At 71.9% G+C, this 56651-nt stretch carries 50 protein-coding genes (1 of these 50 only partly in view); 37 read left to right on the forward strand and 13 right to left on the reverse strand.

All coding sequences use genetic code 11. The features are described 5' to 3' along the window. The first annotated feature begins 407 nt into the window (after nucleotides 1–407). The 3 genes from ACZ7L7_RS09600 to truA all read left to right on the forward strand — a co-directional run bounded on the left by ACZ7L7_RS09600 (nucleotide 408) and on the right by truA (nucleotide 2952). A complete protein-coding gene (locus ACZ7L7_RS09600; RefSeq protein ID WP_003966937.1) occupies nucleotides 408–1430 on the forward strand; it encodes a DNA-directed RNA polymerase subunit alpha in 1023 nt (340 codons plus the stop codon). 93 nt (nucleotides 1431–1523) lie between these two features. Continuing rightward, on the forward strand, nucleotides 1524–2021 hold the full coding sequence (rplQ, locus tag ACZ7L7_RS09605; RefSeq protein WP_285510610.1) for a 50S ribosomal protein L17: 498 nt from the start codon (nucleotides 1524–1526) through the stop codon (nucleotides 2019–2021). A gap of 88 nt (nucleotides 2022–2109) precedes the next feature. After that, nucleotides 2110–2952 carry a tRNA pseudouridine(38-40) synthase TruA gene (gene truA / locus ACZ7L7_RS09610; RefSeq protein WP_285510609.1) on the forward strand — a complete coding sequence of 281 codons (843 nt, stop codon included), beginning with the start codon at nucleotides 2110–2112 and terminating at the stop codon, nucleotides 2950–2952. A 40-nt stretch (nucleotides 2953–2992) separates the two neighbouring features. On the opposite strand, the gene ACZ7L7_RS09615 is transcribed toward truA, so the two are convergent. After that, nucleotides 2993–3871 (reverse strand): hypothetical protein, encoded by an 879-nt coding sequence (locus ACZ7L7_RS09615; protein WP_285510608.1) that lies wholly within the window; start codon nucleotides 3869–3871, stop codon nucleotides 2993–2995. A 468-nt stretch (nucleotides 3872–4339) separates the two neighbouring features. Here ACZ7L7_RS09615 and rplM point away from each other — a divergent pair, with 468 nt between their 5' ends. From rplM to ACZ7L7_RS09635, 4 genes are all read left to right on the forward strand, one after another. Continuing rightward, on the forward strand, nucleotides 4340–4783 hold the full coding sequence (gene rplM, locus ACZ7L7_RS09620; protein WP_093720374.1) for a 50S ribosomal protein L13: 444 nt from the start codon (nucleotides 4340–4342) through the stop codon (nucleotides 4781–4783). A gap of 42 nt (nucleotides 4784–4825) precedes the next feature. Beyond that, the gene (gene rpsI / locus ACZ7L7_RS09625; protein ID WP_003998795.1) at nucleotides 4826–5338 is read left to right on the forward strand and encodes a 30S ribosomal protein S9; all 513 of its coding nucleotides are present in this window, start codon (nucleotides 4826–4828) and stop codon (nucleotides 5336–5338) included. A gap of 200 nt (nucleotides 5339–5538) precedes the next feature. Continuing rightward, nucleotides 5539–6897 carry a phosphoglucosamine mutase gene (glmM, locus tag ACZ7L7_RS09630; protein WP_472075447.1) on the forward strand — a complete coding sequence of 453 codons (1359 nt, stop codon included), beginning with the start codon at nucleotides 5539–5541 and terminating at the stop codon, nucleotides 6895–6897. Nucleotides 6898–6991: 94 nt separating this feature from the next. Continuing rightward, nucleotides 6992–8395 carry an alpha/beta hydrolase family protein gene (locus tag ACZ7L7_RS09635; protein WP_472075449.1) on the forward strand — a complete coding sequence of 468 codons (1404 nt, stop codon included), beginning with the start codon at nucleotides 6992–6994 and terminating at the stop codon, nucleotides 8393–8395. A 32-nt stretch (nucleotides 8396–8427) separates the two neighbouring features. Here ACZ7L7_RS09635 and coaA read toward each other — a convergent pair whose 3' ends face one another. Continuing rightward, a complete protein-coding gene (gene coaA / locus ACZ7L7_RS09640; protein WP_285510605.1) occupies nucleotides 8428–9417 on the reverse strand; it encodes a type I pantothenate kinase in 990 nt (329 codons plus the stop codon). 163 nt (nucleotides 9418–9580) lie between these two features. Here coaA and ACZ7L7_RS09645 point away from each other — a divergent pair, with 163 nt between their 5' ends. The 3 genes from ACZ7L7_RS09645 to glmS all read left to right on the forward strand — a co-directional run bounded on the left by ACZ7L7_RS09645 (nucleotide 9581) and on the right by glmS (nucleotide 13335). Next, nucleotides 9581–10591: an ATP-binding cassette domain-containing protein gene (locus ACZ7L7_RS09645; RefSeq protein WP_285510604.1), complete on the forward strand. Its 1011-nt coding sequence runs from the start codon at nucleotides 9581–9583 to the stop codon at nucleotides 10589–10591. Continuing rightward, the gene (locus ACZ7L7_RS09650; RefSeq protein ID WP_285510603.1) at nucleotides 10588–11397 is read left to right on the forward strand and encodes an ABC transporter permease; all 810 of its coding nucleotides are present in this window, start codon (nucleotides 10588–10590) and stop codon (nucleotides 11395–11397) included. Before ACZ7L7_RS09645 ends, ACZ7L7_RS09650 begins: the two co-directional genes overlap by 4 nt. Before the next feature lie 90 nt (nucleotides 11398–11487). Then, nucleotides 11488–13335, forward strand: coding sequence for a glutamine--fructose-6-phosphate transaminase (isomerizing) (gene glmS / locus ACZ7L7_RS09655; protein WP_472075452.1), 1848 nt, complete (start codon nucleotides 11488–11490; stop codon nucleotides 13333–13335). Nucleotide 13336: 1 nt separating this feature from the next. On the opposite strand, the gene ACZ7L7_RS09660 is transcribed toward glmS, so the two are convergent. From ACZ7L7_RS09660 to ACZ7L7_RS09670, 3 genes are all read right to left on the reverse strand, one after another. After that, nucleotides 13337–13825 (reverse strand): hypothetical protein, encoded by a 489-nt coding sequence (locus ACZ7L7_RS09660; protein WP_285510601.1) that lies wholly within the window; start codon nucleotides 13823–13825, stop codon nucleotides 13337–13339. 323 nt (nucleotides 13826–14148) lie between these two features. Beyond that, nucleotides 14149–15576, reverse strand: a complete 1428-nt coding sequence (locus ACZ7L7_RS09665) for an NAD(P)H-hydrate dehydratase (RefSeq protein WP_285510600.1) — start codon at nucleotides 15574–15576, stop codon at nucleotides 14149–14151. A 22-nt stretch (nucleotides 15577–15598) separates the two neighbouring features. Continuing rightward, nucleotides 15599–15970 (reverse strand): holo-ACP synthase, encoded by a 372-nt coding sequence (locus tag ACZ7L7_RS09670; protein ID WP_285510599.1) that lies wholly within the window; start codon nucleotides 15968–15970, stop codon nucleotides 15599–15601. Nucleotides 15971–16065: 95 nt separating this feature from the next. On the opposite strand from ACZ7L7_RS09670, the gene alr reads away from it, so the two are divergent. Genes alr through tsaE form a run of 3 tightly spaced genes read left to right on the forward strand, consistent with a single transcriptional unit; the run spans nucleotide 16066 to nucleotide 18983 of the window. Beyond that, a complete protein-coding gene (alr, locus tag ACZ7L7_RS09675; RefSeq protein WP_453604984.1) occupies nucleotides 16066–17244 on the forward strand; it encodes an alanine racemase in 1179 nt (392 codons plus the stop codon). A 43-nt stretch (nucleotides 17245–17287) separates the two neighbouring features. Next, nucleotides 17288–18505: an alpha/beta fold hydrolase gene (locus ACZ7L7_RS09680; RefSeq protein ID WP_285510597.1), complete on the forward strand. Its 1218-nt coding sequence runs from the start codon at nucleotides 17288–17290 to the stop codon at nucleotides 18503–18505. Beyond that, nucleotides 18477–18983, forward strand: coding sequence for a tRNA (adenosine(37)-N6)-threonylcarbamoyltransferase complex ATPase subunit type 1 TsaE (gene tsaE, locus ACZ7L7_RS09685; RefSeq protein WP_285510596.1), 507 nt, complete (start codon nucleotides 18477–18479; stop codon nucleotides 18981–18983). Before ACZ7L7_RS09680 ends, tsaE begins: the two co-directional genes overlap by 29 nt. 384 nt (nucleotides 18984–19367) lie before the next feature. Here the strand turns inward: tsaE and ACZ7L7_RS09690 are convergent, their stop codons facing one another. Then, nucleotides 19368–19922 carry a hypothetical protein gene (locus ACZ7L7_RS09690; protein ID WP_285510595.1) on the reverse strand — a complete coding sequence of 185 codons (555 nt, stop codon included), beginning with the start codon at nucleotides 19920–19922 and terminating at the stop codon, nucleotides 19368–19370. 108 nt (nucleotides 19923–20030) lie between these two features. Between ACZ7L7_RS09690 and tsaB the strand changes: the two genes are divergently transcribed. From tsaB to ACZ7L7_RS09710, 4 genes are read left to right on the forward strand one after another with little or no spacing between them, the layout of a single operon-like run. Continuing rightward, nucleotides 20031–20687, forward strand: a complete 657-nt coding sequence (tsaB, locus tag ACZ7L7_RS09695) for a tRNA (adenosine(37)-N6)-threonylcarbamoyltransferase complex dimerization subunit type 1 TsaB (protein WP_285510594.1) — start codon at nucleotides 20031–20033, stop codon at nucleotides 20685–20687. Between the two features lie 17 nt (nucleotides 20688–20704). Next, nucleotides 20705–21178 (forward strand): ribosomal protein S18-alanine N-acetyltransferase, encoded by a 474-nt coding sequence (gene rimI / locus ACZ7L7_RS09700; protein ID WP_285510738.1) that lies wholly within the window; start codon nucleotides 20705–20707, stop codon nucleotides 21176–21178. After that, complete coding sequence (tsaD, locus tag ACZ7L7_RS09705; protein ID WP_285510593.1) at nucleotides 21171–22256, forward strand: tRNA (adenosine(37)-N6)-threonylcarbamoyltransferase complex transferase subunit TsaD; 1086 nt, start codon at nucleotides 21171–21173, stop codon at nucleotides 22254–22256. Before rimI ends, tsaD begins: the two co-directional genes overlap by 8 nt. Continuing rightward, entirely contained in the window at nucleotides 22253–22510 is a 258-nt protein-coding gene (locus tag ACZ7L7_RS09710) for a hypothetical protein (RefSeq protein WP_285510592.1), read from the forward strand. The genes tsaD and ACZ7L7_RS09710 overlap by 4 nt, the downstream gene beginning before the upstream one ends. A gap of 79 nt (nucleotides 22511–22589) precedes the next feature. Here the strand turns inward: ACZ7L7_RS09710 and ACZ7L7_RS09715 are convergent, their stop codons facing one another. Beyond that, nucleotides 22590–24884, reverse strand: coding sequence for a beta-xylosidase/alpha-l-arabinosidase (locus tag ACZ7L7_RS09715; protein WP_472075456.1), 2295 nt, complete (start codon nucleotides 24882–24884; stop codon nucleotides 22590–22592). A 122-nt stretch (nucleotides 24885–25006) separates the two neighbouring features. Between ACZ7L7_RS09715 and ACZ7L7_RS09720 the strand changes: the two genes are divergently transcribed. The 5 genes from ACZ7L7_RS09720 (at nucleotide 25007) to ACZ7L7_RS09740 (ending at nucleotide 30426) form a co-directional block, all read left to right on the forward strand. Then, nucleotides 25007–26071: a LacI family DNA-binding transcriptional regulator gene (locus ACZ7L7_RS09720; protein WP_285510590.1), complete on the forward strand. Its 1065-nt coding sequence runs from the start codon at nucleotides 25007–25009 to the stop codon at nucleotides 26069–26071. A 90-nt stretch (nucleotides 26072–26161) separates the two neighbouring features. Beyond that, nucleotides 26162–27538, forward strand: a complete 1377-nt coding sequence (locus ACZ7L7_RS09725; RefSeq protein WP_472075458.1) for a glycoside hydrolase family 10 protein — start codon at nucleotides 26162–26164, stop codon at nucleotides 27536–27538. A 72-nt stretch (nucleotides 27539–27610) separates the two neighbouring features. Further along, nucleotides 27611–28654 carry an LCP family protein gene (locus ACZ7L7_RS09730; protein WP_453604998.1) on the forward strand — a complete coding sequence of 348 codons (1044 nt, stop codon included), beginning with the start codon at nucleotides 27611–27613 and terminating at the stop codon, nucleotides 28652–28654. Between the two features lie 111 nt (nucleotides 28655–28765). Further along, nucleotides 28766–29122 carry a YciI family protein gene (locus tag ACZ7L7_RS09735; RefSeq protein ID WP_471591760.1) on the forward strand — a complete coding sequence of 119 codons (357 nt, stop codon included), beginning with the start codon at nucleotides 28766–28768 and terminating at the stop codon, nucleotides 29120–29122. Nucleotides 29123–29166: 44 nt separating this feature from the next. Beyond that, a complete protein-coding gene (locus tag ACZ7L7_RS09740) occupies nucleotides 29167–30426 on the forward strand; it encodes an RNA polymerase sigma factor (protein ID WP_472075460.1) in 1260 nt (419 codons plus the stop codon). A 173-nt stretch (nucleotides 30427–30599) separates the two neighbouring features. On the opposite strand, the gene ACZ7L7_RS09745 is transcribed toward ACZ7L7_RS09740, so the two are convergent. After that, on the reverse strand, nucleotides 30600–31763 hold the full coding sequence (locus ACZ7L7_RS09745) for a class I SAM-dependent methyltransferase (RefSeq protein WP_472075462.1): 1164 nt from the start codon (nucleotides 31761–31763) through the stop codon (nucleotides 30600–30602). A gap of 135 nt (nucleotides 31764–31898) precedes the next feature. On the opposite strand from ACZ7L7_RS09745, the gene ACZ7L7_RS09750 reads away from it, so the two are divergent. The 4 genes from ACZ7L7_RS09750 (at nucleotide 31899) to groL (ending at nucleotide 35860) form a co-directional block, all read left to right on the forward strand. After that, on the forward strand, nucleotides 31899–32792 hold the full coding sequence (locus ACZ7L7_RS09750; RefSeq protein ID WP_472075464.1) for a polysaccharide deacetylase family protein: 894 nt from the start codon (nucleotides 31899–31901) through the stop codon (nucleotides 32790–32792). Continuing rightward, nucleotides 32789–33502 carry a polysaccharide deacetylase family protein gene (locus ACZ7L7_RS09755; protein WP_453605003.1) on the forward strand — a complete coding sequence of 238 codons (714 nt, stop codon included), beginning with the start codon at nucleotides 32789–32791 and terminating at the stop codon, nucleotides 33500–33502. The genes ACZ7L7_RS09750 and ACZ7L7_RS09755 overlap by 4 nt, the downstream gene beginning before the upstream one ends. A gap of 301 nt (nucleotides 33503–33803) precedes the next feature. Beyond that, a complete protein-coding gene (groES, locus tag ACZ7L7_RS09760; RefSeq protein ID WP_015658413.1) occupies nucleotides 33804–34112 on the forward strand; it encodes a co-chaperone GroES in 309 nt (102 codons plus the stop codon). A gap of 122 nt (nucleotides 34113–34234) precedes the next feature. Continuing rightward, nucleotides 34235–35860 carry a chaperonin GroEL gene (groL, locus tag ACZ7L7_RS09765; protein ID WP_285510582.1) on the forward strand — a complete coding sequence of 542 codons (1626 nt, stop codon included), beginning with the start codon at nucleotides 34235–34237 and terminating at the stop codon, nucleotides 35858–35860. 66 nt (nucleotides 35861–35926) lie between these two features. On the opposite strand, the gene ACZ7L7_RS09770 is transcribed toward groL, so the two are convergent. The 3 genes from ACZ7L7_RS09770 to ACZ7L7_RS09780 all read right to left on the reverse strand — a co-directional run bounded on the left by ACZ7L7_RS09770 (nucleotide 35927) and on the right by ACZ7L7_RS09780 (nucleotide 38194). Beyond that, a complete protein-coding gene (locus tag ACZ7L7_RS09770; RefSeq protein WP_285510581.1) occupies nucleotides 35927–36631 on the reverse strand; it encodes an ester cyclase in 705 nt (234 codons plus the stop codon). A 44-nt stretch (nucleotides 36632–36675) separates the two neighbouring features. Further along, nucleotides 36676–37449, reverse strand: a complete 774-nt coding sequence (locus ACZ7L7_RS09775) for an SDR family NAD(P)-dependent oxidoreductase (protein ID WP_285510580.1) — start codon at nucleotides 37447–37449, stop codon at nucleotides 36676–36678. A 76-nt stretch (nucleotides 37450–37525) separates the two neighbouring features. Then, nucleotides 37526–38194, reverse strand: a complete 669-nt coding sequence (locus tag ACZ7L7_RS09780) for an MOSC domain-containing protein (protein ID WP_471428571.1) — start codon at nucleotides 38192–38194, stop codon at nucleotides 37526–37528. Between the two features lie 80 nt (nucleotides 38195–38274). Here ACZ7L7_RS09780 and ACZ7L7_RS09785 point away from each other — a divergent pair, with 80 nt between their 5' ends. After that, nucleotides 38275–39210: a LysR family transcriptional regulator gene (locus tag ACZ7L7_RS09785; RefSeq protein WP_285510578.1), complete on the forward strand. Its 936-nt coding sequence runs from the start codon at nucleotides 38275–38277 to the stop codon at nucleotides 39208–39210. A gap of 40 nt (nucleotides 39211–39250) precedes the next feature. Here the strand turns inward: ACZ7L7_RS09785 and ACZ7L7_RS09790 are convergent, their stop codons facing one another. Beyond that, nucleotides 39251–39580 carry a WhiB family transcriptional regulator gene (locus ACZ7L7_RS09790; RefSeq protein ID WP_285510577.1) on the reverse strand — a complete coding sequence of 110 codons (330 nt, stop codon included), beginning with the start codon at nucleotides 39578–39580 and terminating at the stop codon, nucleotides 39251–39253. 381 nt (nucleotides 39581–39961) lie between these two features. On the opposite strand from ACZ7L7_RS09790, the gene ACZ7L7_RS09795 reads away from it, so the two are divergent. The 4 genes from ACZ7L7_RS09795 to ACZ7L7_RS09810 all read left to right on the forward strand — a co-directional run bounded on the left by ACZ7L7_RS09795 (nucleotide 39962) and on the right by ACZ7L7_RS09810 (nucleotide 44421). After that, nucleotides 39962–40573: a response regulator transcription factor gene (locus ACZ7L7_RS09795; protein WP_003948568.1), complete on the forward strand. Its 612-nt coding sequence runs from the start codon at nucleotides 39962–39964 to the stop codon at nucleotides 40571–40573. Nucleotides 40574–40956: 383 nt separating this feature from the next. Beyond that, nucleotides 40957–41544: a sigma-70 family RNA polymerase sigma factor gene (locus ACZ7L7_RS09800; protein ID WP_285510576.1), complete on the forward strand. Its 588-nt coding sequence runs from the start codon at nucleotides 40957–40959 to the stop codon at nucleotides 41542–41544. Between the two features lie 140 nt (nucleotides 41545–41684). Next, nucleotides 41685–43187 carry an IMP dehydrogenase gene (gene guaB / locus ACZ7L7_RS09805; RefSeq protein ID WP_285510575.1) on the forward strand — a complete coding sequence of 501 codons (1503 nt, stop codon included), beginning with the start codon at nucleotides 41685–41687 and terminating at the stop codon, nucleotides 43185–43187. 109 nt (nucleotides 43188–43296) lie between these two features. After that, entirely contained in the window at nucleotides 43297–44421 is a 1125-nt protein-coding gene (locus ACZ7L7_RS09810) for a GuaB3 family IMP dehydrogenase-related protein (RefSeq protein ID WP_285510574.1), read from the forward strand. Between the two features lie 535 nt (nucleotides 44422–44956). Here the strand turns inward: ACZ7L7_RS09810 and ACZ7L7_RS09815 are convergent. Beyond that, nucleotides 44957–46165, reverse strand: coding sequence for a nucleotide sugar dehydrogenase (locus ACZ7L7_RS09815; RefSeq protein ID WP_471428575.1), 1209 nt, complete (start codon nucleotides 46163–46165; stop codon nucleotides 44957–44959). A gap of 292 nt (nucleotides 46166–46457) precedes the next feature. Here ACZ7L7_RS09815 and ACZ7L7_RS09820 point away from each other — a divergent pair, with 292 nt between their 5' ends. The 6 genes from ACZ7L7_RS09820 to ACZ7L7_RS09845 form a co-directional block, all read left to right on the forward strand. After that, a complete protein-coding gene (locus tag ACZ7L7_RS09820; RefSeq protein WP_453608460.1) occupies nucleotides 46458–48164 on the forward strand; it encodes a glycerol-3-phosphate dehydrogenase/oxidase in 1707 nt (568 codons plus the stop codon). Between the two features lie 240 nt (nucleotides 48165–48404). Beyond that, nucleotides 48405–50423, forward strand: coding sequence for a serine/threonine-protein kinase (locus ACZ7L7_RS09825; protein WP_471591816.1), 2019 nt, complete (start codon nucleotides 48405–48407; stop codon nucleotides 50421–50423). A 175-nt stretch (nucleotides 50424–50598) separates the two neighbouring features. Next, nucleotides 50599–53052 (forward strand): protein kinase, encoded by a 2454-nt coding sequence (locus ACZ7L7_RS09830; protein ID WP_471591757.1) that lies wholly within the window; start codon nucleotides 50599–50601, stop codon nucleotides 53050–53052. Nucleotides 53053–53181: 129 nt separating this feature from the next. Beyond that, the gene (locus ACZ7L7_RS09835; protein WP_471591756.1) at nucleotides 53182–54807 is read left to right on the forward strand and encodes a serine/threonine-protein kinase; all 1626 of its coding nucleotides are present in this window, start codon (nucleotides 53182–53184) and stop codon (nucleotides 54805–54807) included. Nucleotides 54808–54881: 74 nt separating this feature from the next. Continuing rightward, entirely contained in the window at nucleotides 54882–56063 is a 1182-nt protein-coding gene (locus ACZ7L7_RS09840) for a serine/threonine-protein kinase (RefSeq protein ID WP_472075470.1), read from the forward strand. Between the two features lie 81 nt (nucleotides 56064–56144). Then, nucleotides 56145–56651, forward strand: partial view of a serine/threonine-protein kinase gene (locus ACZ7L7_RS09845; protein WP_472075472.1) — the start only. 1140 nt of this gene lie beyond the right edge of the window; only the first 507 of its 1647 coding nucleotides appear in the window; it begins with the start codon at nucleotides 56145–56147; the stop codon falls past the right edge of the window.

Genomic DNA, 56651 nt, shown 5'->3' on the forward strand with positions numbered 1-56651 from the left:
GCTCACGGTGGCTCGGCTTCCGGCTGGGGGTGTGGGGGTCGTCCCCCACATGTCGCAGTACGGCTGCCGTCCGCCGAAGCGCCGCCGCGTCTGAGGCACGCGCTCACGGTGGCTCGGCTTCCGGCTGGGGGTGTGGGGGTCGTCCCCCACATGTCGCAGTACGGCTGCCGTCCGCCGAAGCGCCGCCGCGTCTGAGTCGACGTCGGTGCGTGCCTCTCCGCGCGAGCGGAGGTGACCCGCGCCGCCGCGTCTGACGCACGGCTGCTTCGCGCAGGGTTTGGTCCGGGCGGTACGGCTCTTCGGGGGCGTATCGCCCGTACCCTTGCAGTACCCGTCCCTCTTGCCGGGGACGGTTTCCGTCGGACGTCAAATAGCGGGCGTCCACGAATGAAGGATCTGATCCACACATGCTGATCGCTCAGCGTCCCTCGTTGACCGAAGAGGTCGTCGACGAGTTCCGCTCCCGGTTCGTGATCGAGCCGCTGGAGCCGGGCTTCGGCTACACCCTCGGCAACTCCCTCCGCCGTACCCTCCTGTCGTCGATCCCCGGTGCCGCTGTCACCAGCATCCGCATCGACGGCGTCCTGCACGAGTTCACCACCGTGCCGGGCGTCAAGGAGGACGTCACCGACCTGATCCTCAACATCAAGCAGCTGGTCGTCTCCTCGGAGCACGACGAGCCGGTCGTGATGTACCTGCGCAAGCAGGGCCCGGGTCTGGTCACCGCCGCCGACATCGCGCCCCCGGCCGGTGTCGAGGTGCACAACCCCGACCTCGTCCTCGCCACGCTCAACGGCAAGGGCAAGCTGGAGATGGAGCTGACGGTCGAGCGCGGCCGCGGTTACGTCTCCGCCGTGCAGAACAAGCAGGTGGGCCAGGAGATCGGCCGTATCCCGGTCGACTCCATCTACAGCCCCGTGCTGAAGGTCACCTACAAGGTCGAGGCGACCCGAGTCGAGCAGCGCACCGACTTCGACAAGCTCATCGTCGACGTCGAGACCAAGCAGGCGATGCGTCCGCGTGACGCCATGGCCTCCGCCGGCAAGACCCTGGTCGAGCTGTTCGGTCTCGCCCGCGAGCTGAACATCGACGCCGAGGGCATCGACATGGGCCCGTCCCCCACGGACGCCGCCCTGGCCGCCGACCTGGCGCTGCCGATCGAGGAGCTGGAGCTCACGGTCCGCTCCTACAACTGCCTCAAGCGCGAGGGCATCCACTCCGTGGGTGAGCTCGTCGCCCGCTCCGAGGCCGACCTGCTCGACATCCGCAACTTCGGTGCGAAGTCGATCGACGAGGTCAAGGCGAAGCTGGCCGGCATGGGCCTGGCCCTGAAGGACAGCCCGCCCGGATTCGACCCGACCGCCGCCGCCGACGCCTTCGGCGCCGACGACGACGCGGACGCGGGTTTCGTGGAGACCGAGCAGTACTGAGTGACTGACCGGTCGCAGCCGGTGGGCATCCGCCCATCGGGTTCCTGACCCCGGTACCTGATACGGCCGGGGCAGACACACAGGAGAAAGAACATGCCGAGGCCCACCAAGGGTGCCCGTCTGGGCGGCAGCGCCGCGCACGAGAAGCTCCTCCTCGCGAACCTCGCGAAGAGCCTCTTCGAGCACGGCCGCATCACCACGACCGAGGCGAAGGCGCGCCGTCTGCGTCCCTACGCCGAGCGTCTGATCACCAAGGCGAAGAAGGGCGACCTTCACAACCGCCGCCAGGTGCTCCAGGTCATCACGGACAAGAGCGTCGTCCACACGCTCTTCACCGAGATCGGCCCGCGCTACGAGAACCGCCCGGGTGGCTACACCCGTATCACCAAGATCGGTAACCGCCGTGGCGACAACGCGCCCATGGCTGTCATCGAGCTGGTGGAGGCCCTGACCGTGGCCCAGCAGGCCACCGGTGAGGCCGAGGCGGCGACCAAGCGCGCCGCGAAGGACGCCGAGGCCGCTGCCGCCGAGCCCAAGGTCGATGTGACCAAGGACGACGAGGCCGCTGCCGAGGAGTCGAAGGACGCGTAAGCGTTCCGCCCGTTGGGCGTTGGCGGGTCCGTTCCTTCCGGAGCGGGCCCGCCTTTTCGCATCCGAGAGGACCTGTGAGGATCTGTACGTGAGTGAAGTACCAGCACCCGGGTTCGTACGCGTCCGGCTCGACCTCTCCTACGACGGCAGCGAGTTCCACGGCTGGGCCAAGCAGGCCGGGGGACAGCGCACCGTGCAGGGCGAGATCGAGGACGCCCTGCGGACCGTGACCCGGTCCGGGGAGACGTACGAGCTGACGGTCGCCGGACGCACCGACGCCGGGGTGCACGCGCGAGGGCAGGTCGCGCATGTCGATCTGCCGGAGCAGCTGTGGGCCGAGCACCAGGAGAAGCTGCTGAAGCGGCTCGCCGGGCGGCTGCCCAGGGACGTGCGGGTGTGGGCCCTGGCGGAGGCCCCGGAGGGGTTCAACGCGCGCTTCGCCGCGCTGTGGCGGCGCTATGTGTACCGGGTGTCCGACCGGCCGGGCGGGGTCGACCCGCTGCTGCGCAACCATGTGCTGTGGCATGACTGGGAGTTGGATGTCGACGTCATGGACGCCGCCGCCAAGTCCCTTGTCGGGGAGCACGACTTCGCCGCCTACGCCAAGAAGCGCGAGGGGGCCTCGACGGTGCGGGAGATCCTGGACTTCGGGGTGCGCCGGACCGAGGGCGGCGTGGTGGAGATCGAGGTGCGCGCCGACGCCTTCTGCCACAACCAAGTCCGCTCCATGGTGGGCGCGTTGCTGTTCGTGGGGGACGGGCACCGGGGCGTGGAGTGGCCGCGCAAGGTGCTGGACGCGCGGGTCCGCGACAGCGCCGTGCACGTCGTACGGCCGCACGGGCTGACGCTGGAGGAGGTCGCGTACCCGGCACCCGAACTGCTCGCGGAGCGCCAGGTACAGGCGCGGCGGGTGCGGGGGCAGGTGCACTGAAGGGGGCCCCGGTGCTCGGAGCCCCCTCCTGGCGTACGGGTCAGCCTGTCTGGGCTGCTGCCGAGGCCTGGGTCTGGCCGCGGCGGCGGATCTGGTCGAAGGTGAACTGCTGGAGGGCGTCGCCGGCCTGGAAGACCTTGGTGTCCTTGTCGGTGACGTCCTTGCCGTTGGTGAAGCCGGCGACCGTGAAGTAGGCGTAGCGGCCGTAGTAGTTGCGCGTGGAGCGGCACACCGCGGCGTTGCAGAACGGCTTGACGCCGTCGCCGGACAGGGAGCGCACGATGCTCTTGTCGTCGGTCTCGGACTTGGCCTTCGCGGCCTGCGCCTCGGTGTCGAAGACGGCGACGCCGATGGTGACCGCGATGCCGCCGTCGACGTAGGTGACGCGCATCAGACGGGTGCAGTCGTTGGCGTCGAGGACCTTCGGGAGGGTCTTCAGGGCCCCGGTCGCGCACTTCTTGGTGTCGTCCGTGGGGCCCTTCTTGTAGACGGTCCCGGCCAGCGTCAGCTGCTTGCCGCCGAAGAAGGAGTCGGGGCTGAGCGGAGCGGTGTCCTTCTTCGCGCTGGAGATGAAGTCGTCCGGGTTGAGCGGGGGAGGCGCGCTCGTCGGGGCGAAGGAGGGCTCGGTGGACCCGCTCGGGATGTCCGCGGTCGCGGGCAACTGGGCGGTCGGCTTGTTGGCGGTGCCGTCGTTGGCCGAGACCACGGCGACGGCGACCGCCGCGGCTATGCCCACGGTGGCCAGCGCGCCACCGCCGATGAACAGCATGCGGCGCCGCTTGTTACGGGACTCGGACGCCTCGGCGAGCGCGGCCCAGTCCGGGGTCTGACTGCTCCCGCCGCTGTTCCACGGCTGCTGGGAGTGCGGTTTCCAGGGATCCCACTGCGACTGGGGTCCCCCCTGCTGCCCGAAGCTCATGGGGCGCATCTTAGACGCAGCCCCGGGGTAGGTAATTCCGGTTCAAGGGCCCCTGGGGGCGCGGGTGTTGCACAAAAGGGCGCGCGCAAATACGACATCTCCGGGCCCTTGGTGCGATGCGCGGGCCGGGTTTAGCGGTGCGCCGTGGGGTGGCGACGGTACGTGTTGTTATCAGGGCGCCACACACCCGGTGCCACGCACTGGGGTGATTACACTGGGTGCGGCAGTCCTTACCCGTGTCGCCCGCCTGTGCGGGCTCGTTTTGACCCCCTGCGGGGCGCGCGGGTATTCTGCTTCTTCGTTGTGTATTGGCTTGCTCATTCTCACGGGACGGGCCCTTACACCGGTCCACCGGGCCGATGACCAGCGACCAGCACGCGGTTTGCGTCACCGCAGTGCGGTCAAGGCTGTCGTGATCGTTTCGGTGACCTGTTCAGGACCATTCACTCGAAGCGAAGGCTACGAACCGTGCGTACGTACAGCCCCAAGCCCGGCGATGTGACGCGCCAGTGGCACGTCATCGACGCTCAGGACGTTGTCCTGGGCCGTCTCGCCACCACCGCAGCGACCCTTCTCCGGGGCAAGCACAAGCCGATTTACGCGCCCCACGTCGACACTGGTGACTTCGTCATCATCATCAACGCCGACAAGGTGCACCTCTCCGGCAACAAGCGGACCCAGAAGATGGCGTACCGCCACTCCGGCTACCCGGGTGGTCTGCGCTCCGTCCGTTACGACGAGCTGCTCGACAAGAACCCCGAGAAGGCCATCGAGAAGGCCGTCAAGGGCATGCTCCCCAAGAACTCCCTGGGCCGTCAGATGCTCTCGAAGCTGAAGGTCTACAAGGGTGACCAGCACCCGCACGGCGCGCAGCAGCCGCAGCCGTACGAGATCACCCAGGTCGCGCAGTAAGTCCGGCCACCCCCTAAGACTGAAGAGAATCTGAGGAGAATCGTGGCCGAGACCACTGCCGAGCAGCCGCTCGAAGAGCTTGACATCGACAGCTACACCACCGAGTCCGAGGTTCCGGTCGAGGGTGAGTACACCTCCGAGTCCCTCGCCTCGCGCTTCGGTGAGCCCCAGCCGGCCGCCGGCCTGGGCCGTCGCAAGAACGCCATCGCCCGCGTCCGGATCGTCCCGGGCACCGGCAAGTGGAAGATCAACGGGCGGACGCTCGAGGACTACTTCCCGAACAAGGTCCACCAGCAGGAGGTCAACGAGCCGTTCAAGGTTCTTGAGCTCGAAGGCCGCTACGACGTCATCGCCCGCATCGCGGGTGGCGGTGTCTCCGGTCAGGCCGGTGCCCTGCGTCTCGGTGTCGCCCGCGCCCTGAACGAGGCCGACGTCGACAACAACCGCGGCCCGCTGAAGAAGGCCGGCTTCCTGCGCCGCGACGACCGCGCGGTCGAGCGGAAGAAGGCCGGTCTGAAGAAGGCCCGCAAGGCTCCGCAGTACAGCAAGCGCTAAGCTTCGCTGCCTGCAAGCTCGTACCGCACTTCAGCAGTACGTCCGAACGCCCCGGCGGCACGCCACAGTGCCGCCGGGGCGTTCGTTTATCAGAGCCGTGGGCGTATAACGGCACAAGACGTTCAAAGGCTTGTGCGATCGGGTGATCTTGGACGATCTCCGAGAACGATCTCGAAAGTGACGCTTCATCAGGAGGACAAGTGGGACGACTCTTCGGCACGGACGGCGTGCGCGGTGTCGCCAACGCGGATCTGACCGCCGAGATGGCGCTCGGTCTGTCGGTCGCGGCGGCCCACGTGCTCGCCGAGGCGGGCACCTTCGAAGGCCACCGGCCGACCGCGGTGGTCGGACGGGACCCGCGTGCGTCCGGGGAGTTCCTGGAGGCCGCCGTGGTCGCCGGTCTGGCGAGCGCGGGTGTCGACGTGCTGCGGGTCGGCGTCCTGCCCACGCCCGCGGTGGCCCACCTCACCGGAGCGCTCGGCGCCGACCTCGGCGTCATGCTCTCCGCCAGCCACAACGCCATGCCCGACAACGGCATCAAGTTCTTCGCCCGCGGCGGTCACAAGCTCGCCGACGAGCTGGAGGACCGCATCGAGTCCGTCTACGACTCGCACCGCCACGGCGAGCCCTGGGAGCGGCCCACCGGCGCCGGCGTCGGCCGGGTCCGCGACTACGACGAGGGCCTGGACCAGTACATCGCCCACCTGATCGGCGTCCTCCCGAACCGCCTCGACGGGCTGAAGATCGTCCTGGACGAGGCGCACGGCGCCGCCTCCCGGGTCTCCCCGGAGGCCTTCGCGCGGGCCGGCGCCGAGGTGATCACCATCGGCGCGGAGCCGGACGGCCTCAACATCAACGACGGCTGCGGCTCCACCCACCTCGGCCTCCTCAAGGCCGCCGTCGTCGAGCACGGCGCCGCCCTCGGTATCGCGCACGACGGCGACGCCGACCGCTGCCTGGCCGTGGACCACACCGGTGAGGAGGTGGACGGCGACCAGATCCTGGCCGTGCTCGCGCTGGCGATGCGGGAGCGTTCCGCACTGCGCTCCGGCACCGTTGTCGCGACCGTGATGTCCAACCTCGGCTTCAAGCTGGCGCTGGAGCGGGAGGGCCTCAAGCTCGTCCAGACGGCCGTGGGCGACCGGTACGTGCTGGAGGAGATGAAGCAGCACGGCTACGCCCTCGGCGGCGAGCAGTCCGGCCACGTGATCATCCTCGACCACGCCACGACCGGCGACGGCACGCTCACCGGCCTGATGCTGGCCGCGCGGGTCGCGGAGACCGGCCGGTCGCTCAAGGAGCTGGCCTCCGTGATGGAGCGGCTGCCGCAGGTGCTGATCAATGTGCCCGACGTGGACAAGTCCCGGGTGAAGACCTCCGGTGAGCTGGCCGCCGCCGTCGCCGACGCGGAGGCGGAGCTGGGCTCGACCGGACGCGTCCTGCTGCGGCCCTCGGGGACCGAGCCGCTGGTGCGCGTGATGGTCGAGGCGGCCGACATCGACCACGCCCGCGCGGTCGCCGGACGGCTCGCCGATGTCGTGAAGTCCGTACTGGGATAACGCCCGCACTGCGGGCCTCCATCCGGAGGGACGGGGCGCGGCGCTTGGAGTGGCGCCGCCCCCTGTGTCCGGTACGACCCTAATTTCAGGGTCCATGGATTCATCACGGAACATCGCTCCGCCCTCCGTACCCGCCGCCCCCAGCCGCCGCAGCGCGCTCGCCGGACTCGTCGCGGGCGCCGCCGGAGCGGTGGGTGCCGCCGCCGTCGCGGGCGCCCCGGCCGCCTCCGCCGCGCCCGCCGCCCCGGCACCGGCCGCCTCACCGACGCCGGGCGCCATGCAGCTGTTCACCGACCCGGGGCTCAACTTCGGCGCGCTGCTCGCCCTGGGAGCCGCTGGCGCCAGGGCCTCCGAGGTCGGTGAAGTGCTCACCGCCGTCAACGCGATCAACGCGGCCGGGGCGAACGAGAACACCTACACCGCCGAGTTCCGCGCCTGGGGCGACCGGCTCGTCGCCATGCGCACCGGCCACCGCGAGACCGACCGCTTCCGCTCGCTGCGCGCCTCCCAGTACTACGCCCAGGCGCTCTTCTTCGTCCTGGGCTCCACCACCCCCGGTGACGAGGAGCGGCTCTACCGCGCCGGACGCCGCACCTGGGACACCTTCGCCCGGCTCTGCGAACCCGCCGCCATCACCGACAAGGTCCCGTACGGGAAGACCCCGCTGCCGGTGTGGTTCTTCCGCCCCGACACCTCCGGCAAGCCCCGCCCGACGGTGATCCTCACCAACGGCAGCGACGGGCAGAACGTCGACATGTGGACGTACGGGGTCATGGCCGCCCTCGACCGGGGCTGGAACGCGCTGGTCTATGACGGTCCCGGTCAGGGTCAGCTGCTCTTCGTGGACAAGGTGGTCTTCAGCCCGCGCTGGGAGCGGGTGGTCGGCCCGCTGGTCGACTGGCTGCAGCGCCGGCACGACGTCGACCACCGGCGGATCGCGCTGACCGGTCTGTCCATGGGCGGCGACCTGGCGCCCCGCGCCGCCGCCTTCGACCACCGCATCGCCGCGCTGGTCGCGATGCCCGGCTGTCTCAACCCGTGGCTGGCCTTCCCTCCGGAGCTGCGGGAGATCCTCACCCCGGACAAGGCGGAGACCAACAAGATCTGGAACGAGGAGGTCGTGCCCGAGCTGGACGCGACCGAGGCGTACCAGCTGAAGAAGCGGTTCGAGCCCTTCTCGATCGAGGCGATGCTCGCCGCCCGCCGGGGCCGGATGTTCACCGACTTCTGGACGGCCGCCCGCCGGGTCGTGGCCATGGACATCACCGGCGTGGTCCGCCGCATCCAGGCCCCGACCCTGGTCCTGGACTACGAGGACGAGGCGTTCTACCCCGGCCAGCCGCGTCAGATGTACGAGCTGCTGCGCACCCGCAAGGACTACCTCAAGCTGACCGCCGCCACCGGGGCCCAGCTGCACTGCTCCCCGATGGCGCCGCAGCAGCACTGCGAGGTCGTCTTCGACTGGCTGGAGGACACCCTGGGACGCCGCAAGGGATGATCCTCCGGTCGCGGGGGCCCGGCCTCAGAGCCTCAGAGCTTGCGCAGCGACAGCCGCTGCACCTTGTGGTCCGGGCCCTTGCGCAGCACGAGGGTGGCGCGGCCCCGGGTGGGGGCGATGTTCTCCACCAGGTTCGGCTTGTTGATGGTCCGCCACATCGTCCCGGCGTACTCCAGGGCCTCCGCCTCCGAGACCTGGGTGTACTTGCGGAAGTACGAGGACGGGTTCTGGAAGGCGGTCTCCCGCAGCCGCTTGAAGCGGTTGAGGTACCAGCGCTCGATGTCCTCGGTGCGGGCGTCGACGTACACGCTGAAGTCGAAGTAGTCGGCGAGACCGACCCGGGTGCGGCCGTCCTTGCCGGGCAGCGCGGGCTGCAGGACGTTCAGGCCCTCGACGATCAGGATGTCGGGGCGGCGCACCGTAAGCTTCTCGCCCGGGACGATGTCGTAGATCAGGTGGGAGTAGACGGGGGCGGTGACCTCGTCCTTGCCCGCCTTGATGTCGGCGACGAAACGGGTCAGCGCCCGGCGGTCGTACGACTCCGGGAACCCCTTGCGGGACATCAGGCCGCGGGCCTGCAGCTCCTGGGTGGGCAGCAGGAAGCCGTCGGTGGTGACCAGCTCCACGCGCGGGTGTTCCGGCCAGCGCGAGAGCAGCGCCTGCAGCAGGCGGGCGACCGTGGACTTGCCCACCGCGACCGAACCGGCGACCCCTATGACGAAGGGCGTGCCGGACTGGGAGCCCTGTTCGCCCAGGAAGGTGTTCAGGGCGCTGCGCAGTCCGTCGGTGGCGCCGACGTAGAGGTTGAGCAGCCGGGACAGCGGCAGGTAGATGTCCCGCACCTCGTCGAGGTCGATGACGTCGCCCAGACCGCGCAGCTTCTCGACCTCCTCGGCGGACAGCGGCAGCGGCGTCTTGTCGCGCAGCGCGCTCCACTCGGTTCGGGTGAGGTCGACGTAGGGAGTCGCCTCCGGTTTTGGCCGGTGGGCGCTCCGGGGCAACGGGGAGACCGGAGAGATCACAGTCCATTGTTACGGGAGTACGAACGGACGGCGGGGTGGGATGTATCACCCGCCCGGCAAATCGTACGGAATCGGCCCAAGCCGGGGAATGTCAGTGGTGTGCGTCACAGTTGTGGGAGAGGTGGACCCAGCCCGGGGTCCATCGACCCCCGAGGGGTGACCCATGACGTATGCGATTGAGGCGGAGGGCCTGGTCAAGCGGTTCAAGGACACGGAGGCGCTGGCCGGGGTCGATCTGGGGGCACGGCAGGGCTCGGTGCTCGGACTGCTGGGTCCCAACGGCGCGGGGAAGACGACAGCGGTACGGATCTTCGCGACCCTGCTGGCGCCGGACGCGGGGCACGCCCGGGTGGCCGGGCACGACGTGGTCCGCGACGCCGGGGCCGTGCGCGCGATGGTCGGGCTGACCGGGCAGTACGCGGCCGTGGACGAGAACCTGACCGGTACCGAGAACCTGCTGCTCATCGGGCGGCTGCTGGGTCTGGGCCGCGGGGAGGCCAAGGCGCGGGCGGGCGAGCTGCTGGAGCGCTTCCAGCTCGCGTACGCGGCCGGGCGGGCCGCGAAGACGTACTCGGGCGGGATGCGACGGCGCCTCGACCTCGCCGCGAGTCTGGTGGGGCGGCCCAGCATCCTCTTCCTCGACGAGCCCACGACCGGCCTGGACCCGCACAGCCGAGGGGAGCTGTGGGATCTGCTGAGGGCCCTGGTCGCGGACGGCGCGACGGCCCTGCTGACCACCCAGTACCTGAACGAGGCCGATGTGCTCGCCGACGACATCGTGGTGATCGACAAGGGCCGGGTGATCGCCGAGGGCACTCCGGACCAGCTGAAGTCCCAGGTCGGCGGGCAGGTGCTGGAGGTGCGCCCGCTGCGCGCCGACGACCTCGGCCGGGTGCACGCGCTGGTGGCGCGGGCGGCCGGGGCCCGTACCCAGATCGAGGGTGAGACGGTCACGGCGCCGGTGAAGGACCCCGAGCTGATGCCGGCCGTGGTGCGCGCGCTGGACCGCGAGGGCGTAGCCGTCGGCGAGCTGGCCCTGAGGCGGTCCTCGCTGGACGAGGTGTTCCTGGCGCTGACCGGACACCGCGCCGAGCCGTCCGAGGAGTCCGCGGAGCCGGAGGACGGCCCACCCGTGGCGGACGCGGAGCGGGAGAAGGCGGTGAGCCGGTCATGACCGCCACCACCGTCACCGCCCCCGTTGGTGCCTCGGGCCGGGTAAGGCCGCTCGCCGGGCTCCAGCAGACCTTCACCATGGCCTGGCGCAGCCTGGTCGCGGTCAAGCACAACCCGCTCGAGCTGGTCGACTACAGCATCACGCCGATCATGTTCGTCTTCCTGTTCACCTACGTCCTCGGCGGGCAGATGGCCGGGTCGCCCGAGGCGTATCTGAAGTACGCGCTGCCCGGGATCATCGTGCAGAACACCCTGTTCATGACGATCTACACGGCGATGGCGCTCAACACCGACCTCACCAAGGGCGTCTTCGACCGGCTGCGCAGCCTGCCGATCGCCCGCTCCGCGCCGCTGATCGGCAGGATCACCGCGGACCTCGCCAAGCACCTGTGGGCGCTGCTGCTGATGATCGGGCTCGGGCTGCTGCTCGGCTTCCGGGTCACCGGGGGATTCGGCGGCTTCGTGCTCGGCACCCTGCTGGTGATGCTGTTCGCGGCGGCGGTGTCCTGGTGCGCGGTGCTGATCGGGATGCTGGCCGGGGATGCGGAGAAGGTGCAGGCGTTCGGCTTCACGCTGATCTTCCCGATCACCTTCACCAGCAGCGCCTTCGTCCAGGTGGACACGATGCCGGGCTGGTTGCAGGCGTGGAGCGATGTGAACCCGGTGTCCCATCTCTCCGACGCGTTCCGGGGGTTGCTGCTCGGCGGTCCGGTGGCGGAGCCGGTCACCTGGTCGCTGGTGTGGGCGGCCGGGATAGCGCTGGTGTTCTATCCGCTGGCGATGCGGGCGTACCGGGCGAAGACTTGAGCGATTCTCTGCCTGAAAGGGCTCAAGAATTTCCGAATTCGGGCACGATGTGGCCGGTTCGGCGGCGGATTCGACCGTAGGCTGCCGCCCATGTGCGGAATCGTGGGATACGTGGGGTCGCAGTCGGCGCTCGATGTGGTGATGGCCGGACTGAAGCGACTGGAGTACCGGGGTTACGACTCGGCGGGCGTGGCCGTGCTCGCGGACGGCGGGCTGGCCGCCGCGAAGAAGGCCGGGAAGCTCGTCAATCTGGAGAAGGAACTGGTGGACCGGCCGCTGCCGAGCGGGTCCACCGCCATCGGGCACACCCGCTGGGCCACCCACGGCGGGCCCACGGACGCCAACGCGCATCCGCACCTGGACAACGCCGGGCGGGTGGCCGTCGTCCACAACGGCATCATCGAGAACTTCGCGCTGCTGCGGGCGGAACTGGCCGAGCGCGGCCACGAGCTGGCCTCCGAGACCGACACCGAGGTCGTCGCGCATCTGCTCGCCGAGGCGTACTCCTCCAGCGCCGACCTCGCGGAGGCGATGCGGCTGGTGTGCCGCCGCCTGGAAGGGGCGTTCACGCTGGTCGCGGTCGACGCCGACGAGCCGGACGTGGTGGTCGGGGCGCGCCGCAACTCACCGCTGGTGGTGGGCGTCGGCGAGGGCGAGGCGTTCCTGGCCTCCGACGTGGCCGCGTTCATCGAGCACACCCGTTCCGCGATCGAACTCGGCCAGGACCAGGTGGTGGAGCTGCGCCGGGACGGGGTCACGGTGACCGGCTTCGACGGCAGCCCGGCCGAGGTGCACTCGTATCACGTCGACTGGGACGCCTCGGCGGCCGAGAAGGGCGGCTACGACTACTTCATGCTCAAGGAGATCGCCGAGCAGCCCAAGGCGGTCGCCGACACCCTGCTGGGCCGCATCGACGCCTCCGGCGCCCTGACCCTGGACGAAGTGCGCATCTCCGCCGCCGAGTTGCGGGAGGTGGACAAGGTCGTCATCGTCGCCTGCGGTACGGCCTTCCACGCCGGGCTGATCGCCAAGTACGCCATCGAGCACTGGACGCGGATCCCCTGCGAGGTGGAGCTGGCCAGCGAGTTCCGCTACCGGGACCCGATCCTGGACGCGCGGTCCCTGGTCATCGCGATCTCCCAGTCCGGGGAGACCATGGACACGCTGATGGCGCTGCGGCACGCCCGGGAGCAGGGGTCCAGGGTGCTGGCGATCTGCAACACCAACGGCTCGACGATCCCCCGGGAGTCGGACGCGGTGCTGTACACGCACGCGGGGCCTGAGGTGGCGGTCGCCTCGACGAAGGCGTTCCTGACGCAGCTGGTCGCCTGCTACCTCGTGGCGCTGTACCTGGGGCAGGTGCGCGGCACCAAGTGGGGCGACGAGATCCGGGCGGTCATCCGGGACCTGGCGGAGATCTCCGGGGAGGTGGAGCGCGTCCTGGAGACGATGGAGCCGGTACGGGCGCTGGCCCGCGGCCTCGCCGACAAGAACACGGTGCTCTTCCTCGGACGGCACGTGGGCTATCCGGTCGCCCTGGAGGGCGCCCTGAAGCTGAAGGAACTCGCCTACATGCACGCCGAGGGCTTCGCGGCGGGCGAGCTGAAGCACGGGCCGATCGCGCTGATCGAGGACGACCTGCCGGTGGTCGTGGTCGTGCCCTCGCCCCGTGGGCGCTCGGTGCTGCACGACAAGATCGTCTCCAACATCCAGGAGATCCGTGCCCGGAGTGCCCGCACCATCGTGATCGCGGAGGAGGGCGACGAGGCGGTCGTACCGTACGCCGACCACCTGATCCGCATCCCGGTCACGCCGACCCTGCTCCAGCCCCTGGTCGCGACGGTTCCGCTCCAGGTCTTCGCCTGCGAACTGGCGACGGCGCGCGGCAACGAGGTGGACCAGCCGAGGAACCTGGCGAAGTCGGTGACGGTGGAGTAGGTCACCAGTCGAGGGTGAGCGTGCCGCCGACCGGCAGCGCGTGCCACCGCTCGGCGTACTCGGCGAGGCGGGCTACGATCCGGTCGACCAGCGGCGGGATCTCCCGCTTCGCCACATACGCGGGCAGCTCGGCGGCGTGCCCGTTGCGCACCTCCCACACCGGCACGGCGATGCCCGCCAGCTCCTCCGAGCGCGCCATGTCCGCACTGGCCTCCGGCGAAGGCTTGGGCCGCTTGGACTTCTGGCGCCGGTTGGCCCTGGCCCGCTCCGCCGGATCGGCGGGCCAGAACAGCCCGTTGTCCCCGGCGGCGAGCCGCCCGTAGACGCCGAGCTTGATCCCGGCCTCCGCCTCCACGACGAAGTGCACGAGGTCGTGCGGGAGATACGGGTGCCCACCGGGCCCGTTGCGCGGCGCCAGCGCGGGCCCGTTCTCGCGGTGCACGGCGATGCCGTAACTGGTTCCGGGGCCCTTGGTGAAGACGACACGCATACAGGCACGGTAGGTGCGGCCGGGGGCGCCACGCACGCGCTTTTACGAGGGGTCCGTCCGGCCGCCCCGCCGAGCCGGTGCGGGACACGGACACCCGCGCCCCCGCCGTGCGTACCGGCCCGCGCCCTGTGCGGTTCGGCCTCGCCGTCGGCCCTCGGCGGCGGGTTCCCCCGTGCCGGGCGCGCCGCCCCCGACAGGCGCGTACGCGGGCATGGGTGCCGAGCGGTGTTCCGCGCCCGTCCTGTCCTTCCTGCCGCGGCGACGCATCGCACCCCTACATGCGGCTCCGCTCAGGGCCGGGGGTCGACCGCCCGCCCCGGCCCTCAGTCCCGTACGTCCCGCCAGGCCCGTACGATCGCCCGCGCCACGTCCTGCGCCCCCACCGGGGCGCCGTCCGAGGCGTAGCGTCCGGCCAGGCCGTGCAGGTACGCCGCAACGCTGCCCGCGTCCAGGGGTGCGAGGCCCGCCGCGAGCAGGGACCCGGCCAGGCCCGACAGCACGTCACCGCTGCCCGCCGTGGCCAGCCAGGACGTGCCGGTGGCGTTGACGCGGACCGGCCCGCCCTCCGCGTCCGCCACCAGGGTCGTCGAGCCCTTGAGCAGCACCGTCGCCCGGTAGCGGGCGGCCAGTTCGCGGGCCGACGACAGGCGGGCGCTCTCCACTTCCTCGCGGGACACCCCCAGAAGGGCCGCCGCCTCTCCGGCGTGCGGGGTCATCAGGGTCGGGGCCGTGCGGGCCCGTACCGTCTCCCGGTCGGCGAGGCGGAGGCCGTCCGCGTCGATCAGGACCGGGACGTCCGCCGCCAGGACCTCCGCCACCGTCGCCGCGTCGTCCCCGGCGCCCGGGCCGGCCACCCAGGCCTGCACGCGGCCCGCCTTGGTGGGGCCCCGGTCCGAGACCAGGGTCTCCGGGTAGCGGGCCAGGACCGCGTCCGCGGCCGGTCCGACGTACCGCACCGCCCCGGCGCCGCCGTGCAGCGCGCCCGCGACCGCGAGGACCGCCGCGCCCGGGTAGCGGGCGGAACCGGCGGCCACGCCGACCACGCCCCGCCGGTACTTGTCGCTCTCCGGGCCGGGGAGGGGGAGGAGCCGGGCCACGTCCGCGTGCTGGAGGGCCTCGACGTCGGCCTCCCGCGGCAGTTCCAGGCCGATGTCGATCAGGCGGACCGTGCCCGCGTGGTCCCGCGCGGGGTCGATCAGCAGGCCCGGCTTGTGCGTGCCGAAAGTGACGGTGAGGTCGGCCCGTACCGCCGCGCCCTGCACCTGGCCCGTGTCCGGGTCGACGCCGCTCGGCAGGTCGACGGCGACCACCTCCGCCCGGGACCGCTCGGCCGCCTCCGCCAGCCGGGCCGCCTCCGGGCGCAGCCCGCCCTTGCCGCCGATGCCCACGATGCCGTCCACCACCAGGTCGGCCCGCTCGATCAGCTCCTCCGCCGGACCCGAGGCCGCCCTGCCGCCCGCCCGGAGCAGCGCCGCGAGGCCGCCCGCGTGCGCCCGCTCGGGGGAGAGCAGTACCGCCGTCACCCCGGCCCCGCGCCGGGCCAGCCGGGCCCCCGCGTACAGGGCGTCACCGCCGTTGTCGCCGCTGCCCACCAGCAGCACCACCCGGCTGCCGTACACCCGCCCGAGCAGGTCCGCGCAGCTCGCGGCGAGTCCGGCCGCCGCCCGCTGCATCAGGGCGCCCTCCGGCAGCCGCGCCATCAGTCGCCGTTCCGCCGTCCTGACCGTCTCCACGCTGTACGCAGTACGCATGGAGTCGAGTCTCTCGTGCCGCTCAGCCTTCCGCGACCACCACCGCCGAGGCCACCCCGGCGTCATGACTGAGCGACACATGCCAGGACCGCACCCCGAGTTCGGCCGCCCGCGCCGCCACCGTCCCGGTCACCCGCAGCCGGGGCTGCCCGCTGTCCTCGACGTACACCTCCGCGTCCGTCCAGTGCAGCCCGGCCGGGGCGCCCAGGGCCTTCGCCAGCGCCTCCTTCGCCGCGAACCGCGCCGCCAGCGAGGCGACCCCGCGCCGCTCCCCGCTCGGCAGCAGCAATTCGCTGTCCAGGAACAGCCGCCGCGCCATCCCCGGCGTACGCTCCAAGGACGCCGCGAACCGGTCGATCTCCGCCACGTCGATTCCGACCCCGATGATGCTCATGCCGAGCACCCTACGGCCGTCGGCGTGGCGTGATCCGCCGGCCTCGGCCGGGGCTCGACCGGGCTGTCGGACCCCTCTGAGAGACTGGGGGCGCCATGACTGAAACTGCTGCCCTGCGGACCGCGCCCCTGCGGGCCCGCGCCGAGATCGACCTGGACGCCGTGCGCGCCAATGTGCGGGCCCTGCGCGCCCTGGCGCCCGGCGCCGCGCTGATGGCGGTCGTGAAGTCCGACGGCTACGGCCATGGCGCGGCCCCCTGCGCCCGCGCGGCCGTCCAGGCGGGCGCCACCTGGCTGGGCACGGCCACCCCCGAGGAGGCCCTGGTCCTCAGGGCGAGCGGGCAGCTCCCGGACGACGTGCGGATCATGTGCTGGCTGTGGACGCCGGGCGGCCCCTGGCGGGAGGCGATCGAGGCCCGCCTCGATGTGTCCGTGAGCGGCATGTGGGCGCTGGACGAGGTCACCGCCGCGGCCCGCGCGGCGGGCAGGCCCGCGCGGGTGCAGCTCAAGGCCGACACCGGGCTCGGCCGCGGCGGCTGCCAGCCCGGCGACGACTGGACCGAGTTGGTGGGCGCGGCGCTCGCCGCCGAGGCCGAGGGCCTGGTGAAGGTGACCGGCCTGTGGTCGCACCTCGCCTGCGCCGACGAACCCGGCCACTCCTCCGTCGACGCCCAGCTCGACGCCTTCCGCGCAATGGTCTCGTACGCCGAGGAGCAGGGCCTGCGCCCCGAGGTGCGGCACATCGCCAACTCGCCCGCCACCCTCACCCGCCCCGACAGCCACTTCGACCTGGTGCGCACCGGCATCGCCGTCTACGGCATCTCGCCCAGCCCCGAGTTGGGCAGTTCCGCCGACTTCGGGCTGCGGCCGGCCATGACCCTGTCCGCGTCGGTGGCCCTGGTCAAGCAGGTGCCCGGCGGCCACGGCGTCAGCTACGGTCACCACTACATCACCGCCGGTGAAACCACTCTTGGGCTGATCCCCGTGGGGTATGCGGACGGTGTTCCGCGGCACGCCTCCTCCGCCGGTCCGGTCCTGGTCGGCGGCAAGTGGCGCACGGTCGCGGGGCGGGTCGCGATGGACCAGTTCGTCGTGGACCTCGGCGGCGACCGGCCGGAACCGGGGGAGCGGGCGGTGCTGTTCGGGCCCGGCGACGCGGGCGAGCCCACCGCCGAGGACTGGGCGAAGGCCGCCGGGACCATCGCGTACGAGATCGTCACCCGGATCGGAACCCGGGTCCCCCGCGTCTATCTGAACGAGCGACAGGCCGACTGACCGCCCGAGGGGCGAGCTGCGGTCCGGCGAGGAGGAGCGCTAGGTGAGCGAGAGCAGTGCGGAGGCCGTCGCGGCCGTCGCCTCCGCCGGGAACTGGCGCCGCGCCACCGGAATCGCCGGTGCCGCGATAGGCGTGGTCGCCGCGGGCGCCGCCGCCGGTGTCGCCATAGAGCGGCTCACCGTCGGCCGCGGCATGCGCAAGAAGGCCCGGCTCGCACTCGACTCGGCGGGCCCCTACGGGGCGCTGCGCGGGCAGCCCGGCAAGGCGTACGCGGACGACGGCACCGAGCTGTACTACGAGGTCGACGACGTGGAGCCGGAGGGCGGCTCCGCGCCGCGCCGGCGCCGTCTGTTCGGCCGCAAGGCCCCGGTCCCGGTCACCGTCGTCTTCAGCCACGGCTACTGCCTCAGCCAGGACTCCTGGCACTTCCAGCGGGCGGCGCTGCGCGGTGTCGTACGGACCGTGCACTGGGACCAGCGCAGCCACGGCCGCTCCGCGCGGGGCGCGGCGCAGGTGCGGGACGGGGTGCCGGTCGACATCGAGCAGCTCGGCCGGGACCTGAAGGCGGTCATCGACGCGGCCGCGCCGGAGGGGCCGATCGTGCTCGTCGGGCACTCCATGGGCGGCATGACCGTGATGGCGCTGGCCGACCAGTACCCCGAGCTGATCCGCGACCGGGTCGTCGCCGTCGCCCTGGTCGGCACCTCCTCCGGACGGCTCGGCGAGGTCAACTTCGGGCTGCCGGTGGCCGGCGTCAACGCCGTGCGCCGGGTGCTCCCCGGAGTGCTGAAGGCGCTCGGGCAGCGGGCCGAGCTGGTGGAGAAGGGGCGCCGGGCGACCGCCGACCTGTTCGCCGGGATCATCAAGCGGTACTCCTTCGCCTCCCGGGACGTCGATCCCGCGGTCGTGCGGTTCGCCGAGCGGATGATCGAGGGGACGCCCATCGACGTGGTCGCCGAGTACTACCCGGCCTTCGCCGACCACGACAAGACCGAGGCGCTCGCCCACTTCGCCGACCTGCCGGTGCTGGTGCTGGCCGGGGTCAAGGACCTGGTGACACCGAGCGAGCACAGCGAGGCCATCGCCGACCTGCTGCCCGAGGCCGAGCTGGTGCTCGTGCCGGACGCCGGGCACCTGGTGATGCTGGAACACCCGGAAGTGGTCACCGACCGTCTCGCCGACCTGCTCACCCGCGCGGGTGCGGTGCCCGCGGGCGCTACGGTGGGTGGCTATGGAAGCAGCACCGCACAACCCGGCTGAGACCGAGCTGACCGTCACCTCCCCCGAGCAGATGCGGGAGCTCGGCCGCCGACTGGCCAAGCTGCTGCGCGCCGGTGACCTCGTGATGCTCAGCGGCGAGCTCGGCGCGGGCAAGACGACGCTGACCCGCGGGCTCGGCGAGGGGCTCGGGGTGCGCGGCGCCGTCACCTCGCCGACCTTCGTGATCGCCCGGGTGCACCCCTCCCTCGGGGACGGGCCGCCGCTGGTCCACGTCGACGCCTACCGCCTCGGCGGCGGCCTGGACGAGATGGAGGACCTCGACCTCGACGTCTCGCTGCCGGAATCGGTGGTCGTCGTGGAGTGGGGCGAGGGCAAGGTCGAGGAACTGACCGAGGACCGGCTCCAGATCGTCATCCACCGGGCCGTCGGCGACACCACGGACGAGGTACGGCACGTCACGGTCACCGGGGTCGGGGGGCGCTGGGCCGCGGCGGGACTCGGCGGGCTGTCCGCCTGAGGTCGGGACGTGGTGGCCGTCCGCCTGAGTCGGGACGTGGTGGCTGTCCGCCTGAGTCGGGACGTGGTGGCTGTCCGCCTGAGCGCCGGGACAACTTTCCGACAAGACGTCGGCAAAATATTGCGTTCGCCGTACCGGGCGTGGTCACATGGTACCCAGCCCGTAGTTAGGTGTACCTAACTACGCCCGCCGCCGGCTCCCAGGAGGCGACCATGTCGGTCACGGAACGCGACGCCCCCCGCCCGCGCCCGGTGCCCCCGGTATCCATGCGCGACCTACTGGCGGCATCCGCCGCGGCGACCGCCGTATCGACACCACCGCGCGCACCGGAACCCGAAGCCGCGCCGGAGCGCAGGGCCGCCTGAGGCCCGGCACGTACACGACCTAGCGGATCACGACCACCTTGGCGCCGATCGTCGCGAACGACCACATCGCCGCCCCGTCCTTGCGGGACTCGCGGATGCCGCCCGTGAGGGTGGGGCCGTCCGGGTCCGGGGGAGTGCTGTCCACCGCCGCGCTGAAGCCGACGGCCACGCCGCCGACGCTGGCGAAGCGGACCACGTGCTCGACGGGGACGCCGTCGGTGCCCTTGACCTTGTTCGAGCGGGAGGTGACCCGGTACTCGCCCGGCGCCGGGTTGACCGAGCCGGGGGTGACCTCGAAGGTCCGCTTGACCTTGTCGCCCTTGCCGACCAGCCACACCCGGTCGTCGTCCAGGGAGTAGACGACCCGCTCGCCGGTGCCGGACCCGGAGGGCAGCGCGGTGGGGTTGTTCCGGTCGCGCGGCGCCTTGGACGCGGCCACCACCGGGGCGGCGTCCCGGGCGTCCCGCCCGAGGTCGGCGGGTACGTTCTCCGCGGCCCGGTACGCCAGGAAACCCACCGTCACCAGCGCCGCCGTGGTGAGCCCGGCCACGATCCCGGAGCTGTTGCCTGCCACCGTCGCCCACCTCTTCGCCGTACGTCGTGCTACCCGGCGACGGTAGCAGTCGGTGACCGCTCCTCCCGTGCGGCGATGCCCCGGCGCGGGGAGCCGTAGGCTGTTCGCGTGCTCTTGCTCGCTCTGGATACCGCCACCCCCGCCGTCACCGTCGCCCTGCACGACGGCAGCGAAGTCCTCGCCTCCTCAAGTCAGGTGGACGCCCGCCGGCACGGCGAGCTGCTGCTGCCGGCCGTCGACCGGCTGCTCGCCGAGGCCGGGCTGAAGCTCGACGCCGTCACCGCCGTGGTCGTGGGTACCGGACCCGGTCCGTACACCGGCCTGCGGGTCGGCCTGATGACCGCCGACACCTTCGGCCTAGCGCTCGGCGTGCCCGTGCACGGCGTGTGCACGCTCGACGCGCTCGCCTACGCCGCCGACATCGACCAGGGCCCCTTCGTCGTGGCCACCGACGCCCGGCGCAAGGAGGTCTACTGGGCCACCTACGCCGACTCCCGCACCCGCCTGACCGACCCCGCGGTCGACCGTCCCGCCGAGATCGCCGACCGGGTCGCGGGCCTCCCGGCAGTCGGCGCGGGCGCGCTGCTGTACCCGGAGACCTTCCCGAGCGTCCACGAGCCCGAGCACGTCTCCGCCTCCGCCCTCGCCTCGCTGGCCGCCGAACGGCTGGCGGCCGGGGAGGAACTGCCCGCGCCCAGACCGCTGTACCTGCGCAGGCCCGACGCCCAGGTCCCCAAGAACTACAAGGTGGTCACCCCGAAGTGACAGCGGTGCTGCGCGAGATGCGCTGGTGGGACATCGATCCCGTCCTGGAGCTGGAGAAGGACCTCTTCCCCGAGGACGCCTGGTCCCGGGGGATGTTCTGGTCCGAGCTGGCCCACGCGCGCGGTCCGGCCGCGACCCGGCGGTACGTGGTGGCGGAGGAGGGCGAACGGATCGTCGGATACGCGGGCCTGGCCGCCTCCGGGGATCTCGCCGACATCCAGACCATCGCCGTCGCCCGCGACCACTGGGGCACCGGCCTCGGCGGGCGGCTGCTGACCGAACTGCTGCGCGCGGCCACCGCCTTCGAGTGCGCCGAAGTGATGCTGGAGTGCCGCGTGGACAACATCCGCGCCCAGAAGCTGTACGAGCGCTACGGCTTCGAGGCGATCGGCTTCCGGCGCGGCTACTACCAGCCCGGCAATGTGGACGCCCTCGTGATGCGTCTGAACGACCCTTCGACCTCAGTGCAAGGAACCGAGATCCATGGCTGACGAACCCCTGGTGCTGGGGATCGAGACATCCTGCGACGAGACCGGTGTCGGCATCGTCCGTGGGACGACCCTGCTGGCCGACGCCGTCGCCTCCAGCGTGGACGAGCACGCCCGCTTCGGCGGTGTGGTGCCGGAGGTCGCCTCCCGGGCGCATCTTGAGGCCATGGTGCCGACCATCGACCGCGCGCTGAAGGAGGCGGGGGTCTCCGCGCGGGACCTGGACGGCATCGCCGTCACCGCCGGTCCCGGTCTGGCCGGCGCGCTGCTGGTCGGGGTGTCGGCGGCGAAGGCGTACGCCTACGCGCTGGGCAAGCCCCTCTACGGCGTGAACCACCTCGCCTCGCACATCTGCGTGGACCAGCTGGAGCACGGCGCCCTGCCCGAGCCGACGATGGCGCTGCTGGTCAGCGGTGGCCACTCCTCGCTGCTGCTGTCCTCGGACATCACCTCCGACGTCCGCCCGATGGGCGCCACCATCGACGACGCGGCCGGCGAGGCCTTCGACAAGATCGCCCGCGTGCTGAACCTGGGCTTCCCCGGTGGCCCGGTCATCGACCGGTACGCGCGCGAGGGCGACCCGAACGCGATCGCCTTCCCGCGCGGTCTGACCGGTCCCCGCGATCCCGCCTACGACTTCTCCTTCTCCGGTCTGAAGACCGCCGTGGCCCGCTGGATCGAGGCCAGGCGGGCGGCGGGGGAGGAGGTGCCGGTGCGCGACGTGGCGGCCTCCTTCCAGGAGGCGGTCGTGGACGTGCTCACCCGCAAGGCGGTACGGGCCTGCAAGGACGAGGGCGTCGACCACCTGATGATCGGCGGCGGCGTCGCCGCCAACTCCCGTCTGCGGGCGCTGGCCCAGGAGCGCTGCGAGGCGGCCGGCATCCGGCTGCGGGTGCCCCGGCCCAAGCTGTGCACGGACAACGGGGCGATGGTCGCCGCGCTCGGCGCGGAGATGGTCGCCCGCAACCGGGCCGCCTCCAGCTGGGACCTCTCCGCCGACTCCTCCCTGCCGGTGACCGACACCCATGTCCCCGGCCACGACCACGTGCACGAGGTCAGCAAGGAGAACCTGTACTCATGACGGTCGCGCTGATGTGGGAGGCGCGGGCGGCGGAGGGCCGGGGCGCGGAACTCGTGGACTGGGCCCGCCGCCAGCCCCTCACCGGGACCCCCCTGCGCCGGGAGACCTTCCGGGCCCCGGAGGACCGGGTCCTGGTGATCACCTGGTGGGACGCGGCCTTCGACGCCGACCTGCCCGATCTTCCCGACCCCGACCCCGAGTTGGTGTCACGTCCGGTGCACCGGTGGCGGTTCGAGTCGGTGGCCGAGGGCTGAGCACCGCCTTCCGCGGCTTCGAGGCAGCGGCCGGGGGCTGAGTACCGGCCCCCGGCCGCTCTCCCTCCTCCCCCGGTCCCTACGACACCTCCGCCTCGCAGATCAGCCGCCGGTCCGGACCCAGGGTCCGGGTCGGACCGGTCAGGGTCAGGCGGGTGGTGTGGCGGGCCTCCGCGCTGGAGGGGCCCACCCGCAGTTCCAGCACCCCGGGTTCGACGACCTTCTCGTTCGCGCGGTTCGTGAACGCCGACAGGTCCGTGTGGAAGTGGAAGGTCACCCGGCCGGACTCCCCGGGGGACAACTCCACGCGCTGGTAGCCGATCAGGCGGACGTCGGGCCGGGTCACCGTGGCCACCGGGTCGTGCAGATACAGCTGCACGACCTCCGCGCCCGCCCGGTCACCGGTGTTGCGGACGGTGACGGTCAGGTCGTACGAGCCGTCCGTGCCGATCTCCGCGTCCGCCGCGTCGGACTCCCAGGCGAAGGACGTGTACGAGCGGCCGTGCCCGAAGGCGTACAGCGGGGTCGGGTCCAGGTTGCTGACCTCGGCCGCGAGGCCCAGCGGAGGCTGGAGGTACGTCCAGGGCTGGCCGCCCGGCTCCTTCGGCACGCTCACCGGGAGCCGCCCGGAGGGGTTCACCCGGCCGGAGAGCACGCCCGCGATCGCCGGGCCGCCCTCCTCGCCGGGGAAGAAGGCCTGGACGACCGCGCCGAGGCGGCCCTGCCAGCGGCCGAGGGCGTAGGGGCGGCCGGTGAGGAGGACCAGGACGACCGGGACCCCGGTCGCCACGAGCGCGTCCAGCAGTTCGCCCTGCACGCCCGGGAGCCGCAGGTCGGACACGTCGCAGCCCTCGCCCGACGTACCGCGCCCGAACAGCCCCGCCCGGTCGCCCAGGACCGCCAGGCACACGTCCGCCTCGGACGCCCGCGCCACCGCCTCCTCGAAGCCCGCGGTGTCCGGGTCGGAGACCCCGCAGCCCTCGGCGAAGGTCACCTTGGCGTCCGGGAGTTCGGTGCGCAGCGCCTCCAGCACGGTCGGGATCTCGATGCCCATGGGGACGCCGGGATGGTGGGTGAGGACATGGGACGGGAAGGAGTAGCAGCCGAGCATCGCCAGGGCGTCCGCGGCGCGCGGGCCGACGACCGCGATCCGGGTGTCCGGGGCCAGCGGCAGCACCCCGTCGGGGTTGTCCAGCAGCACCACCGACTCCTCGGCCAGCCGCCGGGCCAGGCCGCGCGCGGCGGTGGAGTCCAGGTCGATGCGCTCGGTGGGCTCCGGGTCCCAGTCCTCGTCGAGCAGGCCCAGTTCGCACTTCTGCAGCAGCACGCGACGGACCGCCCGGTCGACCAGATTCTCCGGGATCTCGCCCGCGTGGATCGCGTCCACCAGCGGCTTGCCGTAGCACTTCAGCGTGGGCAGCTCCACGTCGATGCCGGCCCGCAGCGCCGCGTGCGCCGACTCGGCGTCGGTGCCCGTGACCCGGTGCAGTGAGCGCAGGAAGCCGATGCCGAAGTAGTCGGCGACGACCGTGCCGGTGAACCCCCATTCCTCCCGCAGGAGTTCGGTGAGCAGCCAGGGGTCGGCGGAGGCGGGTACGCCGTCGGTCTCGGTGTAGGCGGCCATCACACTGCGCGCCCCGCCCTCGCGCAGCGCCATCTCGAAGGGCAGCAGGGTCACATCGGCGAACTCGCGCGTCCCGGCCCTCACGGGCGCCAGGTTGCGGGCGCCCGCCGAGGAGGCGTACCCGGCGAAGTGCTTGAGCGTGGCGATCACCCCGGCCGACTCCAGGCCCCGCACATAGGCGGTGCCGATGGTGCCGGTCAGGTACGGGTCCTCGCCGATGGTCTCCTCGACGCGGCCCCAGCGCGGGTCGCGCACGACGTCCAGGACGGGCGCGAGGCCCTGGTGGACGCCGACCGAGCGCATGTCCGCGCCGATCCTGCGGGCCATCTCCTCGACGAGCGGCGCGTCGAAGCTCGCGCCCCAGGCCAGCGGTACCGGGTAGGCGGTGGCCCGCCAGGTGGTGAACCCGGCCAGGCACTCCTCGTGGGCGACGGCGGGGATGCCGAAGCGTCCGGCGGCGGTGATCTGCCGCTGGGCGCGGGCCAGGGCCAGCGCGCCCTTGACCGGGTCCACGGGGGCGGTGCCGAAGGGGCGGGTGAGCTGGCCCAGACCGTGGGTGATCAGCTCGTCCCAGTCGTAGTCGGCGGTCATCTCGCGTTGCAGCGGGGCGACCCCGCCGCCGTCCGTCGACGAGCCCACCCACACGCCGTAGAGCTGGGCGGTCTTCTCCTGAAGGGTCATCCGGGAGAGCAGGTCGTCGACGCGGGCGGAGGCGGGCAGTGCGGGGTCGCGCCAAGGGGCGGTGGTCATGAAACTCCTGTCGGGGCGGATGGCCTCTCACGAATGTTTCGCTATTCACCTCGAATGTTCCGGGAACCTAGGCGCGGTGAGAAGGGTTCGTCAAGAGGGGGCGCAGGGATACGATCGCCGCCATGACACCCTCCGAGCCCGCTGAAACCCGGACGACAGCCCGTGCGAAAGGTCGCTCCGCGCAGACCGCGACCCTCGCCGAGATCGCCCGCGAGGCCGGCGTCTCGGCGCCGACTGTTTCGAAGGTCCTCAACGGCAGGGCCGATGTCGCCCCGGCGACCCGCAGCCGCGTCGAGGAGCTGCTGCGCGCCCACGGCTACCGCCGCCGCCGCGCCGAGGCGAGCCGTTCGCCCCTGATCGACCTGGTCTTCCACGAGCTGGAGAGCGCGTGGGCGATGGAGGTGATCCGGGGGGTGGAGAACGTCGCCCGGGACGCCGGTCTGAGCGTGGTGCTCAGCGAGAGCATGGGCCGCCTCACCCCCGGCCGGACCTGGGCCGACCAGGTCGCCGCCCGCCGCCCGCACGGCGTGATCCTGGTGCTCTCGGGCCTGGACGAGTCCCAGCGCGCCCTGCTCACCAGCCGCTCCATCCCGTTCGTGGTGATGGACCCGGCGGGCGACCCCGGCACCGACGTACCCTCCATCGGCGCCACCAACTGGCAGGGCGGCCTCGCCGCCACCCGGCACCTGGTCGAGCTCGGCCACACCCGGATCGGCGCCATCACCGGACCGTCCCGGATGATGTGCAGCCGCGCCCGGATCGACGGCTACCGGGCGGCCCTGGAGACGGCGGAACTGCCCGTCGATCCGGCGCTGATCCGGCCCGGCGACTTCCACCACGAGACCGGCTACAAGGAGGGCCTGAAGCTGCTGCGCGGCCCGGACCGGCCGACGGCCGTGTTCGCCGGCAACGACCTCCAGGCGCTCGGCCTGTACGAGGCGGCGCGCGAACTGGGCCTGCGCATCCCCGAGGACCTCAGCGTCGTCGGTTTCGACGACCTGCCGGTCGCCCGCTGGGTGGGGCCGCCGCTGACGACCGTACGGCAGCCGCTGACCGAGATGGCCGAAGCCGCGGCCCGGCTGGTGCTGGACCTGGCCAAGGCGGACGGGGATCCGGCGGCGACCCGGGTGGAGCTGGCCACGAGCCTGGTGGTGCGCAGCAGTACGGCGGTGCCGCCCGCGAAGTGAGGGATCCGTGTATTGACGGGTGCTCTGGGTGACCCCCACACTTCCCGAAGCCTGTCGGTTGTACGACCGAAACTTTCGGAGGCACCCGCAATGAGATCTCTGAGAACGGGCTCCACCCTGGCTTCCCGCGTCACCGGCGCCCTGACCGGCGCCCTCACCGGCGTCACGCTGCTCGGCGGGCTGCTGTTACCGGCACCCGCCGCGCACGCCGCCGACGCACCCCTGCGCGACCTCGCCGACGCCAAGGGCAAGGTGATCGGCACCGCGGTCACCGGCTCCAGGCTCACCGGCACCTACGGGGAGATCACCGCCCGCGAGTTCAACGCGCTGACCCCCGGCAACGCCATGAAATGGGGCTCCGTCGAGCCCACCCGGGGCAGTTTCGACTGGGCCGAGGCCGACCGCATCGTCGACTTCGCCGAGGCCAACGGCCAGCAGGTGCGCGGCCACACCCTGGTCTGGCACAGCCAGAACCCGAACTGGCTGACCAACGGCACCTGGACCGCCGCCGAACTGCGGCAGCTGATGACCGACCACATCGCCACCGAGGTCGGCCGCTACCGGGGCCGGCTGGCCACCTGGGACGTGGTCAACGAGCCGTTCAACGAGGACGGCACCTACCGGCAGACCCTCTGGTACAACGGCCTCGGCGCCGACTACATCGCCGAGGCGCTGACCGCGGCCCGCGCCGCCGACCCGAGCGCCGACCTCTACATCAACGACTACAACGTCGAGGGCGTCAACGCGAAGTCCACCGCCCTGTACAACCTGGTCAGGGACCTCAAGGCGCGCGGCGTCCCGATCGACGGCGTCGGTCTCCAGGCCCACCTCATCCTCGGCCAGGTGCCGTCCACGCTCCAGCAGAACATCCAGCGCTTCGCCGACCTCGGCGTGGACGTGGCGATCACCGAGCTGGACATCCGGATGAACCTGCCCTCGGACAGTGGCAAGCTCGCCCAGCAGGCCGCCGAGTACAAGCAGGTCGTCAACGCCTGCGTGGCCGTGGACCGTTGCGTGGGCGTCACGGTGTGGGGCTTCACCGACTCCGACTCCTGGATCCCGGACACCTTCCCCGGACAGGGCGCGGCGACGCCGTACGACGAGAACTACGCGCCGAAACCGGCGTACTACGCCATCGCGGAGGCCCTCGGCGGTACGACGACTCCGCCGGCCGACGCCTGCACGGCGACGTACAGCATCGTGAACCAGTGGAACACCGGGTTCACCGGGCAGGTGCGGATCGCCTGCGACGGGGCCGCGCTGTCGTCGTGGAAGGTCGACTGGACCTACGGAGCCGGGCAGCGGATCACCCAGGCGTGGAACGCCACCTGCAACCAGTCGGGTGCGGCGGTGACTTGCTCCAACGCCTCCTACAACGGGACGGTGCCGGACGGGGGTTCGGTGACGTTCGGGTTCAACGGGACGTGGAGCGGGAGCAATCCGGTGCCCGTGGTGACGGTGGGATGAGAAATCTGAGAATTTCTCAAGAAACGTCCACGTGCTGACATCGCCTTAACAATTCGGACTTACGTTCTTCGGGTGACCGCAGACGTGACGAACGGGGACGAGGGCAGACGAGCGGGCCGGCGGTCGAGAGTGCTGAGGATCGCCGGCCTCACCCTCGCGGGCGCGCTGGTCCTGGCCGTGGGGGCGGCCGGCTGGGCGTACTGGCAGCTCAACGACAACATCAAGAGCGTCGACATCAACAGCGCGCTCGGCGACGACCGGCCGCTGAAGGCGACGCCGACGCCCTCGGCCTCCACCGAGGAACTGCCCACCGAGGCGCTGAACATCCTGGTGCTGGGCTCCGACACGCGCAGCGGCGCCGAGAACCAGGCGCTCGGCGGCGGGGACAGCGAGGGCGGGCGCTCCGACACGGCGATGGTGGTGCACCTGGACCCCGGCCGGTCCACGGCGACCGTGGTGAGCATTCCGCGCGACACCCTGGTCACGCGTCCGTCCTGCCCGCTTGAGGACGGCGGTTCGACCGCGATCGCCTACAACTCCATGTTCAACAGCGCCTATTCGGTGGGCGGGCCGGTGTGCGCGGTGAAGACGGTCGAGTCGGTCACCGGGGTGCGCATGGACCACTACATCGAGATCGACTTCGCGGGCTTCGCGAAGCTGGTGGACGCGCTCGGCGGAGTCACCGTCACCACCGAGGAGGACATCGACGACGAGGACAGCCACCTCACCCTGGAGGCCGGCACCCACCATCTCGACGGCGAGCGGGCCCTGGCCCTCGCCCGCACCCGGCACGGCATAGGCGACGGCAGCGACCTGGGCCGCATAGAGCTCCAGCAGCACCTGGTGAAGGCCCTGCTTGAGCAGGTCTCCGCGACCGACCTGCTCACCGACCCGGCCAAGCTGTACCGGGTCGCCGACGCGGTCACCGGCAGCCTCACCACCGACACCGGCCTGGACTCCCTGACCGAGCTGACCCGGCTCGGGCGCAGCCTGAGCGGGCTGTCGGCGGACGCGGTGACCACCGTGACCCTGCCGGTCGTACCGGCGCCGTCGGACCCCAACCGGGTGGTGGCCGACGAGCCGGAGGCGAGCGAGCTGTGGGAGTCGCTGCGCTGAACGGGTAGCCGAGAGAAATTCTTTGGGTGTGTGTCGATCCGGGGCGTCACTGTTCGACGCACAGGTGAGAGGCCGGGAAGGACCCGGCCGCCGCACACCCGAGGAGTCACCGTGCCCCGCTATCTGTCCCTGGTGAAGATCGACGAGCGGACCGCACCCGCCGAGGGCCCCAGCGAAGAGCTGATGCAGCGCATGGGGGAGCTGATCGAGGAGATGACGAAGGCCGGGGTGCTGCTCGACACCGCCGGTCTCACCCCCACCGTCCAGGGTGTCCGGGTCCACTACGCGGGCGGCGGCACCACGGTCACGGACGGGCCGTTCACCGAGGCCAAGGAGGTCATCGGCGGCTACGCGATCATGCAGTGCAAGGACCGGGCCGAGGCGATCGAGTGGACCAAGCGGTTCCTGAAGGTCCACGAGCCGCACTGGACGGTCACCTGCGAGGTGCGGGAGATCGCCGAGGGCTGAGCGTCCTTGGCCGACCGGGCCCGAGGGGTGTTGCATGGTGGGCTGTGACCACACAGCCCACCCCCGACCCCCGGGGCGCCGTGGAGACCGTCTTCCGGATGGAGTCGCCGAGGATCGTCGCCGCCGTCGCCCGGATCGTGCGGGACGTCGGCCTCGCCGAGGAACTGGCCCAGGACGCCCTGGTCGCGGCGCTGGAGCAGTGGCCGCGGGAGGGGGTGCCGGACAACCCCGGCGCCTGGCTGATGACCACCGCACGGCACCGGGCCGTCGACCTGGTCCGGCGCCGCGAGACCTACGCCCGCAAGCTCGCCGAGATCGGCCGCGACCTGTCCGAGGCGGTGCCGCCGGAGGAGCCCTCCGGGCCCGGCGACATCGACGACGACCTGCTCCGGCTGGTCTTCACCACCTGCCACCCGGTGCTGTCCACCGAGGCCCGCACCGCCCTCACCCTGCGCCTGCTCGGCGGCCTGACCACGGCCGAGATCGCCCGCGCCTTCCTGGTCCCCGAGCCGACGGTCGCCCAGCGCATCGTCCGCGCCAAGCGCACCCTCGCCCGGAAGAACGTCGCCTTCGAGGTCCCCTACGGCCCCGACCGCGAGGCCCGCCTCGACTCCGTCCTGGACGTCATCTACCTGATCTTCAACGAGGGGTACGCCGCCACGGCGGGCGACGACTGGCTGCGGCCGTCCCTGTGCGAGGACGCCCTGCGCCTGGCCCGCGTCCTGTCCGCGCTGATGCCCAAGGAGCCGGAGGTCCACGGCCTGACCTCGCTCCTGGAGTTCCAGGCCTCCCGCGCCGCCGCCCGCACCGGCCCCGACGGCGAACCGGTCCTGCTGAAGGACCAGGACCGCCGCCGCTGGAACCGCATGCTGATCGCCCGCGGCATCAAGGCCCTGTCCCGCGCCGAGGCCACGGCCGCCGGCGCCCCGCGCGGCCGCTACACCCTCCAGGCCGCCATCGCCGCCTGCCACACCCACGCGTACCGGTACGAGGAGACGGACTGGAAGAGCATCGCGACCCTGTACGCGTTGCTGGCGGCCCGGGCCCCGTCCCCGGTGGTGGAACTCAACCGGGCGGTGGCGGTGTCGATGGCGCAGGGCCCGGCCCCCGCCCTGGGGATCGTCGACACCCTGACCGACGAACCCGCCCTGCGCGACTACCACTTGCTCCCCAGCGTCCGGGGCGACCTGTTGTACCGCCTGGGCCGCACCGAGGAGGCGCGGGCGGAGTTCGAACGGGCGGCGGCGCTGACGCGGAATGCCAGGGAACGGGAGCTGTTGCTGCGCAGGGCGCGAGAGGTCTGAGGCGGCAGGGGTTCGCGCGGCGGGGCGTAGCACCGGGCCGCTGCCGCAGACGCGCCCGGGGCGAGCCGCCCGCGCCCAGCGGCACGACTGCCGTGGCCGCGCCGTGCTGCGGAGGCCCGCCCGTGCGGGCGCCTTCGCGATGCCGCGCCGTCGGCCGCCCGGGCGCGCCGGGCTCAGGTCGGGTGGCCGAGCAGCATCGTCGGTGCCCCCGCCACCCGGGTCAGGAAGACCGTTGCCGCGTTCGGCCCCTGCGGCTTGACCTTCCTGCGCAGTTCCTCCGGTTCCACCGCCGATCCGCGCTTCTTGACGGTGAGGGTGCCCACCTCGCGTTCCCGGAGGAGGGCCTTCAACTTCTTGACGTTGAAGGGGAGTTGGTCGGTGATCTGGTAGGCGGAGGCGTACGGGGTGGGGCGCAGGGTGTCGGCGGTGACGTAGGCGATGGTCGGGTCGATCAGGCCGGCGTCGAGCTCCTCGGCGACCTCGGCGACCAGGTGGGAGCGGATGACGGCGCCGTCGGGCTCGTACAAGTAGCGGGCGACGGGGCGGACTTCGGGGTTGGGCAGGCCCCGGGAGACCAGGGTGCGCGGGCCGGGCAGCAGGGTCGCGCGGACCGTGCCGGGCGCGGTGCCGAACCAGAGCACCGCCTCCTTCACATCCCCGCCGTCGGAGATCCACTCCGCCTCGGCCTCGGCCGGGACCGCCTCGTGCGGGATGCCGGGGGCGATCTTCAACGCGGCCCGGGGTGCCTTCAGCGCCGCCTCCACCGCCCAGGACAGGGGCGGCGAGTACGCCTCCGGGTCGAAGATCCGGCCGCGCCTGGACGAGCGGCGGGCCGGGTCCACGAACACCGCGTCGTAGCCGGACGTGTCGACCTCCGTCACGTCCGCCTCGCGCACCTCGATGAGGTCGGCGAGCCCCAGCGCCCCGGCGTTGGCGCGGGCGGCGGCGGCCGTCACCGGGTCCCGGTCCACCGCGAGCACCCGGATCCCGGCCCGCGCCAGCGCGATCGCGTCGCCGCCGATCCCGCAACACAGGTCGGCGACCGAGGAGACCCCCAGCTCCCGCAGCCGCCCCGCCCGGTACGCCGCCACGCTCGCCCGCGTCGACTGCTCGACCCCGTTCGGCGTGAAGAACATCCGCGAGGCGTCCTCCTCCCCGAACTTCGCCGCCGCCCGCTGCCGCAGCCGGGCCTGCCCGAGCGCCGCCGACACCAGTGCGGCGGGGTGGTCGCGGCGCAGCCGGGTGGCGACGGCGAGTTCGTCGGCGGGCGCGGTGCCGCGCACGGCGTCGAGGAGGGCGCGGCCCTCGGAGGTGAGGAGGGGAGTGAGGTCGTTCACCGGCTCATTGTGGGCCAGTCGGTGGACCGTACGCCCGCCGTGGCGGTGTCGGCCGGGGAACGGCGGAGCCGCCTGGGAGGATCCGGCCCCATGCGAGTAGTAGTACAAAATGATAAAAACCGGTCGCGCCGGGCGATGCGCGTACGCGGTGGACTCGCCGCGCTGGCCGTCGCCGCCATCGCCTCGGGCTGTGTGCAGAACACCGGCCCGGCCCGCCCGCGCGCCCACCCCGCCCCCGGCCGCGAGCCCCTGCTCGCCCCGCCCGCCCGGGCCCTGGACGCCTACGCGAACCGGCTGCACGCCTCCGCCGTGGCCCGCGCCGCCGCCGCGAACCGCTGGGGCCTGGCCGGAACCCCGCTCGCCGCCCCGCCGCCGCCCGCGAAGAAGCCGCGCATCACCACCCGCAGGGGCTTCGAGGTCGACAACCACGTCGAGGACGGACTCCCGCCGGTCTTCACCACCGTCCCGACCGACCGCAAGGTCGTCTTCCTCACCGTCGACGACGGCGCCGAGAAGGACCCGGCGTTCCTGCGCATGATGACCGAGCTGAACATCCCGTACACCGCCTTCCTCAGCGACTACCTGGTCAAGGAGGACTACGGGTACTTCGAACGGATGCATCGTGCGGGCGTCCGCCTGAACAACCACACCCTGCACCACCCTTACCTGCCCGGCCTGTCCTACGCCCGCCAGAGGCAGGAGATCTGCGGCATGCAGGACGTCATCACCGAGCGCTACGGAAAGCGGCCCACACTCTTCCGGCCCCCCTTCGGCAGTTACAACCGCGCCACCCTGCGCGCCGCCAAGAGCTGCGGCATCACCCACGTACCGCTGTGGAACGCGGAGGTCTTCGTCGACCGCTGGGAGTACCGCGAGGTGGACCAGGACATCCACCCCGGCGACATCGTGCTCACCCACTTCCGCGGCAAGCAGCACTGGAAGGGCACGATGCCCGACATGATCCGCCGGTTCCTGAACCGCGTCACCGCCGAGGGATACGCGGTGGCCCGGCTGGAGGACTACCTGTGAGGCCCGCCCGCCCGCTCGCCGCCCTGCTGACCGCCGCACTCCTCACCGGCTGCGCCGCCTCCGCCGACGGCTCCGACCGCCCCGGCGAGCCCTCGGCCCGCGCCCCCCAGCCCTACAGGCACCGCCTGCCCCCGGTGGTGGACCGCGTCCCGACAGACGACAGGGTCGTCTTCCTCACCGTCGACGACGGCGCCGAACAGGACCCCCGCTTCATCGGCCTGGTCCGCGAACAGCGGCTCCCGGTCGCCGTGTTCCTCACCGACAGCGTCGTCGGCCCCGGCTACGCCCACTTCGCGCGCCTGCGCGAGGTCGGCGCCTCGCTCCAGAACCACACCCTCGACCACACCACCCTGCGCGGACTGCCCTACGCCGCCCAGCGCGCCGAGATCTGCGGTCAGCAGCACAAGCTCCGCTCCCGCTTCGGGGTGCGCCCCCGCCTCTTCCGCCCCCCGCACGGCCTCTACGACACCACCACCCTGCGCGCGGCGGCGAGCTGCGGAATCGCGGCGGTGGTCCGCTGGCGGGCCGTCATGAACGCCGACGGCACCCTGACCTACCCCGAGGGCCCGCGCCACCTGAACCCCGGCGACATCGTGTCCGTACCCTCCGACGACCCGACGGGCCTGCCCCTGGTGGAGCGGACGAGACGCCTGCTGAAGGAAATCCGGGAACGGAAGTTGCGGCCGGCGAACCTGGAAAGCTACCTGTAGCCCCTCAGCCCGTCCGGCGCCCGAGGACGAGGCCGTGCAGGCCGACAGGGGGGTGCGGGGGCACAGCCCCCGGGGACGGCCACCCGAACCCGGGGTACGGCAGCCCCGAGCCACGCCAGCGCAGCGAATTGGCACTCCGCTTGACCGAGTGCTAATCGCGGTCATAGTCTCGGGTCTGGCACTCCCCCCTGGAGAGTGCCAAATACGCGACGGGCAGGTCCGGCACCCGCGACGACGGATCCACCTGGTCGCCACCTCAGACAGTTAACCCCGTGAGATCTCCGAAGGGGGAGGTCGGATCGTGACGACCGCCAGCTCCAAGGTTGCCATCAAGCCGCTTGAGGACCGCATTGTGGTCCAGCCGCTGGACGCCGAGCAGACCACGGCCTCTGGCCTGGTCATTCCGGACACCGCGAAGGAGAAGCCCCAGGAGGGCGTCATCCTCGCCGTGGGCCCGGGCCGCTTCGAGAACGGCGAGCGCCTGCCGCTCGACGTGAAGGTCGGCGACATCGTGCTGTACAGCAAGTACGGCGGCACCGAGGTGAAGTACAACGGCGAGGAGTACCTCGTCCTCTCGTCCCGCGACGTGCTCGCGATCATCGAGAAGTAAGTCCACCTCAAGCCTTTGATGCTTGACGCTGCGCCCCTGGCCCCCGCGACCGTTTTCAGAAGCCGGGCGCCGGGGCGCAGTGCCGTTTACACCCACAGATTTCCGAGAGGGCTCCCGCTGTCATGGCGAAGATCCTGAAGTTCGACGAGGACGCCCGTCGCGCCCTTGAGCGCGGCGTCAACAAGCTGGCCGACACGGTCAAGGTGACGATCGGCCCCAAGGGTCGCAACGTCGTCATCGACAAGAAGTTCGGCGCGCCGACCATCACCAACGACGGTGTCACCATCGCCCGCGAGGTCGAGATCGAGGACCCGTACGAGAACCTGGGCGCCCAGCTGGTGAAGGAGGTGGCGACCAAGACCAACGACATCGCCGGTGACGGCACCACCACCGCCACCGTGCTGGCCCAGGCGCTGGTCCGCGAGGGCCTGAAGAACGTCGCCGCGGGCGCCTCCCCGGCGCTGCTGAAGAAGGGCATCGACGCGGCCGTCGCCGCCGTCTCCGAGGATCTGCTCGCCTCCGCCCGCCCGATCGACGAGAAGTCCGACATCGCCGCCGTGGCCGCGCTGTCCGCCCAGGACCAGCAGGTCGGCGAGCTCATCGCCGAGGCCATGGACAAGGTCGGCAAGGACGGTGTCATCACCGTCGAGGAGTCCAACACCTTCGGTCTGGAGCTGGACTTCACCGAGGGCATGGCCTTCGACAAGGGCTACCTGTCGCCGTACTTCGTGACGGACCAGGAGCGCATGGAGGCCGTCCTGGAGGACCCGTACATCCTCATCAACCAGGGCAAGATCTCCTCCATCCAGGACCTGCTGCCGCTGCTGGAGAAGGTCATCCAGGCCGGCTCCTCCAAGCCGCTGCTGATCATCGCCGAGGACGTCGAGGGCGAGGCCCTGTCGACCCTGGTCGTCAACAAGATCCGCGGCACCTTCAACGCGGTCGCGGTCAAGGCCCCCGGCTTCGGTGACCGCCGCAAGGCGATGCTGCAGGACATGGCGGTCCTCACCGGCGCCACGGTCATCTCCGAGGAGGTCGGCCTCAAGCTCGACCAGGCCGGTCTGGACGTGCTGGGCACCGCCCGCCGCGTGACCGTCACCAAGGACGACACCACCATCGTGGACGGCGCCGGCAAGTCCGAGGACGTCCAGGGCCGCGTCGCCCAGATCAAGGCCGAGATCGAGAACACCGACTCCGACTGGGACCGCGAGAAGCTCCAGGAGCGCCTCGCGAAGCTGGCCGGCGGCGTGTGCGTGATCAAGGTCGGCGCCGCCACCGAGGTGGAGCTGAAGGAGAAGAAGCACCGTCTGGAGGACGCCATCTCCGCGACCCGCGCCGCGGTCGAGGAGGGCATCGTCTCCGGTGGTGGCTCCGCGCTCGTCCACGCCGCGAAGGTGCTGGAGGGCGGCCTGGGCAAGTCCGGCGACGAGGCCACCGGTGTCTCGGTCGTCCGCCGCGCCGTCGTCGAGCCGCTGCGCTGGATCGCCGAGAACGCGGGCCTTGAGGGCTACGTCATCGTCTCCAAGGTCGCCGACCTGGAGAAGGGCAGCGGCTACAACGCCGCCACCGGCGAGTACGGCGACCTGATCAAGGCCGGCGTCATCGACCCGGTCAAGGTCACCCGCTCCGCCCTGGAGAACGCCGCCTCCATCGCCTCCCTGCTGCTCACGACCGAGACCCTGGTCGTCGAGAAGAAGGAAGAGGAGGAGCCCGCCGCCGCCGGTCACGGTCACGGCCACGCTCACTGACGTACTCCGTCACCGAAGGCCCGGCACCCGCGTAAGGTGCCGGGCCTTCGGGCTGTCCTGCCCGCGCTACCTCTCCAGGTCCTCCAGCGCGCCCAACTGCTCCATCAGCCCGAGCCGGTCGTACTGCCACCAGCCCTCGGCGATCTTCCCGTCCGGCGTGCAGCGGTGGATGGTGCACCCGGTCATGGACACCTCTTTGCCGGTCGCCGGGATGCCCATGAAGTCGCCGGTGTGCCGGCCGTTCCAGGTCCAGCGGGTGCACACCCGGTCACCCTGGGCCAACTGGTCCTCGACCGTGAACGAGAAGTCGAAGGCGCCCCGCCACATCGCCACTTCCCGGCGGATCGCGTCCATCCCGATGGCGTCCTGCGGACGGGCCGGATCGTGGTCGTGGTAGTCCTCGATCAGCACGTCGTTGAAGGTGGGGTCCTGCGGCCCGGCCAGCTCCTCGAAGAACCGCCGCGCGGTCAACCGGTAGAGCTGCTCGTCACGGATGACGTCCAGGTCGGTGAAGGTCGGCATCTCGTCGCAGAGCGCGACCATCTCCTGGAAGATCTTCCCGGTCTCCGGCAGGTTCGAGTTCCGCATCGCCTCCTCGTACGACGGGAACTCCACGATCTCGATGAGGTGGGTGGCGTCGGAGCGGTCCTTGCCGATCAGGCTGTGCGTCGCGGTCCGCTTCCCCTTGGTCTGTTCGACCCATGTGTCCAGCAGCCGGTTCATCTCGTCGAGCCGGCTCGTCCTGCAGTCGATGAGCTGTACGAACGTCATGGCGCCTCCGTCCCCCGGGGGTCCGGTCGAACAGCTCCATTCTCCTACTGCGGGCCGTACTTGCGACCGGTCCGGGAGGTGACCGCCCCGAGCATCCCGCGCGGTACGACCTTGGTGACGCCCAGCAGCACCTTGTACCGGGCGTCCGGGATGGAGACGGTCTTGCCGCGCGCCAGATCGGCCAGCGCCGACGCCACCAGCTTGTCGGCGTCCAGCCACATCCAGCCCGGGATGTTGTCGGTGCCCATCCCGGCCCGCTCGTGGAACTCGGTGCGCACGAAGCCCGGGCACAGGGCCATCAGCCGCACCCCGCTGCCCGCGAGGTCCCGGGCCGCGCCCTGGGTGAACTGCACGACCCACGCCTTGGAGGCGCCGTAGGTGCCGCGCGGCACGAAGGCGGCGACCGAGGCGACGTTGACGATCCCGCCCCGGCCGCGCTCGCGCATCGCCCCGGCGGCGGCCGAGGTCAGCCGGAGCACCGCCTCGCAGTGCACCTTGAGCATCTTCAGCTCGTCGTCCATGGAGACGTCGAGATAGCGGCCCTTGTTGCCGAAACCGGCGTTGTTGATCAGCAGGTCGACCGGGTCACGGCGGTCGGCGAGCCGGGCGGCGGCCGTCTCGATGCCCTCGTCCGTCGCCAGGTCCGCGGTCAGGACCTCCGCCTCGATGCCGTGCCGGTCGTGCAGTTCGGTGGCCTGCTCGCGCAGCCGCTTGGTGTCCCGCGCGACCAGGACGAGGTTGTGCCCGTCGGCGGCCAGCCGCCGCGCGAACGCGGCGCCGATGCCCGCGGTCGATCCCGTGATGAGAGCCGTTGTCATGGCGCAAGATTAGTGACCCGGACCGGACGAATCCGCTCCCTTCCGGCCCGCGCCGGGCACGTCACCGGGCGGCTTCTCAACTCCCGTGCTGCTCCACGTACTTGCGCGCCGCCGCCAGCGACTCCGGGTGCAGCGCCTCGCCCGCCGCCAGCAGCCGGGGCAGCAGGTCCCGCCGTGTGGTCACCGCCCGGAACTGCAGCGCCACCGTCACGTCGTGGTCGGGCCGGTGCAGGATCTCCACCGCGTCGCCCACCCGTACCTCACCGGGCTCGATCACCCGCAGATACGCGCCCGGCGCGCCCTTCTCCGTGAACCGCTTCACCCACCGCTGCTCACCCAGGTGCCCCTGGAAGGTGCGGCACGGAATCCGTCCGCTGGTCACCTCCAGCACCACCGAGGACCCGATCCGCCAGCGCTCCCCGATCAGCGCGCCGGAGACATCCACCCCGCTCGTGGTGAGGTTCTCCCCGAAGACGCCGTTGCGCAGGGTCCGGCCCAGTTCCCGCTCCCAGTCGTCGAGGTCCTCGCGCGCCATCGCGTACACGGCCTGGTCGTTCCCGCCGTGGTGGCGCAGCTCGCACACCTCGTCCCCGGCGACACCGCTCGCCCCGACACCCTTCGGCCCCGGCGCCGAGATCCGCACCGGCGCGTCGGTCGGCCGCTTGTCGATGCCGGTCACGCCCTCGGAGTGGTCGGTGTAGGGGACGGGGGTCCGGCGGCCCAGGTTCACAGACAGAAGCTTCATGACAGCACGGTAGGCGAGGATCGCTCAAAGGTCTCCCGCATTATTCGGCGCCGGATCAAAGCCTGACTTATCCTTGTGGGGTGATCGAGGCCAGACATCTGCGCGTGCTGCGTGCCGTCGCCGCCACCGGCTCCTTCTCGGCGGCGGGGCGCGAGCTGGGCTGCACCCAGCCCGCCGTCAGCCAGCAGATGAAGGCGCTGGAGGCATCCGTCGGCACCCCGCTGCTCGTGCGCAGCGGCCGTGAGATGCGGCTGACCCAGGCGGGCGAGGCCCTGGTCCGGCACGCGGCCGGCATCCTCGCCGGACTCACCGCCGCCGAGGAGGAGGTCGCCGCCATCGCGGGCCTGCGCGCGGGCCGGGTCCGGCTGGTCTCCTTCCCCAGCGGCAGCTCCACCCTCGTCCCCACCGCGCTGGCCGCCCTGCGCGCCGCCCATCCCGGCACCCGGGTCTCCCTGGAGGAGGCCGAGCCGCCGAAGTCGGTCGAACTGCTCCGCGAGGGCGACTGCGACCTCGCCCTCGCCTTCCGCTACGAAGGCGCGGCGCAGGAAGGCGAGTGGGACGACCTCGTCGTACGCCCTTTGCTCACCGACCGGTTGGTGGCGCTGGTGCCGGAGCGGCACCGGCTCGCGCGCGCGGAGTCGGTGGCCATCGGCGAACTGGCCGCCGAGCCCTGGATCGCCGGATGCCCGCGCTGCCGCGGGCAGTTGGTGCAGGTCTGCGAGAGCGCCGGATTCACCCCGCGCATCGACTTCGCCACCGACGACTACCCGGCGGTGGTCGGCCTGGTCGGCGCGGGCCTGGGTGTGGCCGTCCTGCCGCAGCTGGCGGTGGAGGCGGTGCGCCCGCGCGGGGTGCGCACGGTGACGCTGGAACCGGCGGTGCGCCGGGAGATCGTGGCGCTCACGCTGCCCGACCTCGCCCAGGTGCCGGCGGTGACGGCGACCCTGGAGCAGCTGGCGCGCGCCGCGGACGGTCAAGTGCGCGGCGCCCAGGGGGAGTCGGGCGCGCAGAAGTAAGGGCACGCCTTCCCGTGCCCTGAGTTGAAGAAACGTTCCTTCAGTTGTTCGAGGCGGACTCGCCGCCGCCGGCCGACGCCGACACCAGCCGGTGCCGCGCCCGGCCCATGAGCTCCTCGCGCTCGTCCTCGGTCAAGCCGCCCCACACGCCGTACGGTTCGCGCACCGCGAGCGCGTGCGCCGCGCACTGCGCGCGAACCGGGCACCTCATGCAGACCTCCTTGGCCGAGTTCTCACGAGCGCTTCGAGCCGCACCGCGCTCGCCCTCCGGATGGAAGAAGAGCGAGCTGTCCACCCCGCGGCAGGCAGCCAGGAGCTGCCAGTCCCACAGGTCCGCGTTCGGTCCGGGAAGGCGGGAGAAATCTGCCATTGCGTGACCCCTTGTAGCCGTTCTGGGCGGATACGGTGTCCACGACCGTACATCTACGATCTAAGGAGATGAAAATATGACTCATTGCGAATCTAGCCCTCAACACCAGCAAAGGGGAAGAAAAAGGGCCGAATGGGGCATGGCTTGTGATGAAAGCTTGAGGGTCCGCCCTGCATGTCTGCACCGTGTCCGCCCCCTCACGTACAGTGCCGAAGACGGCGCACGGCCCCGTAACTCTTTCGAGTGACCGTCGTTGAGAGGGCGGAGGCGGTTGAAACAACAAGGGCTCGGGCAGGCGTCCGAGACGGTCGACCGCACAGGTGACGATTTCGTACCAGCCTGGAGGCTCAAGGTGACGTGCATCAGCTGCGGAGGGCGGCCATGACATCCGTCCTCGTCTGCGACGACTCCCCGCTTGCCCGAGAGGCGCTCCGCCGCGCGGTGGCGACCGTGCCGGGCGTCGAGCGTGTGACGACGGCGGCCAACGGCGAGGAAGTCCTCCGCCGCTGGGGCGCCGACCGCTCAGACCTGATCCTGATGGACGTGCGCATGCCCGGACTGGGCGGTGTCGAGACCGTCCGGCGGCTGCTGTCCGCCGACCCCGGCGCGCGCATCATCATGCTCACCGTCGCCGAGGACCTGGACGGCGTGGCCCTCGCGGTCGCCGCGGGCGCCCGGGGCTACCTGCACAAGGACGCCTCCCGCGCGGAACTGCGCGCCACGGTGACGCAGGCCCTCGCCGACCCGACCTGGCGGCTCGCCCCGCGCCGGCTGCGCTCGGCCGAGATGGGCGCCGCGCCCACGCTCACCGCGCGCGAGATCCAGGTGCTGGAGGGCATGAGTCACGGCCGCTCCAACGCGGAGATCGGCCGGGAGCTGTTCCTGTCCGAGGACACGGTCAAGACCCACGCGCGCCGGCTGTTCAAGAAGCTCGGCGCCTCGGACCGGGCGCACGCCGTCGCGCTCGGCTTCCGGTGGGGCCTGGTCCGCTAGTCCGCCGCCCGTTTTTCGGCCGGAGCAGCCCGGTGGCGAGGGGGATCACCCCGCGCTCCGGCACCGCGGCCGGGGTGCTCCCGACCAGGAGTACGCACCGGCCCCCCGGGGCAGGCGGGACCTGCGACACCCGCCCCGCCCCGTCCTGTGGATCAGATCGGCGGCGGCCGTAGGACGAGACCGGACCGCGCCCCTTTGGGGCGCGGGTGCTCGTTTCGCCGCGGATGCCGCATCCTTGAGATGTGGAGTCTCTCGGGGACGAGTCGGTCGAGCGGAAGGGGAGGGCGCAGGAGATGAGTTCCGGCGCACCTGCTCATAACGCTTCGGTGCACAACATCGGACGCGGTGCCGCGGACCGTGAAGCCTCAGGGCACCATGGACCGATGCGCGACGACGAGGCGGTGAATGCCGCAGGGGCGATCGGTGCACTCGTCCACCGCGCCGTGGACGGGGACGAGCAGGCCACGCATGATCTGCTCGCCCATGTCCACCCCCTCGCACTGCGCTACTGCCGCACCCGTCTGTCCCGGCTTCCCGGTGACGCCCGGCACTTCGTGGAGGACCTCGCGCAGGAGGTCTGCGTCGCCGTCCTGCTCGCCCTGCCCCGCTACAAGGACACCGGCCGCCCCTTCGAGGCGTTCGTCTTCGCCATCGCCGCGCACAAGGTCGCCGACCTGCAGCGCGCCGCCATGCGCCACCCCGGGTCCACCGCCGTGCCCTCCGACGAGATGCCGGAGCGGCCCGACGACTCGCTCGGCCCCGAGGAGCGCGCCCTGCTCAGCAGCGATGCCGAGTGGGCCAAGAAACTGCTGGCCAACCTGCCGGAGAACCAGCGCGAACTGCTGCTGCTGCGGATCGCGGTCGGCCTGACCGCCGAGGAGACCGGCCAGATGTTGGGAATGTCACCCGGAGCCGTCCGGGTCGCCCAGCACCGGGCCCTGAGCAGGCTGCGGGCGCTCGCCGAGCAGTAGTCCCACCGGGTGAACGGGCGTTGCCCGCTTTCCGTACGAAAATACGAAGCCGTCGGGCGTCCGGAGCCGTGGAATTTGCCACCCCTGCTTCCCGTTAGCATGGACATCCGCACCGATCAAGGCCATTTGGGGAAGGTGTCATGACTGCCAACGTCGACGGAGTGCCCGCCAAATTCGCGACACTCGGGCTGACCTACGACGATGTGCTGCTGCTGCCGGGCGCCTCCGAGGTCCTGCCCAACGCGGTCGACACCTCGTCCCGCATCTCCCGCAATGTGCGGGTCAACATTCCCCTGCTCTCCGCCGCCATGGACAAGGTCACCGAGTCCCGGATGGCGATCGCGATGGCCCGTCTCGGCGGCGTCGGTGTGCTGCACCGCAACCTCTCCGTCGAGGACCAGGTCAACCAGGTCGACCTGGTGAAGCGGTCCGAGTCCGGCATGGTCACCGACCCCATCACGGTGCACCCGGAGGCGACCCTCGCCGAGGCGGACGCGCTGTGCGCCAAGTTCCGCATCAGCGGTGTCCCGGTCACCGACCCGGCCGGCAAGCTGCTCGGCATCGTCACCAACCGCGACATGGCCTTCGAGTCGGACCGCTCCCGCCAGGTGCGCGAGGTCATGACCCCGATGCCGCTGGTCACCGGCAAGGTCGGCATCTCCGGTGTCGAGGCCATGGAGCTGCTGCGCAAGCACAAGATCGAGAAGCTTCCGCTGGTCGACGACGAGGGCATCCTCAAGGGCCTGATCACGGTCAAGGACTTCGTCAAGGCCGAGAAGTACCCGAACGCCGCGAAGGACGCCGAGGGCCGGCTGCTCGTCGGTGCCGCGGTCGGCGCCAGCCCCGAGGCGCTGGAGCGGGCCCAGGCGCTCGCCGAGGCCGGGGTGGACTTCCTGGTCGTGGACACCTCGCACGGCCACAACAGCAACGCCCTGAGCTGGATGGCGAAGATCAAGTCGAGCGTGTCGGTCGACGTGATCGGCGGCAACGTCGCCACCCGTGACGGCGCGCAGGCCCTGATCGACGCCGGTGTCGACGGCATCAAGGTCGGTGTGGGCCCCGGTTCCATCTGTACGACCCGTGTCGTCGCCGGTATCGGTGTCCCGCAGGTCACCGCGATCTACGAGGCCGCGCAGGCCGCCCGTCCGGCCGGCATCCCGGTGATCGGCGACGGCGGTCTGCAGTACTCCGGCGACATCGGCAAGGCGCTCGCCGCCGGTGCCGACACCGTGATGCTGGGCTCGCTGCTCGCGGGCTGCGAGGAGTCGCCGGGCGAGCTGCTGTTCATCAACGGCAAGCAGTTCAAGTCCTACCGCGGCATGGGCTCCCTCGGTGCCATGCAGTCCCGCGGCCAGGGCAGGTCGTACTCCAAGGACCGCTACTTCCAGGCGGAGGTCTCCTCCGACGACAAGCTGGTGCCCGAGGGCGTCGAGGGCCAGGTGCCCTACCGCGGCCCGCTGGCCAACGTCCTTCACCAGCTCGTCGGCGGACTGCGCCAGACCATGGGCTACGTCGGCGCGGCCACCATCGAGGAGATGGAGTCCAAGGGCCGCTTCGTCCGCATCACCTCGGCGGGTCTGAAGGAGAGCCACCCGCACGACATCCAGATGACGGTCGAGGCGCCGAACTACAGCAGCAAGTAGTCACCGGCCGTTCGCGTCAGGGCGGCCCCGGGGTGCTCCGGGGCCGCCCTTGCCGTGCCCGTCGGCGATACTGGAAGACGCTGAAACGCATCAGGGAAAGGCCACAGACGTGACTGAGATCGAGATCGGGCGCGGCAAGCGCGGCCGCCGGGCGTACGCCTTCGACGACATCGCCGTCGTCCCGAGCCGCCGTACGCGGGACCCGAAGGAGGTCTCGATCGCCTGGCAGATCGACGCCTACCGCTTCGAGCTGCCGTTCCTGGCCGCCCCCATGGACTCGGTCGTCTCCCCGGCCACCGCGATCCGCATCGGCGAGCTGGGCGGCCTGGGCGTACTGAACCTCGAAGGCCTGTGGACCCGCTACGAGGACCCGCAGCCGTTGCTCGACGAGATCGCGGAGCTGCCCACGGAGGCCGCCACGCGCCGTCTGCAGGAGATCTACGCGGCGCCCATCAAGGAGGAGCTGATCGGCGCGCGCATCAAGGAGGTGCGCGACTCCGGCGTGGTCACGGCCGCCGCGCTCTCCCCGCAGCGCACGGCGCAGTTCTCCAAGGCGGTCGTCGACGCGGGCGTGGACATCTTCGTCATCCGCGGCACCACGGTCTCCGCGGAGCACGTCTCCGGTGCGCACGAGCCGCTGAACCTGAAGCAGTTCATCTACGAACTCGACGTCCCGGTGATCGTCGGCGGCTGCGCCACCTACACGGCCGCCCTGCACCTGATGCGCACCGGCGCTGCGGGCGTCCTGGTCGGCTTCGGCGGCGGCGCAGCGCACACCACGCGCAACGTGCTCGGCATCCGCGTCCCGATGGCCACGGCGGTCGCGGACGTGGCGGCGGCCCGCCGGGACTACATGGACGAGTCCGGCGGCCGGTACGTGCACGTCATCGCGGACGGCGGCGTCGGCTGGTCCGGCGACCTGCCCAAGGCCATCGCCTGCGGTGCGGACGCGGTGATGATGGGCTCCCCGCTGGCCCGCGCCACGGACGCGCCGGGCCGCGGCCACCACTGGGGCATGGAGGCGGTGAACGAGGAGCTGCCGCGCGGCAAGAAGGTCGACCTCGGCACCGTCGGCACCATCGAGGAGGTCCTCACCGGCCCCTCCCACACCCCCGACGGCTCCATGAACTTCTTCGGCGCCCTCCGCCGCGCCATGGCCACCACCGGCTACAGCGAGCTGAAGGAATTCCAGCGCGTCGAGGTGACGGTGGCGGACTCGCAGCATCAGCGGTAGGTCCTGCGACCGCGTGTGAAGGGCCGGCCGCCCGGTGGGGCGGCCGGCCCTTTGCATGCCCGGGGCGCGTGAGGTGGGGCAGGGGCGCGCGGTTGCGTTCCGGACCGACCCGGCCCGGTCGGGCGAGGTGCAGGCGATAACGTCCGGGTCGGCGCCCCAGGTTGCTCTGGAGCGCCCCCTTCCAAGGACTTGGTTCCGGACCCCGCGCCTCGGGGCCCGGCCCGATTTCCGACGGACCGTCCACCGGGCACTGGGCGGCATCGTGGAAGGGGGCGCCCCATGGGACGTCACCGCAAGCCCACTCGCTGGGATCGGATCCGGCTTCGGCTGGTGAGGTGCCGGAGGAGGTGGATCTTGCGGATGTTCGGATGGTGAGCGGCCGCCCCCACAGCAACTAGGGGCGGACACTCCGTGAACCATCCAGGAGCCTGTCGCAGAAAGCCCCTGCGGCGGGCTCCACCTGTGTCCGTAAGGTACCCGCGCCCGGTCCCGACTGCCACCGGATCAGGCACGTGGGCCACCTGTGCGCCCCCCTTCACAACCGATGCGCCGCCCCCGTAGGCGTAGCCCCCCTCGTGTCCAGCAACAGCTGGGCCTTTACCGACAAGCCCTGCATGTCGTACGTGCGGTGGTGCTGGAGGAGGATCGTCAGGTCGGCGTCGGCCGCTGCCTCGTAGAGGGAGTCCGCTCGGGGGAGGGGGCGGTCCAGGACCGTCCAGGACGGGATGTGGGGGTCGTGGTAGCTGACCGAGGCGCCGAGGCTCATCAGGCGGACGGCGATTTCCTCGGCGGGGGTGGACTGCTGGTCCGCCAGGTCCGGTTTGTAGGTGACGCCGAGGAGGAGGACTCGGGCTCCGCGCGCCGACTTGCCGTGCTCGTTCAGGAGGGTGGCCGCGCGCTGGACCACGTAACGGGGCATCTGGCTGTTGACCTGCTGGGCGAGTTCGACCATGCGCAGGGTGCGGCCCGCGTGGGCGGTGAGGTCCTGGGGGACCGTGTGGCCGCCGACGCCGGGGCCGGGGCGGAAGGACTGGAAGCCGAAGGGCTTGGTCTCGGCGCAGCGGATGACGTCCCACAGGTCGACGCCCAAGTCGTGGCAGAGGACGGCCATTTCGTTGACGAGGGCGATATTGACGTGGCGGAAGTTCGTCTCCAGGAGTTGGACGGTCTCCGCTTCTCTTGGGCCACGCGCGCGTACCACCTTGTCCGTGAGGCGGGAGTAGAAGGCCGCCGCCGACTCCGTGCAGGCCGGGGTCAGGCCGCCGATCACCTTCGGGGTGTTGGCGGGGGTGTGCTCGCGGTTGCCGGGGTCCACGCGGCTGGGGGCGTAGGCGAGGTGGAAGTCGCGGCCCGCGCGGAGCCCCGAGCCCTCTTCGAGGAGCGGGCGCAGCAGGCCCTCGGTGGTGCCCGGCGGGACGGGTGACTCCAGGATCACGGTGGTGTGCGGGCGCATCCGGCCGGCCAGGATACGGGCGGCGGACTCCACCTGGGTGAGGTCGAGGCCGCCGTCCGCCCCGCGCGGTGTGGGCGCGCAGATGACGGCGGTGCGCACCCGGCCCAGTTCGGCGGGGTCGGCGTCGTGCCGGAAGCCCGCCGCGAGCATGCGGCGCAGTTCGGCGGGGCTCAGTGAGCCTGGTTCGGGTCCGGTGGGGTATCCGAGGGTCGGGATGCCGGCGGCCACGGCGGCCTGGGCCAGCGGAAGGCCGTACGGGCCGAGTCCGATGACGGCGAGATCTGCGGGCATGGCGTGGGCCGTCCTTCCCAGTAACCGAAGCGGGACAGGTGCGCAAGCCCTGTGGACAGAATGAGCGAGCGCAATGTCAGACTAGGAGTAAATATGACCGAAATACGGGATTGATCCTTTGTGTCTTCCGGCAGGTGAGCCCAGCCGCGCCGGTCGGATCCGTGAAGGTTGTCCACAGGCTGGGGGCGAGTGGTGGCTGAAGTAGGGCAACACGGTCAGAATTTGGGCATGGGGGATACGACCGGCCGCGCCTCATGGAGGCGGCCGGGAGGACCTACAGCGGGAGGCAGCGGTGAGGACAGCGACACTGGGCCCGGCGCAGCGCGCCGAGTCACTCGCATCAATGGCCGAGCGCGAACTGGACCTGCTGGTCGTGGGCGCCGGGGTGGTCGGCGCGGGAACCGCCCTGGACGCGGCGACCCGGGGCCTGTCCACCGGCCTGGTCGAGGCGCGTGACTGGGCGTCGGGCACGTCGAGCCGGTCCAGCAAGCTGATCCACGGCGGACTGCGCTACCTGGAGATGCTCGACTTCGCCCTCGTCCGCGAGGCCCTGAAGGAGCGCGGCCTGCTGCTGGAACGGCTCGCCCCGCACCTGGTGAAGCCGGTGCCGTTCCTCTACCCCCTCCAGCACCAGGGCTGGGAGCGGCTCTACGCCGGTTCCGGCGTCGCCCTCTACGACGCCATGTCGATGGCCCGCGGCCACGGCCGGGGCCTGCCCGTGCACCGCCACCTGAGCCGCCGTCAGGCCCTGCGCATCGCCCCCGCCTTGAAGAAGGACGCCCTGGTCGGCGCCCTGCAGTACTACGACGCCCAGATGGACGACGCCCGCTATGTCGCCACCCTGGTGCGCACCGCCGCCGCCTACGGCGCCAAGGTCGCCAACCGCGCCCGCGTCACCGGCTTCCTGCGCGAGGGCGAACGCGTCGTCGGCGCCCGTGTCCAGGACGTCGAGGCGGGCGGCGAGTACGAGATCCGCGCCAAGCAGATCGTCAACGCCACCGGTGTGTGGACCGACGACACCCAGGCCATGGTCGGCGAGCGCGGCCAGTTCCACGTCCGCGCCTCCAAGGGCATCCACCTCGTCGTCCCCAAGGACCGCATCCACTCCACATCCGGGCTCATCCTGCGCACCGAGAAGTCCGTGCTGTTCGTCATCCCCTGGGGGCGGCACTGGATCATCGGCACCACCGACACCGACTGGGACCTCGACAAGGCCCACCCCGCCGCCTCCAGCGCCGACATCGACTACCTCCTCGAACACGTCAACTCCGTGCTCGCGGTGCCCCTCACCCGCGACGACGTCCAGGGCGTGTACGCGGGCCTGAGGCCCCTGCTGGCCGGTGAGTCCGACGCCACCAGCAAACTCTCCCGCGAACACACGGTCGCCCACCCGGTACCGGGTCTTGTCGTGGTCGCGGGCGGCAAGTACACGACGTACCGGGTCATGGCCAAGGACGCGGTGGACGAGGCCGTGCACGGACTCGACATGCGGGTCGCCGAGTGCGTCACTGAGGACGTCCCGCTGCTCGGCGCCGAGGGCTACCGCGCCCTGTGGAACGCGCGGGCGCGCATCGCCGCCCGCACCGGGCTCCATGTGGTGCGCGTGGAGCACCTGTTGAACCGGTACGGCGCCCTGACCGAGGAGATCCTCGACCTCATCGCCGAGGACCCCTCCCTCGGCGAACCGCTCGGCGCCGCCGACGACTACCTGCGCGCCGAGGTCGTCTACGCCGCCTCGCACGAGGGCGCGCGGCACCTGGACGACGTACTGACCCGGCGCACCCGCATCTCCATCGAGACCTTCGACCGCGGCACCCTCAGCGCCCGCGAGGCCGCCGAGTTGATGGCGCCGGTGCTCGGCTGGGACAAGGACCAGATCGAACGCGAGGTCCAGCACTACGACAAGCGCGTGGAGGCCGAGCGCGAGTCGCAGCGCCAGCCGGACGACCTCACGGCGGACGCGGCGCGGCTCGGGGCGCCGGACATCGTGCCGCTGTAGGGCGCCCGGCACTTCGCCCGCAAGGGCCGTACGTCCTCCGCCCCCGGGTTCGGCGTCCCGGGGGCGGAGCCGTGTCGTCCGCCTTGTCGGAGCCGTCGTACGGCGTACCGAATGCCGCCTTCCGGCCGGGGTGTTCCCCACCGCGGGACGTCTCGCGCACCAGCGGTACCCGGGGCATCGAGCACTTGTCGGGTGAGGGACAATGGAGGCTCTGTCAGGGCGGGTTGCATGAGGGGACGCATGTCGGAGGCGGAGCGGGCGGGGACACCCCGTCAGGACAACAGCGGTCGTCTCCTCGCCGGGCGGTACCGGCTGGGAGATGTGCTGGGCCGCGGCGGCATGGGCACGGTGTGGCGGGCGGAGGACGAAACCCTCGGCCGCACGGTGGCGGTGAAGGAGCTGCGCTTCCCGTCGAACATCGACGAGGACGAGAAGCGCCGGCTCATCACGCGGACGCTGCGCGAGGCCAAGGCCATCGCCCGGATCCGCAACAACAGCGCGGTGACCGTCTTCGACGTGGTCGACGAGGACGACCGGCCCTGGATCGTGATGGAGCTGGTCGAGGGCAAGTCGCTGGCCGAGGTCATCCGCGAGGACGGCCTGCTGGAGCCGAAGCGCGCCGCCGAGGTCGGGCTCGCGGTGCTCGACGTGCTGCGCTCGGCCCACCGCCAGGGCATCCTGCACCGGGACGTGAAGCCCTCCAACGTCCTCATCGCCGACGACGGCCGTGTCGTGCTCACCGACTTCGGCATCGCGCAGGTCGAAGGCGACCCGTCCATCACCTCCACCGGCATGCTCGTCGGCGCCCCCTCCTACATCTCCCCGGAGCGGGCCCGCGGCCACAAGCCCGGCCCCGCGGCCGACCTCTGGTCGCTCGGCGGCCTGCTGTACGCGGCGGTCGAGGGCGTGCCCCCGTACGACAAGGGCTCCGCCATCGCCACGCTCACCGCGGTGATGACCGAGCCGCTGGAGGAGCCGAAGAACGCCGGGCCGCTGAAGGACGTCATCTACGGCCTGCTCACCAAGGACCCGGCCCAGCGGCTGGACGACGACGGCGCGCGGGCGCTGCTCAACGCCGTCATCCACGCGCCCGAGCCGAAGGAGGCGGAGCCGCAGGACGCGACGAAGGTCGTGCCGCTGCCCGCACAGCCGGACTCGCCTACGGACAAGGGCGGTTCGGGGGAGGCCGCGGAGCGGCTGAAGGGTGCCCTGCGCTCGGTGCGCAAGGCCGCGGTGGCGGCCGGAGCCGGGGCGGCGGCGACCGCGCGGGCCAAGTCGGCCGGCGCGAAGACGACCGCTGCCAAGACGACCGCCACGAAGACGGCTGCCGCGAAAACGGCCGCCGCGAAATCGGCGACCCCCTCCGAGACCGCGCCGAGCGCCGGTGCCGGTACCCCCGCCGGTGCCGGTCAGTCGGGCGGCGGGGCCAGTTCGGGCTGGCCCGTGATGACGCCGCCGGATCTGCCGCCCCGGCCGGTGCCCCGGGCGCCGCTGACCGACGTGGTGCCGCGGCGGACGCTGGTCGTCATCGCGGTGATCGTGGCGCTGGCCGTGCTCGGCGTGGTGCTGGCCATCGCGTTCAGCGGGGACGACGACCCCGACGACTCGGCGGGCGGCGGCGTCAAGGCGTCCACCAAGGCGAGCGCGAGCGCCGGGACCAAGGAGGACGACAAGGGCGGCACGCGTCCGGACGGCAAGGCGAGCGAGTCGGCCGGTGCCGGTGCCGGACAGGCGTCCGGGGACGAACAGGACGGCGGGGAAGGCGCGTCGAACAGCGGCGACGACGAGTCCGGGTCCGGCAAGGGCTCTTCCTCCGGTGACGACGAGGGCGCGGCGAAGACCCACCAGAGCAGCCAGGGCTACTCGATCGGGCTGCCCAAGGGCTGGAAGTACCAGTCCTCCGACCTCGCGGGCGACCGGTTCACCGGCCCCGACGGGCAGAAGCTGCTGATCGGCTGGACCACCACGCCCAAGGACGACCCGGTCGCCGACTGGAAGAACCAGGAACGCTCCATGGTGCGCGCGCAGTACCAGCGGATCCGCATAGAGAAGGTGGACTACCGCGGCTGGAACACGGCCGACTGGGAGTTCACCTATGTCGACGGCGGCACCAAGTACCGGAGCATCGACCGCGGGTTCGTGGTCCGCGGCGATCTCGGGTACGGGATGATGTACACGGCGAAAGCGGCCAATTGGCGCAGCGAGCTGCGTAAGGACACATGGCGGACGCTGACCAAGTCCTTCGAGCCGAAGGCATGATCGGTCGCGTTCGGTGAGTCATCACGGTTTGGGGGAAGAGATGTGGCATCCCCTCTTGGAGGGTTGCCTCCGGCACGTATCGTGAGTGCTTGCGGACCGTACGCATCCAGGTATGCGGCCACAACCGCACGTGAGGCGAACGGAATTGACCAGCCGGACGGCCGGGGGAGGCATCGTGGACGAGTACGCGGGTCGGGTGCTCGCCGACCGATACCGTCTGCCGCTGCCTCCGTCCGACGAGTACGAACTCACCGAGACGCGCGCCTTTGACAGCTACAGCGGACAGGAAGTCCTGGTCAGGCAGGTGCCGTTGCCGGAGGTCGTCGAGGCGGAGGTGCTCGACGACCAGGGGCTGCCGGAGGGGTTCACCGCGCGTGAGCGGGACGGCGCCCGTCGGCCCCCGGCGCGCGGCGGCACCCGGCGGCCGACCGATCCAGCCGTGCGGCGCGCGGTGGAGGCCGCGCAGGCGGCGGCCCGGATCCCCGACCACCCCCGGCTCGACCAGGTCTTCGACGTGTTCGCCGAGGGCGGTTCACTGTGGATCGTCAGCGAGTGGGTGGCGGCCCGGCCGCTCGCCGCGCTGCTCGCCGAGAAGCCGCTGACGCCGTACCGGGCGGCGGAGGTCGCCTCCGACGTACTGATGGCGCTCAGGGTGCTGCACGCCCACGGCTGGGTGCACCGCAACATCACCGCGCGCACCGTGCTCGTCTGCGACGACGGCCGGGTGATGCTGACCGGGCTCGCCGTCGGCGCGGCGGAAGAGGCGCTGTGCGGGTACGACCCGGTACCGGCCGAGGAGGGCGACGACTCTGGCGCCCCAGGAGGGGGTGGCGCCGCCGTCCTCGTCGAGGCGGATCCGGAGGCCGCTCGCCGGGCCGCCATCGAGGCACGGTCGGCCGGAGGGCTGCCGCCCGCCGGTATGGGGCCTGTCGGTACGGGGCCTGTCGGTTCGGGCCCTGTCGGCACGGGCCCGAGTCCCGGTGGCGCCGGAGTGCCCGCGCGCCGGGCCGTGGAGAGCGGCGTGGACATCCGGGCGGCGCGCGCCGGGGCCATCGCCGCGTACCGGGCGGGGGCCAGAGCGGCAGCACGGGTGCAGGAGGCCCAGCAGAACGGGCGAGCGGCGCTCCCCAGCGCCCGCCCGGCACCGGACACGAACGCCGAGCAGCCCGCCGAGGCCGCGCCGCCCGGGCAGATCGTCGACCCGTACGGCGTCCGCGCCGCCTCCTGGCACGGCGCCGCGCCCCGCGCCGAGAACGGCCGTGCCGCGCTGCCCCCGAGCGCCCCGATCCCCGCCCAGACCGGCGCTGCGGCAGCGCCGGAACCCACCCCCGGCCGCTGGGACGACCTGGCCGCCGCCACCCCCGCCCCCCGCGGTCCCGCCACCGCGCTCGCCGCCGAGCGGGCCCGGCAGGCCCGGATGGCCGTGGTGGGACCGGTGACCGAGCGCTGGGCGCCGGAGCAGGCCGGACCCGTGCACGAGAACTGGCAGTTGGCGCCGCCCATCGGGCCCGCGACCGACCTGTGGGCGCTGGGTGCCCTGCTGTTCCGGGCGGTGCAGGGGCACGCGCCGTACCCCGAGGAGTCGACCGCCGAGCTGGTGCAGATGGTCTGCGCCGAGCCACCCGCCTTCGCCGAGGAGTGCGGTCCGCTCAGGCCGGTCGTGGAGTCGCTGCTGCGCCAGGACCCCACCGAGCGGCTGGACTTCGAGGAGCTGCGCGGCTGGCTGCGCTCCCTGGTGCGGTCCGCCCCCGAGCCGGAGGCGGGCGCCCATGTGGTGCCCGTGCCGCCCGCCGACGTCAGCCGGCTGCCGGTGGTGCGGCGCCGGGGCGAGCTGGTGCGCAGGCGGCGCGCCGGACTGCCCGCGCACCACGGACGGCACAAGCGGGCCCGGCCGGAGACCGGTTCGCCGCGCAGCCTCGGCCGTACCCTGCTCCTGCTGATACTGCTGCTCATGGCGGGAGCCATCGCGTACGCCATGCTCTTCATGCCGAAGGCCGACAGCGGCGGCGCCGACGACACCGATCGCACCGGCGCCACGGGCGCGGTCACCCAGGCACCGGAGGCGAGCAGCGAGCCGCGCCCCGACGCCAATCCGCCGGACGAGGGCGAGTCCGACGGCAAGGCGCCCTCGAAGTCCTCCGGTTCGACCGAGTCGCAGACCACCGGCCCCGAGGTCGCCGACGGCTTCACCCTGCGCACGGACGCCGAGGGCTTCCGGGTCGCCGTGGCCGACGGCTGGGACCGCTCCGGGAAGAACGGCCGCGGCCAGGTCGTGTACGCGCACGGCGACTTCGAGCTGATCGTCGTACCGGGCCGGGACACCACCGCGAAGTACGGCGACGACCCGATGGAGTACCAGCGCGAGGACGAGCCCGAACTCCAGCCGTACCGCGACTCCAGCTGGGCCACCTCCACCGGTCTGAAGAGCATTCAGGTGGGCGGGAAGGTCATGGCGGAGGGCCAGTTCACCTGGACCGACGACGCGGGGCGGGAGCGGTTCGTGCGCAATGTCGCCATCCTGGTCGGCGACCGGTACCACGTGGTCCAGGTGCGCGGACCGGAGGCGGAACGGGACGAGGTGACCCGGCTGTTCGAGCAGGCGTCGGCCAGTTACCAGGTGACCGGCTGATCCGCGTCCTCAACTCTGCGTGACGACAACCGTCACAGTGATGTCTCTGTGTCACCCCCGTTGTTCCCAGGGCGGGACACGGTCCCTACTCTGAGCCTGTCAAGAGCATTGCGGGGCAACGTGAATCAGATGCAGGGCCAGCTCATCGCGGGGCGCTACCGGCTGGTCGACACCATCGGCAGCGGCGGCATGGGCCGGGTATGGCGGGCACACGACGAGGTGCTGCACCGGGCTGTCGCCATCAAGGAGTTGACCGCCGCGCACTACGTCTCCGACGGCGACCGGGACCGGTTGCTCGCCCGGACCCGGGCCGAGGCACGGGCGGCGGCGCGGATCAACCACTCCGCGGTCGTCACCGTGCACGACGTGCTCGATCACGACGCCCGGCCGTGGATCGTGATGGAGCTGGTCGAGGGCCACTCGCTGGCCGACGCGGTCAAGGAGTACGGCCGGATCGAGCCGCGCGAGGCCGCCCGGATCGGCATGTGGGTGCTGCGCGCCCTGCGCGCCGCGCACACCGCCGGGGTGCTGCACCGTGACGTCAAGCCCGGCAACGTCCTGCTCGGCGACGACGGCCGGGTCCTGCTCACCGACTTCGGCATCGCGCAGATCGAGGGCGACACCACGATCACCCGCACCGGAGAGGTCGTCGGCTCGGTCGACTACCTCGCCCCCGAGCGGATCCGCGGCCACGACCCGGGCCCCGCCTCCGACCTGTGGGCCCTCGGCGCCACCCTCTACACGGCCGTCGAGGGGCGCTCCCCGTTCCGCCGCACCTCGCCGCTGACCACCATGCAGGCGGTCGTGGAGGAGGAGGCCGAACAGCCCGCGCACGCCGGTCCGCTCGGCCCGGTCATCGCCGCGCTGCTGCACAAGGACCCCGCGGTACGCCCCGACGCGGCGGCGGCCGAGCAGCTGCTTGCCGAGGCGGCCGAGGGACGGCGTCCGCAGGCGGCGCAGGTGTACGTGCCGACGCAGGTCTCGCACACCCCGCTCGCGCCGGAGCGGCGCACGCATCCGCAGACGGCGTCCGCCACCCCGTACACCCCGGTGCAGCCCACGCCGTACCCGCCGGCCGGGGCCCCGGTCAAGCGGCGCCGGGCGCGGCTGCTCGCGCTCGTGGTGGTGCTGGCCGCGCTGGTCGGCGGGGGTACCGTCGTCGCGCTGCAGAAGTGGGACGAGGGGCGGCGCTCGCCGGACGCGTCCTCCTCGCAGAGCCCGACGCCCACGTCCACCCCGTCCGACACCGGCACTCCGGAATCGACCCCGCAGAACAACGTCCCGGACGGCTGGGAGCGCGTCGAGGACCCCCTCGGTTTCAGCCTCTCGCTGCCTGAGGGATGGAAGCGGAGCAACCCGCAGGAATCGGGCTCCCTCCAGCAGATCGACTACTCGCCCGACGGGGGCAGGAACCTGCTGCGGATCGCCGTGGACACCAATCCGCAGTACGACGACCCCTACCCCCACATGGTCTCGCTGGACCAGCAGCTGGGGGACCGGCTGGTCGACTACGACACGCGGGTGCTGGAGCCCACCACCTACCGCGACCGGCAGGCGGCGCGGCTGGAGTACACCTGGACGCAGCTGGCCAAGGACTCCAGCTTCCCGGGCCCGTTCCAGGCCGTCGACCAGCTCTACATCGCCCGCGACGGCGCCGAGTACGCCTTCTACATGGCGGCCCCGGTCGACGAGTTCCCCGAAGCAAAGAAGCGGTTCGAGGCCGTGCTGCGGAGCTGGCGCGAGCCGGTGTCCTGAACTCTGCGCATCTGTAACAGAGTTGGCCGATCAGCGCCGCGGAAGCAGGGCGTCCGGCGGGCATGATGGGACGTATGGCGACCTATGGGGATCAGGGGGACGGCAACTTCCGGGTCATCGCGGGGCGTTACCGGCTGGAGGACCGGATCGGGCGCGGCGGGATGGGCGTGGTGTGGCGCGCCACCGACCAGTTGCTCGGGCGACGGGTGGCCGTCAAGGAGTTCCCCTTCGACGAGAGCGACTCGGGTTCGCTCGGCCCGGTGGACCTCAGGCGGCGCCGGGAGCGGACCCTGCGCGAGGCCAGGGCGGTCGCACGGCTGCGGCATCCGCACATCATCGTCGTGCACGACATCGTGGAGCACGCCGAACGGCCGTACATCGTCATGGAGTTGATCGAGGGCGGCTCGCTGGCCGACCGGATCTCCGCGTACGGACCGGTGGACGCCGCCGAGGCCGCGCGGATCGGCGCGGATCTGCTGAGCGCGCTGCACACCGCGCACGCGGCCGGGGTGCTGCACCGGGACATCAAGCCCGCGAACGTGCTCATCGACTCCGGGACCGGCCGGGTGGTGCTCACCGACTTCGGCATCGCGCAGGTCGCGGGCGCCAGCACGCTCACCGAGGCGGGCAGCTTCGTGGGCTCGCCCGAGTACACCGCGCCCGAGCGGATGTCCGGCGCCGGCACCGGTCCCGCCTCCGACCTGTGGTCGGTGGGGGCGCTGCTGTGCACGGCGGTCAGCGGCGAGTCGCCGTTCCGGCGGGACTCGATGGGCGGCATCCTGCACGCGGTCCTCTTCGACGAGATACGGCCGCCCCCGCAGACGGGACCGCTGCTGCCGGTCGTGCGCGGGCTGCTGGAGCGTGATCCGATGCGGCGCCTGGACGCGGTGCGGGCCGAGTGGATGCTGCGGGAACTGCTGGCCACGGGGCGTTCGCCGGAGTCGGCGCCGGTCGCCTCGGTGTGGCGGTCGCCCCGGGGGCTGCTGGTGGGCGGGCTGCTGGTCGCCGCGGTGGCCGTGGCCGGGGTGTCGGGGGTGGCGCTGCTGATGCGCGAGGGGGACGGCGGAAACGTTCCGGCGCCGACGAGTCCGGTGTCGACGGGCCCGGTGTCGACGGACCCGGTGTCGACGAGCCCGGTGTCGACGGGCCCGGTGTCGACGAGTCCGGTGCCCGGGATCTCGGTGCGCACGTCGGTCCCGCCGTCGCACTCGCCCTCGGAGTCACCGACCACCCGCACGCACATAAATGGGCGATAAGGCGCGCCTCGGGTCACGGGTCTGCTACCGGACAGTGTTCGAAGTGGAACGTGGGACCCGTGCCGCGATATGGATGAACCCATGAGCAGCAACGGGGGAGCCCCCTACGGGGCCGACGAGCCAACCAGTTTCGGCCTGCAACCGCCGCAGCCGTCCGCGGGTGTGCCGCACCCGGGCAACCCCTACGCGGCGCCCACCCAGGTGGTGCCGCAGCAGCCCGCCGCCCAGGACCCCGGCGCCGGACGCCTGATCGCGGGCCGCTACCGGCTGCTGAGCAAGCTCGGGCACGGCGGCATGGGCACGGTGTGGCGGGCCAAGGACGAGACCGTGGACCGCGAGGTCGCCGTCAAGGAGCCGCGCATCCCGGACCACCTCCCGGAGCGCGAACGCGCCAACGCCTTCGAGCGGATGCGCCGCGAGGCCCGCGCCGCGGCCCGCCTCGACCACCCGGCCGTGGTGAACGTGCACGACGTCGCGGTCGTCGACGGCCAGCCGTGGATCGTCATGGAGCTGGTGCAGGGCCGCTCGCTCGGCAGCGTCCTGCAGGAGGGCACCCTCGGCGCGCGCGAGGCGGCCCGGATCGGCCTC

The sequence above is a fragment of the Streptomyces sp. NPDC110618 genome, from assembly GCF_055657065.1.

What these genes read in the sequence shown, in the direction of transcription:
- ACZ7L7_RS09600 (WP_003966937.1), top strand. Translation starts at nt 408, where the DNA reads ATGCTGATCGCTCAGCGTCCCTCGTTGACCGAAGAGGTCGTCGACGAG.
- rplQ (WP_285510610.1), top strand. Translation starts at nt 1,524, where the DNA reads ATGCCGAGGCCCACCAAGGGTGCCCGTCTGGGCGGCAGCGCCGCGCAC.
- ACZ7L7_RS09615 (WP_285510608.1), bottom strand. Translation starts at nt 3,871, where the DNA reads ATGAGCTTCGGGCAGCAGGGGGGACCCCAGTCGCAGTGGGATCCCTGG.
- ACZ7L7_RS09635 (WP_472075449.1), top strand. Translation starts at nt 6,992, where the DNA reads ATGGATTCATCACGGAACATCGCTCCGCCCTCCGTACCCGCCGCCCCC.
- ACZ7L7_RS09645 (WP_285510604.1), top strand. Translation starts at nt 9,581, where the DNA reads ATGACGTATGCGATTGAGGCGGAGGGCCTGGTCAAGCGGTTCAAGGAC.
- ACZ7L7_RS09650 (WP_285510603.1), top strand. Translation starts at nt 10,588, where the DNA reads ATGACCGCCACCACCGTCACCGCCCCCGTTGGTGCCTCGGGCCGGGTA.
- glmS (WP_472075452.1), top strand. Translation starts at nt 11,488, where the DNA reads ATGTGCGGAATCGTGGGATACGTGGGGTCGCAGTCGGCGCTCGATGTG.
- ACZ7L7_RS09660 (WP_285510601.1), bottom strand. Translation starts at nt 13,825, where the DNA reads ATGCGTGTCGTCTTCACCAAGGGCCCCGGAACCAGTTACGGCATCGCC.
- ACZ7L7_RS09665 (WP_285510600.1), bottom strand. Translation starts at nt 15,576, where the DNA reads ATGCGTACTGCGTACAGCGTGGAGACGGTCAGGACGGCGGAACGGCGA.
- ACZ7L7_RS09670 (WP_285510599.1), bottom strand. Translation starts at nt 15,970, where the DNA reads ATGAGCATCATCGGGGTCGGAATCGACGTGGCGGAGATCGACCGGTTC.
- alr (WP_453604984.1), top strand. Translation starts at nt 16,066, where the DNA reads ATGACTGAAACTGCTGCCCTGCGGACCGCGCCCCTGCGGGCCCGCGCC.
- tsaE (WP_285510596.1), top strand. Translation starts at nt 18,477, where the DNA reads ATGGAAGCAGCACCGCACAACCCGGCTGAGACCGAGCTGACCGTCACC.
- rimI (WP_285510738.1), top strand. Translation starts at nt 20,705, where the DNA reads ATGCGCTGGTGGGACATCGATCCCGTCCTGGAGCTGGAGAAGGACCTC.
- tsaD (WP_285510593.1), top strand. Translation starts at nt 21,171, where the DNA reads ATGGCTGACGAACCCCTGGTGCTGGGGATCGAGACATCCTGCGACGAG.
- ACZ7L7_RS09710 (WP_285510592.1), top strand. Translation starts at nt 22,253, where the DNA reads ATGACGGTCGCGCTGATGTGGGAGGCGCGGGCGGCGGAGGGCCGGGGC.
- ACZ7L7_RS09715 (WP_472075456.1), bottom strand. Translation starts at nt 24,884, where the DNA reads ATGACCACCGCCCCTTGGCGCGACCCCGCACTGCCCGCCTCCGCCCGC.
- ACZ7L7_RS09720 (WP_285510590.1), top strand. Translation starts at nt 25,007, where the DNA reads ATGACACCCTCCGAGCCCGCTGAAACCCGGACGACAGCCCGTGCGAAA.
- ACZ7L7_RS09725 (WP_472075458.1), top strand. Translation starts at nt 26,162, where the DNA reads ATGAGATCTCTGAGAACGGGCTCCACCCTGGCTTCCCGCGTCACCGGC.
- ACZ7L7_RS09750 (WP_472075464.1), top strand. Translation starts at nt 31,899, where the DNA reads ATGCGCGTACGCGGTGGACTCGCCGCGCTGGCCGTCGCCGCCATCGCC.
- groL (WP_285510582.1), top strand. Translation starts at nt 34,235, where the DNA reads ATGGCGAAGATCCTGAAGTTCGACGAGGACGCCCGTCGCGCCCTTGAG.
- ACZ7L7_RS09770 (WP_285510581.1), bottom strand. Translation starts at nt 36,631, where the DNA reads ATGACGTTCGTACAGCTCATCGACTGCAGGACGAGCCGGCTCGACGAG.
- ACZ7L7_RS09775 (WP_285510580.1), bottom strand. Translation starts at nt 37,449, where the DNA reads ATGACAACGGCTCTCATCACGGGATCGACCGCGGGCATCGGCGCCGCG.
- ACZ7L7_RS09780 (WP_471428571.1), bottom strand. Translation starts at nt 38,194, where the DNA reads ATGAAGCTTCTGTCTGTGAACCTGGGCCGCCGGACCCCCGTCCCCTAC.
- ACZ7L7_RS09790 (WP_285510577.1), bottom strand. Translation starts at nt 39,580, where the DNA reads ATGGCAGATTTCTCCCGCCTTCCCGGACCGAACGCGGACCTGTGGGAC.
- ACZ7L7_RS09795 (WP_003948568.1), top strand. Translation starts at nt 39,962, where the DNA reads ATGACATCCGTCCTCGTCTGCGACGACTCCCCGCTTGCCCGAGAGGCG.
- ACZ7L7_RS09800 (WP_285510576.1), top strand. Translation starts at nt 40,957, where the DNA reads ATGCGCGACGACGAGGCGGTGAATGCCGCAGGGGCGATCGGTGCACTC.
- guaB (WP_285510575.1), top strand. Translation starts at nt 41,685, where the DNA reads ATGACTGCCAACGTCGACGGAGTGCCCGCCAAATTCGCGACACTCGGG.
- ACZ7L7_RS09815 (WP_471428575.1), bottom strand. Translation starts at nt 46,165, where the DNA reads ATGCCCGCAGATCTCGCCGTCATCGGACTCGGCCCGTACGGCCTTCCG.
- ACZ7L7_RS09825 (WP_471591816.1), top strand. Translation starts at nt 48,405, where the DNA reads ATGTCGGAGGCGGAGCGGGCGGGGACACCCCGTCAGGACAACAGCGGT.
- ACZ7L7_RS09835 (WP_471591756.1), top strand. Translation starts at nt 53,182, where the DNA reads ATGCAGGGCCAGCTCATCGCGGGGCGCTACCGGCTGGTCGACACCATC.
- ACZ7L7_RS09840 (WP_472075470.1), top strand. Translation starts at nt 54,882, where the DNA reads ATGGCGACCTATGGGGATCAGGGGGACGGCAACTTCCGGGTCATCGCG.